General features: G+C 36.0%; 56 protein-coding genes (1 of these 56 running past the window's edge). 3 read left to right on the top strand and 53 right to left on the bottom strand.

The window, feature by feature from the left end; all coding sequences use genetic code 11:
• The 53 genes from E7303_RS08935 to E7303_RS08680 form a co-directional block, all read right to left on the bottom strand.
• Positions 1-1,253, bottom strand: partial view of a hypothetical protein gene (locus E7303_RS08935; RefSeq protein WP_292144882.1) — the 5' portion only. It extends 235 nt beyond the left edge of the window; 1,253 of the gene's 1,488 nt are visible here — the first part of the coding sequence; its start codon is at positions 1,251-1,253; the stop codon falls past the left edge of the window.
• 61 nt (positions 1,254-1,314) lie between these two features.
• On the bottom strand, positions 1,315-2,766 hold the full coding sequence (locus E7303_RS08930) for an MBOAT family O-acyltransferase (protein WP_292144881.1): 1,452 nt from the start codon (positions 2,764-2,766) through the stop codon (positions 1,315-1,317).
• 12 nt (positions 2,767-2,778) lie between these two features.
• Positions 2,779-3,717: a glycosyltransferase family 2 protein gene (locus tag E7303_RS08925; RefSeq protein WP_103870229.1), complete on the bottom strand. Its 939-nt coding sequence runs from the start codon at positions 3,715-3,717 to the stop codon at positions 2,779-2,781.
• 66 nt (positions 3,718-3,783) lie between these two features.
• Positions 3,784-5,361 carry an NAD(P)/FAD-dependent oxidoreductase gene (locus E7303_RS08920; protein WP_292144880.1) on the bottom strand — a complete coding sequence of 526 codons (1,578 nt, stop codon included), beginning with the start codon at positions 5,359-5,361 and terminating at the stop codon, positions 3,784-3,786.
• Positions 5,362-5,502: 141 nt separating this feature from the next.
• Positions 5,503-6,711: an SGNH/GDSL hydrolase family protein gene (locus tag E7303_RS08915; protein WP_292144879.1), complete on the bottom strand. Its 1,209-nt coding sequence runs from the start codon at positions 6,709-6,711 to the stop codon at positions 5,503-5,505.
• 135 nt (positions 6,712-6,846) lie between these two features.
• Positions 6,847-8,052 carry a lipopolysaccharide biosynthesis protein gene (locus E7303_RS08910; RefSeq protein WP_292144878.1) on the bottom strand — a complete coding sequence of 402 codons (1,206 nt, stop codon included), beginning with the start codon at positions 8,050-8,052 and terminating at the stop codon, positions 6,847-6,849.
• Between the two features lie 10 nt (positions 8,053-8,062).
• Complete coding sequence (locus E7303_RS08905) at positions 8,063-9,004, bottom strand: glycosyltransferase family 2 protein (RefSeq protein WP_292144877.1); 942 nt, start codon at positions 9,002-9,004, stop codon at positions 8,063-8,065.
• Between the two features lie 98 nt (positions 9,005-9,102).
• Positions 9,103-10,908, bottom strand: a complete 1,806-nt coding sequence (locus tag E7303_RS08900) for a DUF6044 family protein (RefSeq protein WP_292144876.1) — start codon at positions 10,906-10,908, stop codon at positions 9,103-9,105.
• The gene (locus E7303_RS08895) at positions 10,898-12,853 is read right to left on the bottom strand and encodes a hypothetical protein (protein ID WP_292144875.1); all 1,956 of its coding nucleotides are present in this window, start codon (positions 12,851-12,853) and stop codon (positions 10,898-10,900) included. Before E7303_RS08895 ends, E7303_RS08900 begins: the two co-directional genes overlap by 11 nt.
• A 175-nt stretch (positions 12,854-13,028) precedes the next feature.
• A complete protein-coding gene (locus E7303_RS08890; protein WP_292144873.1) occupies positions 13,029-14,609 on the bottom strand; it encodes a glycosyltransferase family 39 protein in 1,581 nt (526 codons plus the stop codon).
• An 11-nt stretch (positions 14,610-14,620) separates the two neighbouring features.
• Positions 14,621-15,865 (bottom strand): glycosyltransferase 87 family protein, encoded by a 1,245-nt coding sequence (locus E7303_RS08885; RefSeq protein ID WP_292144872.1) that lies wholly within the window; start codon positions 15,863-15,865, stop codon positions 14,621-14,623.
• Positions 15,866-15,885: 20 nt separating this feature from the next.
• Positions 15,886-17,214 carry a sugar phosphate nucleotidyltransferase gene (locus E7303_RS08880; protein ID WP_292144870.1) on the bottom strand — a complete coding sequence of 443 codons (1,329 nt, stop codon included), beginning with the start codon at positions 17,212-17,214 and terminating at the stop codon, positions 15,886-15,888.
• A 48-nt stretch (positions 17,215-17,262) separates the two neighbouring features.
• Positions 17,263-18,390 carry a DegT/DnrJ/EryC1/StrS family aminotransferase gene (locus E7303_RS08875; protein ID WP_292144869.1) on the bottom strand — a complete coding sequence of 376 codons (1,128 nt, stop codon included), beginning with the start codon at positions 18,388-18,390 and terminating at the stop codon, positions 17,263-17,265.
• 36 nt (positions 18,391-18,426) lie between these two features.
• Entirely contained in the window at positions 18,427-19,359 is a 933-nt protein-coding gene (locus E7303_RS08870; protein WP_292144868.1) for a glycosyltransferase family 2 protein, read from the bottom strand.
• A gap of 57 nt (positions 19,360-19,416) precedes the next feature.
• A complete protein-coding gene (locus tag E7303_RS08865) occupies positions 19,417-19,839 on the bottom strand; it encodes a sugar 3,4-ketoisomerase (protein ID WP_292144867.1) in 423 nt (140 codons plus the stop codon).
• 55 nt (positions 19,840-19,894) lie between these two features.
• Complete coding sequence (locus tag E7303_RS08860) at positions 19,895-21,469, bottom strand: hypothetical protein (protein WP_292144865.1); 1,575 nt, start codon at positions 21,467-21,469, stop codon at positions 19,895-19,897.
• 37 nt (positions 21,470-21,506) lie between these two features.
• Positions 21,507-22,580 carry an NAD-dependent epimerase/dehydratase family protein gene (locus tag E7303_RS08855; RefSeq protein ID WP_292144864.1) on the bottom strand — a complete coding sequence of 358 codons (1,074 nt, stop codon included), beginning with the start codon at positions 22,578-22,580 and terminating at the stop codon, positions 21,507-21,509.
• A gap of 16 nt (positions 22,581-22,596) precedes the next feature.
• Positions 22,597-24,087: a sugar transferase gene (locus tag E7303_RS08850; protein WP_292144863.1), complete on the bottom strand. Its 1,491-nt coding sequence runs from the start codon at positions 24,085-24,087 to the stop codon at positions 22,597-22,599.
• 17 nt (positions 24,088-24,104) lie between these two features.
• Positions 24,105-25,592 carry a WecB/TagA/CpsF family glycosyltransferase gene (locus E7303_RS08845; RefSeq protein ID WP_292144862.1) on the bottom strand — a complete coding sequence of 496 codons (1,488 nt, stop codon included), beginning with the start codon at positions 25,590-25,592 and terminating at the stop codon, positions 24,105-24,107.
• Positions 25,593-25,624: 32 nt separating this feature from the next.
• A complete protein-coding gene (gene pseB / locus E7303_RS08840) occupies positions 25,625-26,620 on the bottom strand; it encodes a UDP-N-acetylglucosamine 4,6-dehydratase (inverting) (protein WP_292144861.1) in 996 nt (331 codons plus the stop codon).
• Positions 26,621-26,670: 50 nt separating this feature from the next.
• A complete protein-coding gene (locus E7303_RS08835; RefSeq protein ID WP_292144860.1) occupies positions 26,671-28,095 on the bottom strand; it encodes a hypothetical protein in 1,425 nt (474 codons plus the stop codon).
• A gap of 73 nt (positions 28,096-28,168) precedes the next feature.
• Entirely contained in the window at positions 28,169-29,407 is a 1,239-nt protein-coding gene (locus E7303_RS08830; RefSeq protein ID WP_292144858.1) for a 6-phosphofructokinase, read from the bottom strand.
• Between the two features lie 130 nt (positions 29,408-29,537).
• On the bottom strand, positions 29,538-29,831 hold the full coding sequence (locus E7303_RS08825; RefSeq protein WP_292144857.1) for a hypothetical protein: 294 nt from the start codon (positions 29,829-29,831) through the stop codon (positions 29,538-29,540).
• A 168-nt stretch (positions 29,832-29,999) separates the two neighbouring features.
• Positions 30,000-30,656: a hypothetical protein gene (locus E7303_RS08820; protein WP_292144856.1), complete on the bottom strand. Its 657-nt coding sequence runs from the start codon at positions 30,654-30,656 to the stop codon at positions 30,000-30,002.
• Positions 30,657-30,873: 217 nt separating this feature from the next.
• The gene (locus tag E7303_RS08815) at positions 30,874-31,146 is read right to left on the bottom strand and encodes a hypothetical protein (protein ID WP_292144855.1); all 273 of its coding nucleotides are present in this window, start codon (positions 31,144-31,146) and stop codon (positions 30,874-30,876) included.
• Between the two features lie 690 nt (positions 31,147-31,836).
• Entirely contained in the window at positions 31,837-32,904 is a 1,068-nt protein-coding gene (locus E7303_RS08810; RefSeq protein ID WP_292144854.1) for an acyltransferase, read from the bottom strand.
• Positions 32,905-32,919: 15 nt separating this feature from the next.
• Entirely contained in the window at positions 32,920-34,446 is a 1,527-nt protein-coding gene (locus E7303_RS08805; RefSeq protein ID WP_292144853.1) for a glucosyltransferase domain-containing protein, read from the bottom strand.
• Between the two features lie 94 nt (positions 34,447-34,540).
• Entirely contained in the window at positions 34,541-35,587 is a 1,047-nt protein-coding gene (locus E7303_RS08800) for an acyltransferase family protein (protein ID WP_292144852.1), read from the bottom strand.
• Positions 35,588-35,623: 36 nt separating this feature from the next.
• Entirely contained in the window at positions 35,624-36,769 is a 1,146-nt protein-coding gene (locus tag E7303_RS08795; protein ID WP_292144851.1) for a CDP-glycerol glycerophosphotransferase family protein, read from the bottom strand.
• Positions 36,770-36,775: 6 nt separating this feature from the next.
• Entirely contained in the window at positions 36,776-37,756 is a 981-nt protein-coding gene (locus tag E7303_RS08790; RefSeq protein ID WP_292144894.1) for an acyltransferase family protein, read from the bottom strand.
• 280 nt (positions 37,757-38,036) lie between these two features.
• Positions 38,037-39,425, bottom strand: coding sequence for a hypothetical protein (locus E7303_RS08785; RefSeq protein WP_292144850.1), 1,389 nt, complete (start codon positions 39,423-39,425; stop codon positions 38,037-38,039).
• Positions 39,422-40,066, bottom strand: a complete 645-nt coding sequence (locus tag E7303_RS08780; protein WP_292144849.1) for a CatB-related O-acetyltransferase — start codon at positions 40,064-40,066, stop codon at positions 39,422-39,424. Before E7303_RS08780 ends, E7303_RS08785 begins: the two co-directional genes overlap by 4 nt.
• Before the next feature lie 7 nt (positions 40,067-40,073).
• Entirely contained in the window at positions 40,074-41,045 is a 972-nt protein-coding gene (locus E7303_RS08775; RefSeq protein WP_292144847.1) for a capsular polysaccharide synthesis protein, read from the bottom strand.
• A 35-nt stretch (positions 41,046-41,080) separates the two neighbouring features.
• Positions 41,081-42,346: an O-antigen ligase family protein gene (locus E7303_RS08770; protein ID WP_292144845.1), complete on the bottom strand. Its 1,266-nt coding sequence runs from the start codon at positions 42,344-42,346 to the stop codon at positions 41,081-41,083.
• Positions 42,343-43,254 carry a glycosyltransferase gene (locus E7303_RS08765; RefSeq protein WP_292144844.1) on the bottom strand — a complete coding sequence of 304 codons (912 nt, stop codon included), beginning with the start codon at positions 43,252-43,254 and terminating at the stop codon, positions 42,343-42,345. Before E7303_RS08765 ends, E7303_RS08770 begins: the two co-directional genes overlap by 4 nt.
• Positions 43,223-44,329, bottom strand: coding sequence for a glycosyltransferase (locus E7303_RS08760; RefSeq protein WP_292144843.1), 1,107 nt, complete (start codon positions 44,327-44,329; stop codon positions 43,223-43,225). The genes E7303_RS08765 and E7303_RS08760 overlap by 32 nt, the downstream gene beginning before the upstream one ends.
• 30 nt (positions 44,330-44,359) lie before the next feature.
• Positions 44,360-45,442 (bottom strand): hypothetical protein, encoded by a 1,083-nt coding sequence (locus E7303_RS08755; protein WP_292144842.1) that lies wholly within the window; start codon positions 45,440-45,442, stop codon positions 44,360-44,362.
• Positions 45,435-46,253 (bottom strand): HAD-IIA family hydrolase, encoded by an 819-nt coding sequence (locus tag E7303_RS08750; protein WP_292144893.1) that lies wholly within the window; start codon positions 46,251-46,253, stop codon positions 45,435-45,437. The genes E7303_RS08755 and E7303_RS08750 overlap by 8 nt, the downstream gene beginning before the upstream one ends.
• Entirely contained in the window at positions 46,253-46,990 is a 738-nt protein-coding gene (locus E7303_RS08745; RefSeq protein WP_292144841.1) for a phosphocholine cytidylyltransferase family protein, read from the bottom strand. The genes E7303_RS08750 and E7303_RS08745 overlap by 1 nt, the downstream gene beginning before the upstream one ends.
• Positions 46,991-47,005: 15 nt before the next feature.
• On the bottom strand, positions 47,006-48,034 hold the full coding sequence (locus E7303_RS08740) for an iron-containing alcohol dehydrogenase family protein (RefSeq protein WP_292144840.1): 1,029 nt from the start codon (positions 48,032-48,034) through the stop codon (positions 47,006-47,008).
• A 471-nt stretch (positions 48,035-48,505) separates the two neighbouring features.
• Entirely contained in the window at positions 48,506-49,042 is a 537-nt protein-coding gene (locus E7303_RS08735) for a glycosyltransferase (RefSeq protein ID WP_330601646.1), read from the bottom strand.
• Entirely contained in the window at positions 49,026-49,475 is a 450-nt protein-coding gene (gene pssD / locus E7303_RS08730) for a PssD/Cps14F family polysaccharide biosynthesis glycosyltransferase (protein ID WP_292144839.1), read from the bottom strand. Before pssD ends, E7303_RS08735 begins: the two co-directional genes overlap by 17 nt.
• A 388-nt stretch (positions 49,476-49,863) precedes the next feature.
• Positions 49,864-50,157: a phage integrase SAM-like domain-containing protein gene (locus tag E7303_RS08725; RefSeq protein WP_292144838.1), complete on the bottom strand. Its 294-nt coding sequence runs from the start codon at positions 50,155-50,157 to the stop codon at positions 49,864-49,866.
• A 33-nt stretch (positions 50,158-50,190) separates the two neighbouring features.
• Positions 50,191-50,325, bottom strand: coding sequence for a hypothetical protein (locus tag E7303_RS08720; RefSeq protein ID WP_292144837.1), 135 nt, complete (start codon positions 50,323-50,325; stop codon positions 50,191-50,193).
• A gap of 199 nt (positions 50,326-50,524) precedes the next feature.
• The gene (locus E7303_RS08715) at positions 50,525-50,662 is read right to left on the bottom strand and encodes a hypothetical protein (protein WP_292144836.1); all 138 of its coding nucleotides are present in this window, start codon (positions 50,660-50,662) and stop codon (positions 50,525-50,527) included.
• 211 nt (positions 50,663-50,873) lie between these two features.
• A complete protein-coding gene (locus E7303_RS18160; RefSeq protein ID WP_442861648.1) occupies positions 50,874-51,320 on the bottom strand; it encodes an acyltransferase family protein in 447 nt (148 codons plus the stop codon).
• Between the two features lie 41 nt (positions 51,321-51,361).
• Positions 51,362-51,697, bottom strand: coding sequence for a hypothetical protein (locus E7303_RS08710; protein WP_292144835.1), 336 nt, complete (start codon positions 51,695-51,697; stop codon positions 51,362-51,364).
• Positions 51,694-52,386, bottom strand: a complete 693-nt coding sequence (locus tag E7303_RS08705) for an acyltransferase family protein (RefSeq protein ID WP_292144833.1) — start codon at positions 52,384-52,386, stop codon at positions 51,694-51,696. The genes E7303_RS08710 and E7303_RS08705 overlap by 4 nt, the downstream gene beginning before the upstream one ends.
• Entirely contained in the window at positions 52,376-53,281 is a 906-nt protein-coding gene (locus E7303_RS08700; RefSeq protein WP_292144832.1) for a hypothetical protein, read from the bottom strand. Before E7303_RS08700 ends, E7303_RS08705 begins: the two co-directional genes overlap by 11 nt.
• A gap of 65 nt (positions 53,282-53,346) precedes the next feature.
• Entirely contained in the window at positions 53,347-53,748 is a 402-nt protein-coding gene (locus E7303_RS08695) for an ATP-binding protein (protein ID WP_292144831.1), read from the bottom strand.
• Complete coding sequence (locus tag E7303_RS08690) at positions 53,711-54,130, bottom strand: ATP-binding protein (RefSeq protein ID WP_292144830.1); 420 nt, start codon at positions 54,128-54,130, stop codon at positions 53,711-53,713. Before E7303_RS08690 ends, E7303_RS08695 begins: the two co-directional genes overlap by 38 nt.
• Positions 54,123-55,166, bottom strand: coding sequence for a Mu transposase domain-containing protein (locus E7303_RS08685; RefSeq protein WP_292144829.1), 1,044 nt, complete (start codon positions 55,164-55,166; stop codon positions 54,123-54,125). The genes E7303_RS08690 and E7303_RS08685 overlap by 8 nt, the downstream gene beginning before the upstream one ends.
• Positions 55,091-55,636 (bottom strand): hypothetical protein, encoded by a 546-nt coding sequence (locus E7303_RS08680; protein WP_292144828.1) that lies wholly within the window; start codon positions 55,634-55,636, stop codon positions 55,091-55,093. The genes E7303_RS08685 and E7303_RS08680 overlap by 76 nt, the downstream gene beginning before the upstream one ends.
• Before the next feature lie 225 nt (positions 55,637-55,861).
• Between E7303_RS08680 and tnpA the strand changes: the two genes are divergently transcribed.
• From tnpA to E7303_RS08665, 3 genes are all read left to right on the top strand, one after another.
• Positions 55,862-56,260, top strand: coding sequence for an IS66 family insertion sequence element accessory protein TnpA (gene tnpA / locus E7303_RS08675; RefSeq protein WP_292144827.1), 399 nt, complete (start codon positions 55,862-55,864; stop codon positions 56,258-56,260).
• Between the two features lie 53 nt (positions 56,261-56,313).
• A complete protein-coding gene (tnpB, locus tag E7303_RS08670) occupies positions 56,314-56,601 on the top strand; it encodes an IS66 family insertion sequence element accessory protein TnpB (protein ID WP_292144826.1) in 288 nt (95 codons plus the stop codon).
• 151 nt (positions 56,602-56,752) lie between these two features.
• Positions 56,753-57,625, top strand: coding sequence for an IS66 family transposase (locus E7303_RS08665; RefSeq protein ID WP_292144825.1), 873 nt, complete (start codon positions 56,753-56,755; stop codon positions 57,623-57,625).
• Positions 57,626-57,671 lie beyond the last annotated feature (46 nt).

The following is a 57,671-nucleotide window of genomic DNA, read 5'->3' as shown; positions in this document are numbered from 1 at the left end:
TAAGTCTTCCCGGTAGAGTTATCTTTTACCAGTATATATGGACCACTTGTGTTATCTATTTTATTAGTCATAGAAGAATTTCTTATCATTCTCTTTAGATAATTATCCAAAAAGACCGGTGAATCTCCGTTGACATACAGCACGAAATTGTAATCTTCTAAATTAAGAAGGTCAAGCTTAATATATAAATTGTCCTCGCTAAAAAGGACATCATCAAGCTCCTCATTGAAATTTTCAACACATTCCTGCCAATAGCTATAAGAGTCATCACCGCGGTGATCTGCCAGATCTCCTGTTTCAGAAAGCCACTGTCCCATGTAATCAGTCACCTTTTTAGAACCAACTACATTCAGATGTCCATGGTCATTAAGGTCAGAATAAACATCAATTACATCAAGGTCTAGCATATTGATATACGGAACATCATAGCTTTCCGCTATCTGTCCTGCTCTTATGGCTGCTGCCTGATCCTTGGTCTCTGCAGCAAATGGATAAAAGGTAAGTACAACAGGAATTCCTCTTTCCTGACAGAGTTCAATTATCTTCTCAAGATACTCCGTTCCAACTGTATCCTCGGTCAAAAGATCTGACTCTGTAACTTCAGGGTACTGCTCCGGCTCAAGCTCTACCTGGTATCTCATCTCCGCACCGAAAAGCCTGTTCCTGTCTGCAGTTCCGGTAATAGTCTTAAAGTCACTCTCGTTTAAATATTTCCAACGGTTATGGTAAATAATGAACTCATAAAGAAATTCTTTTTTTACACTCTCATCCTGAATGAGGTCATCAATTGCCTGTCTTTTAAGATCATTTAAAGGCCAGGCATCCATGTTCAGATGGAGCTGCTCAACTGATGTATTTACTTCATCTTCATCGTCGAATTCTTCTCTGTTATCGAGATACCTGATATTCTTCTCGAGCATGTAAGTATCTACAACAACCCACTTGGGTGTGCAATACTCAAGCGCCTGCTGAAGCTCCCAGTAAGTAGCCTGGAGCATAGCCCCGTGACCTCCCATATTGTAGGAAGTGATGCCATACTCCTCAAAAAGAAATACCGGATTAATGGCATTTATCACATGAGATGAACCCATAAATAAAACATCTATGTGGTCTTTTTTTGCTTCGTTAAAAAAGTCGGTATATTTGTAATCGCTCTCTTTTCTCTTAACTATCACTACAGTCGCTGCAATTGCTAAACTAAGCAGAATCAAGAAGATTATTGATTTAAATACATTGGCTAGTGTTTTTTTCATGACCTATTTTCCTAGAATATTTTTTTATTTTGATGATATACGGATTGCTCCACTTCGTTCATCAAAACTGTTGATAAATAAACGCAGCGCTGTCGTATCCCGGGCCCCAGATTCCAAAAACTAAGATAGAAATGATAGCTGCTATTACGATAATGTACCTGATCCAGATTCCCTGTTTCAGAATTCGTTCCCTAATAATGAATCCGTTGTAATTCACAAGATCAGTAACAACTACGATGATAAGTCCCACTATTGCCACAAAGAAATCCGCACTGTCGAGTCCATGCTTATAAAGGCTTCCATCAGCCAGCATCCACGGAGTAAATACTAAGCTGTTCTTAATGATCAAAAAGGCTTCACCAAGTGAAGATGCTCTAAAGAATACCCACGCAAAATTTACAAGTAAGAAAGTAACTAATACTTTCAACACTCTGTGTGAAAATGCATTTCTCTCAACCTTAAATACATTTACGCACCAGTCTCTTACCGGCTTTAATATATAACCAATAACCTGGAACAGTCCATGAAGAAGTCCCCAGACCACAAAAGTCCAGCCGGCTCCATGCCAAAGTCCGCTAACCAGAAATACGATCATAATATTTAAATACTTTCGGGCAGTACCTTTTCTATTCCCTCCAAGAGGAATATAGAGATAATCCCTAAGCCAGGTAGAGAGCGAAATGTGCCATCTCCTCCAAAAGCCTGCTATGCTACTTGCAAGGTAAGGACACTTGAAGTTCTCCATAACATCAATTCCAAGTATCCTTGATATACCGATTGCAATGTGCGTATATCCTGCAAAGTCTGTATATATCTCGAAAGTATAGAACACTGTTGCAACAAGAGTTGTAAAACCTACCGCCTCCATGGGATTTGCATATACGTTATTTACGTAAATAGCCAATCTGTCAGCAACTACCAGTTTTAAGAAATAGCCCCAGATTATCTCCAGAAGCCCGTCCCTCAACATGTCATAATCCACAGTGAGTGGAAAATTAAACTGCGGAAGCATGTTTTTAGCTCTCTCGATAGGTCCCTGTGTTATCTGTGGAAAGAATGATACATATAATCCGACTTTAAGGGGATTTCTTTCAGCCATCAGGTCACCGCGATATACATCGATCAGGTATCCGATAATTTTTAGCATGTAAAAAGAAATGCCAAGGGTTGCCAAGAGATTAAGATTTACTGCCTCCTCTGTTCTCCCTGTAAGAGAAAGAAAAGTCTTTTCTATGAAATTAAGATATTTGCAGGCAATCAGCACAGCTATGTGGATAGCTATTGCCACAGATAAAATTGCCTTATTTTGCTTGTTCTTTTCAAGAAGTAGCCCAAAGCCATATGCCATAGTTATAGAGATTACCAGTACTACAGTACTCTTTACATCAATGCTGGCATAGAAAAACAAGCTGGTTATTAAAAGCCAGATATACTTAAACTTCCTTGGTACTATAAAATTGATTGCCACAACTATCGGCAAAAATACAAAAAATTCCGCGGATACCAGTTGCATAACGCATTCCCCTTAGAAATTAATTCTCTTTTCCTCAACAACAATAGGTCTGTTGATCACTCGGGTATTGATATTGAGGATATACTCACCCATAAGTCCTATGAAAAAGAGCTGTATCGCTCCAATAAGAAACATACCAATGATCATAGGCGCATAACCCGCATGGAAACTATACCAGTGAGTCAACTTCAAAACAAGATAAACAAAAGCTACTATCAGATCCACAAGAGCACAGATAAATCCGGCAATTGTACAAAGCCTCAAGCCAACCTTAGTGTATGAAGTGATGCTAAGCATTGCCGCATCATACAGCGTATAGAAATTGTTATGCGTCTTACCGGCTCTTCTCTGAGGCTGCTCATACTCTACAGTTGTCATGTTAAAGCCTTCTCCGTACTCTGCAACAATTCCCCTGATAAATGGAATAGGATCTCCCAACTGCCTAAGGAGCTGGATAAAAGTTTTGTCATAAAGGCCAAAACCTGTGAAATGCTCGATCATACGGACGCTTGACATGTTCTTGATCAGTTTGTAATAACAGCTTCTCAGGAAATAGATAAAGCCATTTTCCTTACTTGAAGACTTTACTCCACTTACGATTTTATGTCCCTCTTCCCATTTTCTCACAAAAACAGGTATAAGCTCAACAGGATCCTGAAAATCTGCACAGATTGGAATAACGCAGTCTCCATCAAGTGAGCACATGCCGTGGAAAGGTGAATTAAACTGACCAAAATTGGTCACATTGAAAATAGCCTTTATCTTCTTATTTTCAGCACATAACCTTTCAATTATATCTCTTGTGCCGTCAGTTGAAGCATTGTCAATAAATGCTATCTCATAGTCATACTGTGGAAGTTCCCTGACTAAAACCTCCTCTACTGCTTTGCTGATGGCTTCAACATTTTCTACTTCATTGAAGCATGGAATCATAATACTAATCTTTTTCACAATTAAACCTCTTAAAATCTTTCATAATAAAATGGGATGTGACTCCCATGCCACACCCCATAATTCTTAATCTACCTCAACTTCTTCCTCAGGTGCAGAATCAGCTTCGTGGTATTCCTTCTCGGTGTTGACATTCCATATGTTGCTGCGGTCTGTCTCCCCACTAAGAATATTCTTAACCGTCTCAAAAGAAGTGCACATTGAATGATCAATGTTGTTGTATCTGTGCTGTCCATTACGTCCAACGCAGTACAGATTATCAATGGTGTTAAGGTAATCCACCAGTTTATCCATTTCTTCGTATGTATCGAAGTATGCAGGATAAGCTTTCTTAACTCTTTCCATGTGATAATCAATAACCTCATCAGCACTGCTGATAAGATTAAGTGTAACCATTTCTTTAATTGCCATCTCGGCAAATTCGTCCTCAGTCATATTCCACATTGAATCACCTTCAAAGCAGAAATACTCAAGTCCAACCCATACTGTATGCTCCAGGTCTTTTACAAGGTATGGAGACCAGTTGTTGTAAATCTGGAAACGTCCCATCTTAACTGTTCTATCCTGAACGTATACCCAGTTATCAGGAACAATATTGCCAATAGTCTTGATCTTGGTCTTATTCTCAAGGTTGAGCTTTGGAACCAAAACTCCGAGAGTCATGTAATCTCTGTAAGGAAGTCCCTTGGCAATTCTAAGGGGCTCAGCAGGAACATCATTCATGCCCTCTACAAGGTCCTTAACAGGCATTGAGCTGATAACTATATCCCCCTCAATCTCCATCTCTTTGCCATCAAAAAGATAGGTGATACCCTTTATGTGATTGCCATCTTTCCTTATCTTGGTAACCTTGGCATTGCAGACAATTGTTCCTCCGAGATTTTTGATCTCAGCTGCAGTAACATCCCAAAGCTGACCTGGGCCAAGCTTAGGATAGCTGAACTCTTCAATAAGTGATGTTTCAACCTTCCCACCAGTCTTTCCTGATTTTTTGCGGAAAGCATTCTTAAGAACTGCCAATATAGATACGCCCTTAACTCTCTGTGCTCCCCAGGATGGGTCAATCTCTGATGGGTGCCTTCCCCAAAGGTTCTCTGTATAATACTCAAAGAACATTGAGTAAAGCTTTTTACCAAATCTGTTTACATAGAAGTCCTCAAGAGATTTCTCTTCTCTCTTAAAGATCATAGCCCAAAGATATGAAAATCCGCAGGCGATGGTCTTAGCAAGTCCCATGTTCTTGAAGGTTTCAAGCTTAAGGGAGATTGGGTAATCATAGAACTTCCTGTCAAAGAAAATCCTTGATACTCTGTTTCTACGGAGCATAACCCTGTCTGTCTTCTCCGGATCAGGTCCGCCCTCAGCCATAGCCATAGGTCTGTCTAATACAATGTCATCGTAGGTTGGTGCTCCCTGAAGAGGCAGCATTTTCTGCCACCACTCATTAACCTCAGGAACCTTAGAAAAGAACCTATGTCCTCCCATATCCATACGATTGCCTTTATAGTTAACTGTTCTGGAAATACCTCCGAACTGATCTGTCTCTTCGAAAACTACAACCTGATAGTCCTTGGACTTGGTCAAAAGCTCGTATGCAGCTGTAAGACCAGCAGGACCTGCCCCGATAATTAGTACTTTTTTCATCTAACTTCCCTCTTTTAGTTAGTCTTTTAACAATAAGAGTAGTATACAACAATGCATACATTTCTTCAAATAAAAAGCAAAAAAGACCTCCTTGGGACATATCAATCCAAGAAGGTCTAGAACATTTAAGTATGAGTCAGATTACTCCTCATCTGGTTTTGCAAGTTTATATTCACCATTGATGAGTTTTTCATAGTAATCAGGATAGTATTCTTTTAACATATCATCACGATATTTATAGTACTCATCAGGGTTAAACTCAGAAATCTTGATGTAGTCTGTATCATAATACACTGATGGTTCATTCTTTTCCATGTAGTTTGGAAGGTGAGCCAGGAGCCTAGCAAAAATCTGTCTTCCTGTTAGAGTAAGATGTACACCATCAATCAGATACTGATCAGCAGTATCAATGTACAGGTCACAATGGGTGCCAAACATTGTGTCAAAGCTTTCTATATTTTCATCTTCAGCAACATTTTTTGACTTTCTGGCATAATTTGCAAGAGTATCAAAATAGTTACTTACAACATATGTATCTCCAATAAGATTATTGTCACTATCATAATAAACACCATAGAATGGAGTTAAAAGAATAATCGTTGCGTCAGGGCTTAACTCTTTTAGCTTATCAATACCAGTGCACATTGCATCGTAAAAACAGTGCATAGGGTCACCATCGTACTGAGTATGGTCAAGAGGGAGTCCTAAAAAGAAATCATTAGTTCCATAGGAAAGAAAATAGTAATCAACTTCCTTGGGATCAACCTTATTCATAGTCTCTAAAATCTCAGGATACTCAGATAAAACATTATTCCTGTCTGCCTGTCCTGACAAAGCATATGTCATTCCAAGAAAACTAGTGGATACAAGATTCTCAGGGCTTACATCAGATGTAGTCATCTCAATAGCACCTGTTGTTCCGCCAATCCCAAGGTTATAAACTACTGAATCAGGAACTCTCTCGCCAATAAGATGTGGTATATCAGTCCCTTCACTTCTACCGTTGGCAAATTGGCTATCACCCATAAACACCATTACAGTCTTATCCGACTCATTAACTTCCTCTGTTGTGGCAACAGTAGCTGCTGCAGGAGTCTCGATTATAGATGTAGATGCTGATGCGCTTGCCTCTTCCAAAACAGGTTCCATCAATCCATCAACTACGATTGTTGACCCACTCTCAGATGCGAAGTCTACTGCGCTCATGGCAGTTGAAGCGTCAGAGCTTTCTGTCTCATCATTTATATACTCTGTAGCCTTCTGAGTATCATCACCTTGGAGACCACATCCTGTAATAACAGTAACAAAAGTCATGACAGTTGCAACTATAGTCAAATATCTTTTTTTCATATCAACATCCTTCCTGTATTTCTCATAAAGCTTCTTACGATATGATTGTATCACTTTGATTTTTCTTGTGAATAGGAAAGCATCAATCTTAAGAATATCTGCCGCAAATCTTAAGAAAGTCTTAAGAATTAGACGTTATTTTGATAACTTTTTGATTCCTATAAAAGCAGTCAAAAGAAATCTAAAAAAACTAATAATAACAAGTCCATAAGCAATACCATTTATCCCAAATGCCATAGTCATCGGAATAACTATAAGACAAAAGCATGCACCATAAACACTATTGATAACAAGCTGCATCTTTTCTTTGGAAAAGCTCATGATCACAACCATGAGAGAACCAGAGATAAAATAGAGTATCTGTCCTAAATTAGCCAGGAAAAAGAACCTTGTTGCTTCCTCAAAAATATCCGGATACATGATCTTTACAAATATGTATGACACTCCGGTGCAGGCAAGGGCTCCGACAGCGGTTAATATTAAAAGGAATACGCTGATAAGTCCAAATTTCTTTCTATCAAGCTCAATCTTATAGTTGGTAAGATAGCTGATAATAACACCATTTAATGGTGTTGTGAGCATGGCAACGATCTTACCTATAAGGCTCGCCGCATAAAACACTGTAACTTCCCTTCCACCAACTACAAGTCGAAGTAGAATTCTGTCTGAATGTAGTATCAGTGCTGCAAGGAGATTGCTGGCTGAAATGTACCACAGAGACTTCATGTTCTCTTTGAAGCTATCGGAAAGCCTGGTGTATGGGCTTCTAAAAATATGTCCCCTAAAAAAAGTGTAGATGATACCGAAGGCTTCACCTACAAAGAGGGTAGCTGCCCAGCTCTTTGTCACAGGATATATCATGAGGCCTAAAACATAGCCAATAGAAACCATTCCAAAGAAAATAAAATAGTCTTTGAACCTGATGGTCATTCGCCACTCAACATCAGCGTAGTATCTGACTACTGTCACGATCATCAGAAGTAGGACCTGAACATATAAAAGCGCCTCAAGATTTCCTAAAACAAAAAGAGCTACAAAAGACACCACAACAGATATTCCGGCAACTATCAAAAGAAATAAGTTATAGTCTCCGTTACTCTCTGTCCTGTCTTTTTTGGCCACCATTCTGGAATAACTGGCTGCTGTTCCAAAGCCTGCCCCCATTATGGATACGGCAGAGATCAAATAAAGAACGGTGCCAAAAGCATCCGCACCTACTCTGGACTCAAGTCCAGGGTAGATAAGCAGCTGAAGGACACCGTTATATATTACCAGTGCAAGTACACTGAATATAAAGTCTTTAGAAGCACTAAATAAAAGCTTCTTACTATTATTTTTCATTACTAATATCTCACTTCATCAGATCTGTCTCTTTATGCCTTTGAAGCATGTTGAGCTGCATCTCGAACTCACGTCTGTTATTTATAGACATGGTCGAAAGAATAACTCCCGCAAAAAAGCTCTGAACTGCAGCCATTAAAACAAAACAACATACAATAAGTGTAGGAATCCTAGGAACAAGATGCGTTGCCCAGTACTCCTGAAGAATCGGCACGAAGAAGATCATTGACAGAATCGCAAGCAACACTGCAACTATAGAAAAGAATCCAAATGGCTTGTAGCTTCTATACAGCCTTGCTATAGTCCTAAGCACCTTGAATCCATCTGCATAAGTGTTGAGCTTACTCTCTGAACCTTCAGGGCGATCTCTGTAATCGATGATGACATTGTCAATCTGCATATTGTTGTATACAGCATGAATAGTCATCTCTGTCTCAATTTCAAATCCCTTGGACAATACAGGGAATGTCTTAACAAACTCGTAGCTAAATGCCCTGAAACCGGTCATGATATCTCTGATATTGCAGTTAAAGAGTCTGTTAATGCTTCCTCTTACAAGGTTGTTTCCAAAGTTATGGAAAGGACGCTTATTCTCCTCATAATATGTGCTTGATAATCTGTCGCCTACTACCATATCCGAATTATGATTAAGAACAAGGTCAACCATCTCAGGCGCTGACTCCATAGGATATGTATCATCACCATCAACCATAACATACACGAGAGCATCTATTTCACGGAACATCCTTCTGATAACGTTGCCCTTGCCCTGCATATATTCATTTCTTACAATAGCTCCCTCCGCCTCTGCTATTTCTGCTGTGCGGTCCTTGGAATTATTGTTATATACATAAATTGTTGCCTCAGGCAGTGCTGCCTTGGCATCACGAATAACTTTACCTATTGTCTTTTCCTCATTGTAACAAGGAATCAAAACTGCTATTTTATCCATTGTTTCCCCTTTTCGATTAAATGCAAGATTTCCATAGCCACATCTTGCCTTATACATTTTAAACTGATAATAAAATAATATCAAATCCAGTAGTATTCTCAATCAATCGTATACACATAAATAGTGTATGGTGATGAATTATCTGTATAACTCTTAAGTAGCTTAATCCCTGTTTTATCTGTGTTAGTTATATCTATACGCGAGAATATATACTTACATCCAAGCTCTTTTAGAGCAGTCGCATTAATATAAATATCATTATCAGTAACTTCAGCCATACTCTTTGTCGCCATAACAATTGATAAATCTGTTCCGGAATAAAGATAGCACCTTGCTCCCCATTCATCAAAATATAAGCGGGATGGTTCCATACGATCAAGAGCAGGAGCTATTACCTCCCTAAAGGCTTCTTTATAGCTCTGTGGATAAAATCCAAGATATCCATCAAGAGTATAGATTCCATTGTACTCAAGGATTGCTGGGTGCATTCCATAGGCAACGCTGTACTCACCTGTTTTATAGTCAAGGTCTTCTTTTATCCCATCAAAAAGCTTAGTAGAATAAAACTCTTTGAAATTAAGAGCATCATTCTCATGGCCAAAAATCTCGCTGCGAGCTGTAAGCTTTGCAGTATGATACAGGTCGTTGTACTTAGTTGGTGATACAAGAACTATCAAAGCAGCTATAAAAACTATCACATATGGTATACACATCAATGTCTTCGATATAAGCGATTTCTCCCCTTGCTCTGAATTTACTCTGTCACTTATCCACAAATACAGACGATAGACAAGAATAAATAACATCGCGCACCACAGGAATGGGTTAAAAAAGATTGTCCTGTTGTACTGAAATCCTGTAAGCGGTGGAACCAAAGTTTCAACCAGATGCTCTACTGACTGTGAATAATAAAGTCCATATACAACGCAGTTAAATACAATAATCAGAAAGCAAAGATTGTAATAATCAGTAAAGATTCCTTTGACATTCTTTTTCACAATATACCTGACATTTAAAAACAAAAGGTAAGCAAGGCAGATTGGCATAACAAAGAACTGATGAAGGTCCTCTACATGCATCATACCATTTACAAAAATGTCAAAACTCTCTCCAATAATCTCATTAAATGGCAGATAGGTCTGAACCATTGTCTCCCTGATAGTCACAGCGTCAGAAAACAACATCATGTTAAAAAGCCTGTATTCAAACACCACGTTACCAATTCCAAGTGCCACGAGTGAAGCCACAAGACTCCAACTAAGTTTCTTATCCCTTATCCACAGCCAAATAATCGCTATAAATAAATACCCCAAAATAAAAAAGCCAAGATATGAAAAATAGGAAATAAACGGATAACAAAAAATAAGTAAAATGAACCATAACCCCCGTCCCCCTAGTCCATTTCTGTATACTTTACGGAGAAGATATACAATCAGTGGCACCGAAGCGAATGGTATACCAAAAGCAGGGAAAAGATTAAGTATTCCATACAATAAACCAACTAATGTAGCAAGGTTTAATACATGGGAATCATTTTCCTTCTCAGGATTACTGCAAGATACGATATCAATAAACAATAATCTGCAGGAAATTACAGCGATAATAACCTTTAAAATGTATCCAACAACATATGCTGCAAATGGAGGTAAAAACATGAATAAAACAGTATATAATGATAGCTCACTTGGAAGCACGTCCCTTGATACTCCACCTAAAAAAGGTGCAGAAACACCATGAGAAAAGAAAATGTCCTCATTTTTAAGCATTGCAAACTGCGCCATAAACAGGTCCAGATTATCTTGAACTGCAATATAGCTGCTTTCCCCGATTATGCCATAGAAAACTGCCACTCCTACCAAAAATAATATTACAAAAGTTATTCCAAATTTTCCTTTATTTCCCATACTTCTCACCAACAATATAAAAAACTATAAAGTCAAAAATAATCATTATTCCCAAAATGCTCATGAAATTTGACAGTTTGTTCTTCATATTTTGACTACTAACAGTAATATGATCCATCAATATATATTTTGTTTCATTACTTACAGTTAATAATTCTGTTTCATCTCCGATTATCGCACGCATCTTAACTTCACAATTATCATGTGGTACGTAAACCTCAAAAGAAGCTTTTCCATCTTCATCCATGAACACATATTCATCCGTAAGGCAATACTCATAGCCATCTGATACAACAATGGGATAAATAGAAGCACCATGCTTTTCTTCAGGTAAAAAATTCGAAGTATAAAAGACATCAATTCTATAATATCCTTTATTCAAAACAAAAGAATCTGACTCAATATCCCTCATCTCATCATCATATGACGAGTCTGTATATGACAACATTTCTCCGCTATGTGCAGAATAGAAGTCAGAAACAGTTATATCATTTGCATTATTATGGGGCATCAAAATGCTCGCAATCAGTATTATGAGTTGAATTGCAATAACAACATATGCGCTTCGCTTTATAATCTTTTTATCAGTTATCTTATTTTTCTTAATACCGGTAAATATTTCATAAAGTGCTTTTATCCCATATGCCGCTATCGGAATAAGGAATAAAAAGTATGCAAAACAGTATCTTGATTTAGATTCCCAGAAGAATTGAAATATAAATCCACCAATGAAATATATTGATAGCAGACATTTTAATAAACATGTCCTCTTGTCAAATAATAAAGCCACGGCCCCAATTAGGGTCAAAAAATATATTGAAGGAATGTAATATTTCAGCCAATACTTATAGGAATTCTCAAAGATACTACTTGCAAGAAAACTCTCAAAGGAATCTGCCACTTCATACCTGCCATAGTAGTGACAGGTCATAGTTAGCCCCCCAAAAAGTGGATCTAACCATTGATACTTCATCTTCTCAACAAAAAAATCTAAGCTGCGTGCACCTGAAATGTACTCTCCAAAGGCTTCCTTACAAAGATCAAGCGCCTTTCCACTAGTTGCCTCTCCATATGAATCAAATAATTCCACTGCTACTTCCGAATAGCTCCCCGGACCTGTTACACCACCGTCTGTAGCAGAGCCCATATAAATATAAGCAGTTGCCGGAACTCCACTATTTCTATAGGCAAGTGCTGTTTGTCTATAGAACATATATCTCACCAAGACTCCGGACAAAATGCTGATACAGACAACAAGCGCCGCCACTGACAACAGAAAAAGCTGCTTTTTACCTTTTAACAAAAAAGATGCTATTATCAAAGCAACAACAATTGCTACTGTCGCGATAAGTGTGCCACTATAAACTCTATTTGCAATTGGAATAAGCACTATTGGTGCTAGCGCCCAAACATTCTTTTTTCCACTTATTATTTTGGAAGTTCCAACAAGTGACCAAGTAACAAGTGCTATCGATAGCATTGTTCCATATACAAATGCAGTATATAAAATCATCGGAAAGAATCCAATTAAAAGAATAGGAACAATCGCGTTTATTACGCTGCCCTTTTCACCGAATAATTCAATGTTAAGCAAAAAAATACCAATATCAAAGAGCACTAAAGCTATTATATTAAAACATTTCCAAATAAATGGATCTGATATTCCGGTCAAATGAACTACAGCTCTCATCACATAGACCATTCCGACTTGAAATGGGTAATGATAAAAGTAATCTAAATCTGCAATTTGTTCTCCATTTTCTAGCGCTACTGCTGCTTCCCATACACTTCTCTGATCAACCTCTAGTGGATAGGTGTTATTAATAATCCATATAACGGAAAGAATTACGTGAACTGCAATTACCACTATTAGAATGTACCCGGAGTGTTTTATTTTACTTGTTATATTAAATAGCAACACTAGTACAAAACTTAATGCTGCCACACAAACAAAGGTCAAAGCTGAATTTCTGGAAACAATCATCGTTCCTTCTCGAAAAGTCTGGAAATTCATCTTGGTAACCCATTTAAGTGAGCTAATAAACAAGCAGAAACAAATAGCAGAAAAAATGAAAAGTATCATTTTATTCAAGCACACGTATAACTTTCCCATTTTCTCTTCATCTCCATACACCGACTAATTTGTTTATAAGTCTATTAATTCCATACGCCGCAAAAGGTATCCAATAGACATAATATCTCATAGCATATCTGGATGACCCTTCCCAAAATTCATGGAAGACAATGCCACCAAATATCAGAATCAATATTAACATTTCAGAATCTGAAACATTTCCTTTGCGTAATACGCTTACCAAATAAATCACAACTCCAAGATAGCAAATGGTCATATAAACATTCATAACCCACTGCATGACAGTGGAACCAAAACCTGAAACCAGAAAGCCTGCAAGCCATGTAGGATTGTCATGGTGCCTGTTTACCAGATCAAGGTTATGAGTTGAAATGCAGACTGAATCCGCCCACTGAGTCAGGAATTTCCTTAAGAAGAACTTCCCTGCATGTAAAGGTCTGTTTGCAAAGTCAGCCAGTGTCTCTTTGATATTCTCTATAGCTGCTGCCTTGGTTGCTTCTGTTTCATAGTTATTCTCAGCGAAAACATGATAGTTGTAGCCATTGTACCAGCCATCCTCAAGTTCGCTCTCCTGAAGGCCCATGGCTATATGGGAAACTGATGGACTTCCAGTTGGAATCGAATCAAGTCCTGTAACATTGCAGTAATATGCATTAACAAGTCCTTTAACGCCTAAAGTCAAAGCAATCATAACCAGTATTATTGCAAGGCTCATGATTACCCTAGTCTTCCAAATTCTAGCGCCTTCATTACTAATATTAACAGCAAACTCACTTTCAGAAATATTTTTCCTCAGTATCAGATTCAGTATAAGAATCATTACCAGCGCAATCAGTGCAATCTCACAGTTAGTCTTTAACATAACTGCAAGAGCAATTGCCACACCTGCTCCAATCCCATAGCCCACCTTTTTCCTCTTCATATACAGAATTTCCAGGAAAAGAGCTATAGTCTGGGGCGCCATGCTCAGGATATCTCCATAAATATATGTCACATAATTATAAAAGAAAAGCATCCCTGCAGACAGAACTGCCATAATGCCGCAGATTTCCCTGTTTCCAAAAAACTCCCATGTCATCTGATATAAGAGATAAACTGTAACAAGAATGGATAAGAGCTGCACCAACTCCCAGGCTGTGTAGTTGCCAATCCCAAATACAGTACACATCATCTGTCCAAATGCAACATATCCTAGCTGAAATGGCCAGATATAAAGATATCCTTCTTTATCTGTCAGCGATGAATAATCTCCCGCCATAAAGGAATTAATAATATCATCCAATGCCTTTGAGTCATTAACCGGCAGTGGTCTTATTGAAAAAATCAGCATTAGACAATACACAGTACAAAAAACAAGTTCCAATATCAGCAGACTTTTACTGCTCTTTAAAACGCCCTTCTTTTTTAAAACCATAAACACAAAAACTACTCCTACGCATAATAGCAGGAGTAGTAAAATATTCTCTCTTCCATAGTGAGGCCAGTCGTTGTCACAACCATAGTCATAATAAATCGTAGTTACTATGCTTGTTCCAAGCACCAAAACCGCCGCAACCAAAAGGCAGAAAACTATTATTAGATTAAATGCTTTTTTTATCTTAAACAATCATTTATTCCTCAGCTTACCTGATGATTCTCATCGTTCAAAAGCTTAACAACATCAATCAAAGTATAAAGATATGCTCCAACATAAAACAAAGAAACCACAGTCATATTGACGATATCTCTGGCTCCAAAAAGAGCATAGGCATATGTTGCCAGTGAGCACACATTAGCAATAAACATAGGCCATACAATATTTTTTCTAAGTAACACTGCAAATGGAGTCAGAAGCAAAAGCATAGCATAGTCATATCTCTCATGCATTCCTGGAAGCAATACTACGCAGGTCCATGCTGTGAATATAGCAAGGTATACCACAAGTTTTCTGTCGATGTTGTCCTTTCTTCTGTAGCAGAAGAAAGCAATGATAACTAAAACTACAAAAAGAACCATTATAGCAGCACCAGACAAAAGCTTATCGAAATTGTCGAATCCAAGATTATACAGATTAGGGAAAAATGAAACCATTCCATAACCTTCAGAATCTAGCTCCTGAGTCTGATAAAGATATGAAAGATATGTTCTCTTAAGTCCGTTCTGACAGATTACCTCTGGTAGCCCTGCTATAAAATAAACAGCAGGGATCCACAAAAACTCTAAAACACTAAAGGTATTTCTTTTGCCGGAGTCCTTAAGAACTCTGTCATAGCTATGAAATCCTTCTGTAATGTATAGGATCAGATAAATCGGTAAAAAGATAATTGACTGCAGTTTTACTGCAAAAGCAACGCCATACCATATAAAGGATGTGCGGTACTCCTGCTTTAAAAGTTTGTACAAAGAAATCATCAAAAAACATGTATATAGAGCATCTACCTGTTTCCACAGTGCTCCATTAAATGCAACAAAGGGAAGAAATAAGGTAGCAATGCCAGCGAACATTGAATGATGCTTTCTTCCTGTCAAAAGGTAAAAAATCTTGAAGATAAAAACTGCTGACACAAGCTCACAGACAAAGGCAACTATGCTAAGTGGAAGCCAAGGCTCCACGGGAAGGAGCGAACACAAGGCATACATCACATTAAGCGGAACATAATAGTCACCAATAGCATTTCCAAGCCCCTTAATGATGCCATTTTCTCTATAATAATCCACCCACACCTTGTAATAGTCGTTGTAATCAGGAGAAAGTGTGGTTTCCGGTGCAAACTTAACGCGTATAAAAACCGCTGCCAGCAAAAGAAGGCATAAACAGATTTCATACATATACTTGTTTATTATGTTTTTTAGGAATCTATCAATCGCCAATTCTTTTTTCATCGCATCCCCTTATTGGTTGATTACATTTCAGGAAACTCGTACTTTATCTTATCCTCAACACTTATCTCATCACCAATCTGAACCTCGTTGATAACGAGCTCAGTCTTGGCTATAACAGTGTGTTTCTGACCAGCCTTTATTGAAACAACTGAGCCAGGCTTTATATCAATCTTCTCACTATCAAGAATAACTGTTCCCTCACCGCTCATCACTGTCCATACCTCATCTCTGTGGTCATGGCTGTGATAGTGAAGCTTATGCTCAGGCAAAAGCACAATCCTTATTACAAGAGCCTTGTCCTGAATATCAACAATAGTAAAACTTCCCCAGGACTTTTCAGCGTAACGAACCTGATTATCAAGCTTTTCGACAAAAGGCTTAATATAACTTGATTGAGTTTTATCAGCAACAAGAATACCATCGTTAGAAGCTGCAACAATCATGTTCTTAAGTCCCATGGCGATGATTGGGACATTTAACTCATTAACGATATTACTATTCTCACAGGTATCATCCATATCAGCCTTACCTATTATCTTCTCATGCATCTCCTCGGCAAAGGTATTCCATGAGCCGATATCCTTCCATGAACCTGAGAATCTTACTACCCCAATTGATTTCTCATGCTCACCAACAGCGTAGTCAAAGCTTATTTTCTTACAATCACCGTAGTGGTCAAAAAGATCCTGATAATCTTTAAAATCTATGAGCTCATGTGCCCTATCTAAAATGTAGCCAAGCTTAAATGCAAATACACCGCAATTCCAAAGAGCACCCTCATCAATGTATTTCTGAGCAGTCTCGACATCCGGTTTTTCCTTAAAAGCTGAAACCTTACTAATGTGATCTTTAGTCTCCGGCTGAATGTAACCATATTTCTCACTTGGATATGTTGGCTCAACGCCCATGAGGTTTAGGTTATAATCACCAGACTTAACCATCTTATCAAGCTCTTTGAAACATTCAAAATAAGAATTATCTACGTATGGATCTACAGGGCATATAATAACTGCGTCATCTCTGTCCACTCCAAGCTTATCAGAAAGATAGCTGGCAGCAAGTGCAATAGCAGGAAAGGTGTCACGTCTTGTAGGCTCTACGCAAACTGAAACCTTATCACCGAGCTGATTGTGAATTGATGAAACCTGGGTCTTGCTGGTTGCTATTGTAATGTTTGCATCAGAATCAATCTTCTTTATCTGACTATATACACGCTGAACCATTGATTCAAGCTCATTATTCGAATCATTCTCCGGGTGAAAAATCTTAATAAACTGTTTTGATCTGACATCATTTGAAAGTGGCCATAATCTCTTTCCGCTGCCACCTGATAATAAAACTATATTCATAAAAACCCCTAAATCTAAAATTAGTAATCATTATTCCCATTGAGAGTCTTATCTTCTCCATGCATTGACACAATCAATGACTCTCTGCTGCTCTTCCTCTGTCATTCCCGTGTAGATAGGAAGTGACACTACCTCATTAGCATATTTTTCGGTAATAGGAAGGCTGCCCTCAGAAAGTCCCAAATACTCATAAGCTTGTGACCTGTGTGGTGGAATCGGATAATGTATAAGTGTCATGATTCCGTTATCTTCAAGATACTGTCTGAACTCATCGCGAGCCTTGCTCTGATCCTCGCCATCCTTGGCAGGAACTCGCAGAACATACTGATGCCATACACAGGTTGAACCTTCAGCGACAGTTGGTTTGATTACAAGTGGATTATTTATTCCTTCTGCATAGCGACGACCAAGCTCATATCTCTCGTTAGTGATATCTTCCATGTGAGTAAGCTTTACTCTAAGTAATCCTGCCTGAAGTTCATCAAGACGTGAGTTAGCACCAACAACCATATTGTGGTATCTCTTCTCGCTACCATAATTTCTGTATATCTTCATAAGGCGTGCAAGATCAGGATCATTGGTTGTAATAGCACCTGCGTCGCCATACGCCCCCATGTTCTTGGATGGATAGAAAGAAAAGCATCCAAAGTCACCAAAACTTCCTGTCATCTGACCGTTATGGCATGCACCATGGGACTGAGCACAGTCCTCTACAAGTTTAAGATTATGTCTCTTGCAGATATCCACAATCTTAGTCATATTGGCTGCCTGTCCATAGAGATGAACTACCAAAATAGCCTTTGTCTTATCAGTGATCTTCCCTTCTATCTTATCAGCATCAATCTGATAATGCTCATCCGGTTCAACAAAGACAGGAGTTGCATCGTTGATTGTAATTCCCATTACACTAGCAATATAGGTGTTGCCCTGAACAATTACTTCATCACCCTTGCCGATTCCTAGGGCTCTAAAAGCCAGCCACAGTGCATCAAGTCCACTTGCAAGTCCAACAGAATACTTAGTTCCTACATACTCAGCAAACTCTGTTTCAAAGTTTTCAACTTCTTTTCCAAGGATATACCAGCCTGAGCGAAGTACCTCAAGAGCCTTCTCCTCATATTCCTTTTGATATCTTTCAAAGCCTCTGTCCATTCGGCCCTGCATTATCTTTTCCATATCTTTTCCTCTAATCTAATGCAAGCGTTTTTTATATCACTTGTCATCATGTTTTTTCACTTCATCAATGATAAATGGAGGTCTCTTCCTAGCTTCTTCCAACGCTCTCCAAATATACTCACCAAGTACTGAAAGCATGATGAAAATGGCTCCAAACCCAAAAAGAACTACCGACATGATTGACGCATATCCTAGGATAGGTGTACCTACTGTAAACTTCTCATGAAGTACCATTATTATTCCAATCAAAGAGCATAAAGCAAAAAACATTCCAAGTGTAGCCATGCATCTGATTGGAAAATATGAAAAACTCATCATTGAATCAACAACAAGCTTGATTTTCTTTCCCAATGTCCATCTTGACTCGCCAACTTCTCTGTCTTTTCTGTGGAAATAAATCTTTTCTGTCTTAAAACCAACCCACATAACCTGAAGCGTAAGAGATGAGTTTTTCTCATCCATAAGCTTTAAGACTTCAATAGCCTTTCTATCTACTAAATAGCAATCACAACCGCCCTGTGGCATATCCTTATTGATAGTCTTTCTAACAAGCCAATAATAGCAGCCTGCAAAAAACTTTTTAACAGCACTCTCATCTCTCGATTCACGGATAGCAAGAACAACCTTATTTCCGCGCTTCCAGCTCTCGTACATATCTAGAATCAGAGTTGAATCCTCCTGAAGATCTGCCTGCTTTGTTACAGCGCAGTCACCGGTACAAACAGAAAGCCCTGCCAAAATGGCTGCATGCTCACCAAAGTTTCTTGAAAGTTTTGTACAAACTACATTGGGATCCTTTGCTGCAATTTTCTGAATCACTTCCCAGGAGTTATCCCCAGAGCCATCATCTACGAATACAATCTCGTAGTCTCCAAGCTTTTCAAGGATTTTCTCCTTCATATCATCATATAACATTTCCAATGTATCAGAGTTATAGTACACAGGAACAACAATTGAAATTTTAGACATTTTTCCTCTTTAACCTACTCTATATTTCTATAACCAATTAATTTGTCTGCTTAGTTATCAATCCTCTCTATTTACTTCCTCAAGAAAGACATCATAATCCCTTATATACTCGCTATCAATGTAATGTTCACTTGCAAGTACTAAAAGAACTGAATCCGGTGAGAAATCATACATTTCTTTCCAAACCATAGGAGCAAGATATAGTCCCATTCTAGGCTTGTCAAGAACAACGACTTCTTTCTTTTTTCCATCATCAACAAGAACTTTGCTGCTACCACTTACATTTATTAACACAAACTGCGTATAACGGTTGGCGTGATTTCCTCTCCTTATATCTGGGTCTGAACCAGACATATAAAACACTCTTCTAATATCAAACGGAATGTCAAATCCTGATCCTTCAGCAACTACCAAGTTTCCCCTTTCATCGCCATATTCCTTAAATTCCAGCAATTTGTATTTTTCTTTTATTTCTCTCATTTTGTTATTACGTAGTCCTTCCTACAACTCCACTAATATGCATAATCACCAGTTCTTATTCCCTTGGTAAAAGAACAGTAGTCTCTTTATCATAATATATTGCTGTTGCCTGATTAATCCATTCACTAATATCCGGCGTCACGTCCATATAAAAAAGCATCTCAGGATGAACAGAATACTCAATCAGTTCAGCATTCTTTATTGAATCATCACGAAGCATCTCAAGTCTATCAGCATTTTCCTGCTTATAGGTTGCTGCTCTTCCACTGGCTATATCATAAAGAGCAGATGTGCATGAATAATACTCAGGTTCAGGCTTTATTGAAAGGACTGAACCGACAATAAAAATGACTTCACAAATTGCTATAACCAGTGAAAACACCGGTGAAAATGCATTGCTATCATCTAACTCATTATGCTTTATATCACTAATATATTTCTTATCGAAATATTGCCTTGCCACAGTAGTCAGATAAAACTCTACCAGTACCAACATTAGTACATATTCCATAAATGCAAGTGCACGAAGCCTACCAGCATCAATATTGGCAGTAGCAAATATTGGTGGAGTCATATTTGATGATACTAATAAAAACGCAAACAAAGTAAATAAAACAGGATGTTCAAGTCTTACCTTTAGCTTTCCCGCCATCTTCCAAAATACAGGAACCAGCAAAATAAGTATAACCAACACTTCCCATCTGGTCATGTCATTAAAGAGCATATCAAAGGTATCATACAAAGATACAAATACAGCCTTCACAGGAGTCATCTGCGTTGTCTCAGCAAACCTGTTTGAATTGCCAGGACCAAAACAGGAAAAAGAAAAACCAATGAGATTGATAACAAGTGGAATCCAAATACGACTAAAGGACTTTCTTTGTTCATCATCTATCCCTTGAATATCAAACCTTCCAAGCTTAACCATCACAAAGACGAATAACAATAGCACTGAGCAAATAGCAAGTTCCAAAGCTGACAAATAGTTAGCACCTCCCATGAAAAATGCCCATATTGAAGCCCATATTAGTTTCCTGTGCCTTACCTTTCCGTCACTTTCATATACTGATCTGATAAGAAGTCCAAGCCAAAAGAAAGCCATGCCAAATGTAAAAGTATAATTGATAGCTCCGCTGTACCAGTAAAACGCCTCAACTCTCGTACCTGCACCATTAAGACACTGGACCATCATAAATAAAGTCAGCATCCTGACAACATTTGTAAGGTCTTTATCAAGATGCAAGGCTCTCACAAAAAGAGCATCAAAAAAGTAACACACTCCAAATGTCAGCATTCCCAAAACAAGAAAAGGTGTCAGGAAATAAAAGCCCTCTCCAAAAACGCTTGGACAGATACAAGTGAGAATAATTGAAAAGAAATATCCTTCATACTGGCTGTACACCATCCAAGATTTCTGAAGCGAAGCAATAACAGTTCCGAAAAAATCACCATTCGCAACAAAATACTGCCTTGTCTCAAGAGCCATTGAAAAATCGTCAGCTGAAGGAAAATCATAAAATCCTAAAATCAGCATTGGTATCAAACTCAGCACATAAACAGCAGTGAAAACAATGCTTAGCTTTTTAGTATTTAGTTTTATATTGAACTTAGGTGTCTTGTAACTAAACATCAATGTCCTTTTTCTGCAACACTATATTATTTAACCATCAACAATAATACCCCTTATACCACTTTGCAAAAGACCTAAGTCCGTCGCGAAGTGGTGTTGAAGGTTTAAAACCAAAATCTTCCTGCAATGCTGATACATCAGCGTAAGTAATCTCAACATCACCTGGCTGCATAGGAACAAGCTCTTTGTGAGACTCAAAATCATAGTCCTCAGGAAGTACACCTGCACTGATCAGCTCCTGCTGAAGAATATCAACAAAATCAAGAAGATTTACAGGATCATTGTTTCCAATATTGTAAACCTTGTATTTTACTCCATTCTCATTTTCTAAAGGAGCAACCTGCATAACATTTACAACGCCCTTAACTATATCGTCAACATAAGTGAAGTCACGCTTACAGTTACCGTAATTGAATATCTTAATCTTGTCACCATTAACAAGTTTATTAGTAAATCCAAAATATGCCATATCCGGACGCCCTGCAGGACCATAAACAGTAAAGAAACGAAGTCCTGTTGAAGGTATTCCATAGAGCTTAGAATATGAATGAGCCAACAACTCATTGGACTTCTTGGTTGCAGCATATAAGGAAACCGGATTATCAACCTTATCCTCAACGCTGTAAGGTATCTTTTTGTTAGAACCATATACGCTCGAACTTGATGCATAAACTAAATGCTGAACACCTGTGTAATTATCATCCACACTTTCAGCATCATATGAATGTCTGCATGCCTCAAGGATATTGTAAAAACCAATAATATTAGACTCAATATATGCATCAGGATTCTCTATTGAATAACGAACTCCTGCCTGAGCTGCGAGATTCACAACAACTTCCGGCTTAAACTCTTTAAATACAGCACTCACAAGTTCCTTGTCTACAATGCTTCCGCGGGCAAAATCAAAATTTCCACTTAAATCATAAATCTCACGCAATCTGTCGTTCTTAATCTTTGGATCATAGTAATCATTCATATTATCAATTCCGTAAATATGAATATTCTCATATGACCTAAATAGTTCCTTACATAGGTTAGCGCCAATAAATCCAGCTGCACCTGTTACCAATATTCGTTTTCCATTTAAATCAATGTTTTTCTCTAACACTTTTAAATATCTCCAATCACTTAGCACCCTTACCAAAAAGCACAACATAAACAGTCTTGAGCAAGATTCTGATATCCTCAGTAAGACTCCAGTTATCAATATACTGAAGATCAAGCTTTACTACTTCATCGAAGTCCTGAATGTCACTTCTGCCACTGATCTGCCAAAGTCCTGTTAACCCTGGGGTCATGGACAGACGCCTTCTGTAGTGCTCATTGTACTGCTCAAATTCTGACTCTGTCGGTGGTCTTGTTCCAACCAAAGACATGTCGCCCTTAAGAACATTTAAAAACTGTGGAAACTCATCAAGACTGGTCTTCCTGATAAATGCTCCAACCTTAGTAATTCGTGGATCATTTTCCATCTTAAACATGAGCCCGCTCATCTCATTCTGATCCTGAAGATCTTTTAGTCTCTCTTCAGCATCAACGTACATGGATCTAAACTTATAAATCTTAAATCTACGTCCGTTCTTACCGATACGAGTCTGGGAAAAGAAAACAGGTCCCGGAGAATCAAGCTTAATAGCAGGAGCAAGGAAAATAGTAATGATTCCTGTCAGAACTAATCCCACAAATCCCCCAATTATGTCCATGAGCCTCTTAATGGAAAGCCTTTTATAACTGCTGCGATTCATGCAATAAGTTATAACAGAATATCCAAGATAATCATCAAACTGCGTATGTGCCTTGCTGATTCCCGGAAGTTCAAGATTATAATGGGTTGTGATGCCCATCTCCTCAAATCCAAGAATGATATTTTCCATACTATTCTGAGGAATATTAGGAGTATTGATAAACACCTCATCAAAAGGATCCGTTAGAAGCCTTTCTGTAAGATTATGAATTCCTTCATGCACATGTACATCACCAATATACCAAGGATTCTCATCATTACTCTGTGCACGCGCATCAAACCTGCCATTATCAACTGAAGAATCTTTCAAATCATCACTAGTCTTAACACTAGGATCAACGGCATATGCCCTAACAACCTTGTATCCAACAGAATCCCTTCTGTTCATGAGGTTAATAACTGTCTGCTCTACAAGTGGTTTTTCAGCGACCACAACAACTCTTACTATGTTGTTTTCTGAAGATATATGCTTCTTATAAATCTCTTTAAAAATACACCTGATTACAAAATCCAACAGTACAAAAATCCAGATAAAATTAAAAATTACAATTCTAGATAAAATCAGATTCCAACGTAAAAAGAAAGTTATTACAAGTGCAATTATTGCAGAAAATGCATCAAACTTAATTACACTCACAAGCTCATAGAAAATACTTCTAACTATAAAATTCCTGTCCCAATTAGCTAAAAAAGTATATACTGTCCCCACTAGCATAAGCAAAACGTATACGAGATAGTGTAGCGTCTTATCACCATAATCCTCTTTTAAATTGTATCTCATATAGCTTGCAATTACATAGCTGACCACAATGCATGCCATATCTATTATCCACAAAAGGTATGTCTGTAAAGTTTTATACTTTGTATTCATGCACTCCCCACTACCTCTTACTTGTTTCTTATCTTCAACTTATCCCAAAAAGAACTCCATATAAACTCAATATTTGTCGCAAAATAACGTTTAAATAGTCTCTTCGGATCAGTAAATAATCTAAATAGCCACTCAAGGCCTATCCTTTGAACCCACAGCGGCGCTCTTTTTGCTGTTCCAGCATGAAAATCAAATCCCGCACCGACTCCCATCATAACTGCATTAATTTTGCCCTCATGAGCTTTCATCCACTTCTCCTGTTTTGGAGCACCGAGGCCAATCCATACAATGTCTGCCCCAGAATCGTTTATTCGTTTAATATCTGCTTCATCCTCTTCAGGAGAGAGAGCTCTGAATGGAGGTGAATACATTCCTTTAATGTTAAGCCCAGGATACTCACTTTCAAGATTACTTCTGAGTTTTGATAATGTTTCTTCTGTTGACCCATAAAAATAATGTGACAGCTTTCCATCTTGAGTATCTCTGAACATATTTTTCATAAAATCAGGGCCAGCTACTCTTTCCGCTCCAATATAGCCATCATTTTTCTCTCTATTAGCAATCGGCGACCCATCAGGAAAAAGAAATGCTGCGCCATTTAATATATCTGCATATTCTTTGCTGTTTTTTGCCATCACCGTAGTGTGAACATTTGAAAAGCATATGTATTTCCCTCTAAGTTCGCTCAGATGATTGATAACATGAAGAACTGCCTCTTCAACTCTTGCTATAGAATAGTGGATTCCAAAAATATCAAATTTATCATCTCTTACATATGCCGGAACAGTAGCATATCCTGCAACATCAATAACTATACCTGGTCTAACCGTATAGCCAGCACTATCCATGGTAAGATATGTTCGTACTTTATGTTCTTCCAAAGATTTTGTGAGAGTATCAATCTTAGAAATATCACTACCTTTCTCGCAGGTAATATTACTAGAAAAGGCAGAAACATCTATAACAACACAGTCGTAGTCTCCACTTTCATAATTTCGTAATACATCTTCGGCATTTATATTAGGACTATTTAATATATAAGCATTTACTTCGCCAGGAACTCCCCACTTTTGTATATAGTGTCTTCTATAAAGCATTCTCAAAGCATACCCGTAAACGACACTTAAGGCCATGAAATAAATCACGACCTTTCTGGATGCAAGCACTGACTTTTGAGTAGCAAAAAGATAAGCAACCGATAATCCAATAAGCAACGCTCTACTCTTAACTAGCTTCACAAGATTGTCTATAGGATCAAGCACAACAATCGGCTGCCTTTTTGCATCATAACTGAAATAGACTATTATCTCGAACAAAAACACTGTAATTATCATTGATAAATACACGCCAAGACTATAGTCAACCCAGTTTATAATTGCTCTATATCTGATTGTCACTGCAGATATAAACGCTAAAATAATAGACAGTTCATCTATCACAAAAGTTTTTTTGTATATTATACTATTTTGATATTTTCCAGGAGTTCTCCTGCGGTAATCTCCCATGTTAATCTCTTTTCAATATTATCTACTGGCTTTTAAATACTACCAATTTTGTGTCTGTTTTGTTCTATCCACTGCTGAAGCTGTGGAATAGTCATCCACTCTTTATTATTATCTGATGTGTAGCTGAATCCTTCCGGAACTTTTACTCCGCCTTTAATCATGTCTTCAAAGTTTCCCCATTCACAAATCTGCGGCAAAATTTTATAATGCTCAGGATATTCATATGTAAAATGAGAATCCTCGACACCAATCATCTGCTCATGAAGCTTCTCGCCTGGTCTGATACCGATTTCAACCTGTTCAGCATTTTCATCAACCGCAGCAGCAATGTCACAGATATTCATAGACGGAATCTTTTTAACATAAATTTCTCCACCTTCCATGTCATCAAAAGCATGCCATACTAGTTCAACTCCTTGCTCAAGAGAAATCATGAACCTTGTCATACGCTTATCAGTAATAGTAAGCTTTCCCGACTGTGCAGTTTCCATGAAATATGGAATAACTGACCCACGAGATCCCATAACATTTCCATAGCGCACTACTGCAAACTTGGTCTTACCACCAGTGTATGAATTACCTGCAATAAAAAGCTTATCTGAACAAAGCTTGGTTGCGCCATAAAGATTAACTGGTGAACTTGCCTTATCAGTTGAAAGGGCAACCAGTCTCTTCACGCCTGTATCAATGCATGCATCAATAAGGTTCATTGCGCCATTCACATTAGTCTTAATACATTCAAAAGGATTGTACTCCGCTGTCGGAACAATCTTTGTAGCAGCAGCATGTACAACGTAATCGACACCATTTAGAGCTCTATAAAGTCTGTCCTTATCCCTTACATCACCGATAAAGAACCTTACTCTTTTATCTCCCTGAAACTTTTTAGCCATGTTCCACTGTTTCATCTCATCACGAGAATAGATGATAATCTTTTTAGGATTGTATTTCGCAAGAGTCATAGGTACGAATGTATTTCCAAATGAACCTGTCCCTCCTGTGACCAAAATGGTCTTATTTGTAAGCATTTATAAGCCTCCTAGAAAAAAATATATTAAAAGAAAAATCACGTTATATATCACTCAACAACAACGCATCCCAGAACTTTAACGCCATAATTCTTTGCAAGCTCAAGTTCTTTTGCAATGTCTTTGTATTTTGATGTTCTTAGTTTTTCAACCATGATAACGCCGTCAGACTCAGCAAGCCTTGCAAGCGATGCTGGATCAGTAAGAACTGAATTTCCGCACTCAACACTAAGCTCACTATAGTTCTGCTTAACTGCATCAACTACCTGATTTGTAATAGCAGATACTGTATTATCACCAATAGTACTTATTGCATATAGCTTTTTAAGGTCAGCCTTCTGAGCTCCAAGACCAACACCTGCCGTTATCATACCAAGCTCGCCATCCTCGCCGTCTTTCATGATTCCTAAAACGGAAACCTTAAAGAGCTCTGATATATCCTCTTTTGTCTTAATTGTCTGTGACAAAATATACTTAAGACAAATCCATAAGACTACAATGAATGCTCCGGCCAAAAGACCAAGCACTGCATATTTTATATCAAAACTCCTCACAACAGTTTTCTCTGTTTCAACAACTTCAGTCTCTTCTGGTTGAGCTTCAACTTCAGCTACTTCTGTTTCTTCCGCTGTATCGCCATCGATAAGTTTCGTGTACAAAGCCTTCTGATCAGCTGTGAGTGAATTACCAACAGTCAGCATGACGTTCTGGAGATTTTTTAATACATCGACCTGAGTCTGCTGCTCTGAAAGAATACTTGTATTAACATTTACAAAAAAATATGTATCAAGGTATTCAATATTATGTTCATAAAGGCTCGTAGCTGTTGGAATCTGAGCTTCAAGTTCTTGCATCAGCACATCAAGAACAATTTTACACTCTTCTTCATTTCTAGCCGTAACAGTTATGTTTAAGATACTGTTAGCTTCAAGTCCTACGCTATACAACTCTTTAACATAGTTTTCAGCAATACTATCGCCAAGAGCTTTAGCCACTTTAACAATAACTTTCTCATCATTCAAAGTCTTGCAATAAACCGCCTCTATATTATTTATATTATTTACTTCCTCGATTTCAGGATAAGAAACCTTATAGTAATTACTAATAAGATAAGATGCCACCAGTGTAGGTACCTTATCTGCATCAAGCTGCATACGGATTGAACTATTTATATACTTTTCTTTATTAGCGTAAAGTTTCTTATAATAGTTGTAGGAGTTTACAGCCATTTCAACTTCTGTAACTTCCCTATCAGAAAGCTTTGCCTTAAGAGATTCAATATTTGAAGTTATAGCAGCTTCATCTACTACTGTCTCTCCAGTCTCAACTTCAACAACCTTCGCAGACTTCGCATAACCTACAGCGCTTCCAATAACTAAACCAATAAGAGCAAAAACAATTATAAGCTTCCATTTTTTTAAAATCTGACGGCAAAGATCAAGTAAATCTATTTCCTGTTCGTCTCTATAATTCATAAAGCCTCCAAATATAGCTGCATAAAAAATGCATTATAATTCAAATTAACATTATACATCATATCGCACTGTTTCAGCAATGATTCAAATGCGAAATACCCAAATACTTGGGAAGGCCATTTTTGTAATCCTGTTCAACTTCGCCTTGAATAAGAGGTTTTAAATACTCTATAAGGTCAGCAGTTATATCATTTCCTTCTCTAGTAATCCATTCAACAGGAACAGATTTCGCCTCATTGGCTATATCCTTTATCTGTGCATAGCTGTATTCAACAGTGTATGGATAGTTGCTTATGCGATTTAAAACAACCATGCAACCTGTCTGTCCATCTTCTGCTAAACTAACCGCCTTCTCTCCCTGGGCAAATGACTCATCAATGTCAGTTTTACTAGCCATATGAGCAGCACATCTCTGAAGGACATTTACCTCAACGGATCGAACCTTGACATCTATATTTTCTTTTACTATAAATTCAAGTGCCTTTCCTGCACCTGAAAGCTGTTGATGTCCAAAAGTATCTGCCATTGCTTTACTAGATGTAATGTAATTACCATCCTTATCCCTTATTCCCTCAGAAACAGCAATGATAACATTATCACGCTTTGAAAGTTCATTTCTAACATCTGCCAAAAACTGTTCCTTATCAAAGAACACCTCAGGAAGATAAATCAGATGTGGCGCTGAAGAATAATCATTTCTCGCAAGCGCTGATGCCGCCGTGAGCCATCCGGCGTCTCGTCCCATGATTTCAACAATTGTAACTGACTTAACTGCATAGATAAAAGTATCATGTGCAATCTCTAAAATAGAACTTGCTATATACTTGGCAGCAGAGCCGAAGCCCGGAGTATGATCTGTGCAGCATAAATCATTATCAATCGTCTTTGGAACCCCAATTATCCTTACATCAGAACCAATCTCCCTGGCATAATTTGATAATTTCAACACAGTATCCATACTGTCGTTTCCACCAATATAGAAAAATGCTCCAATATTAAATTTTTTAAACTGTGAAAAAATAAAAGAATATGAAGAATCATCATCCCTGTATTCAGGAAGCTTATATCTGCAACTTCCCAAATACATGGCCGGTGTATGAGTTAAGAGTTTTATAAAATTTGATTTTTCTTGAGCTTTATCTGTTAAATCTAAATAATTCTCCGCTAAAACACCCAAAATGCCGTTTATTGCCCCATAACACCTGTCATAGTTCCCAGAATCAATAGTAGCTTTCAAAACTCCTGCAAGACTGGCATTGATAGCAGAAGTTGGTCCCCCCGACTGTGCAACAAGTACATTTTTGATGTTCATCAATAAGACTCTCCTTAACAATTTTAAAATTTTGGCAGTCCTATTGTAGCAGAAGAAATGAAATATGACAAAAAATCACTAAAAGATAATAGCCCTATACTTTTTTAAAACTATTATTATGAGTCTTGCTTTACTTTTTATGATCGTTATATTCTTGCATAGACTGAATAATCCTCATTCTGTGTTTTTCTTCTTTTTTATTTAAAAGATATTTTACTATAATTTTAGGCAGAAACCATATTGCTACTGCGCTTTCTATAAGCATCCCACCTATTGCAACTACATTTTTGGGATCATTTACGCCATTTATAACAACAACCATACAAATAAAACAAAGGGTTAATATTATAACTATTAGTGTTCCCATTATTACCCAAAAGAAGTATTTCTCTAAAGACGTCTTTGCTCCCTCACTATTTTTCATACCAAGGATTGATCATGCCTGGATATTTAGCTAAATGCATTGCTATCTTCCTGTTTGTGACCCATCTTCTTTCTTTCAAAAAAACTTATATTCAGCTATAAATGTGATACACACGCTCAACACCCATATTATAGGTTTTGAATGAATGCTAGCATCACTCACTTCATTCTACATTTTTAAAACTTCAAGCCAGTCAATACCATAATACGATTCCTTTATATTTGATTCTCGTGAAAAACCTGATTGAATAAAATAAGCCTTTTCTATATTTTCCCTTGCAATATAAAGCATTAATATCCGCAGTTCATTCCATAGATCAAAACAATCATAGATATTTTGAAAATCAACAATATGCTTCCGGATAGAGTATTTTATATTATTACGTTTTTCCGGTGCAAAACCATAATCATCTAACACCTTTTCCAAATCTATAAACAACTCTTCCTGATCCAAATTTAGAATAATACTAATTATTTCGATAGCATCTTTATCTAACAAATTTGATTTCCTTTTCCGAAGGAAATCACGTATTGAAGGGATTATACTAAACTTGCTAATAATAGCAGAACTATCATCTACAAGTCGCTTGCACTCTTTACCAGGTTTACACTCATCTACTGAAAAGTACCTTTCAATATATCTTGGATCCGGATACTCACAAAAATGCAGATATGCCTCAACCATCGGATAATTAGTATACAATAGTCCATCTCTGGTAATATCACAGAAATGCTGCAAGCGAATAATCTTCTCATCACTAAAACTATCATCGTGTTGTTCATAATCAATTACCAACAGTATATTAACGTAATCTCTTTTTTCCAATAAATCCGAATATCTTTTTTTCAACCAATCAAAAACGTGAGCGCAGGGTCCCTTATATCTGTGACGTAAGAATCCAAAAATTCCAGTGTATTCAGATAGTCTTTAAGTATTTCATTACATGGTTCATGCAGAAGATTAGAATACGGAACAGAAACTGGAAACGCATTGACTGGCTGTACCTCTCCGTGATTGTAAAAATCAGAAAGACGGAAAAGTGTTATTTTGAAGCCTTTTGGATAAGACTTCGGATTATCCAACCATCTGATTGATTCCTCGTATGAGTAACACAAACCATTATCAACAAATAGCTTCTGAGTCTCTGAAGGCACTGTATTGTTGAGTAATATGCTGTCTGTCCAGCACCTTCATGCTCCATGTATTCAACCAGTCGCCTGCAGTTTTCGTGGTAACTGATTAGCCACTTTTGAGATTTGAAAATCTCACCAGGTAGTGGAATCTCATAAAAGCGCGTATCTCTCGGTCTTTCCATAGCAAAGTCACCTCATTTATAAACAAGTCTTTTGTTGACGTCATTATAATCTGGAGAGGAGCATTATGCGCATCTTTTTTATAATAAATACAGTAATTTCAGTTCCTCCAAGCATTAGGTCCAATCATTAAATGCAGATAAGTAATTCCTTCGGATAATGCATATTATGCGAGTGTTCGCATAAGCTTCAGAACAGCCCATAAGACCATTTACCATTGCCAGAAAAAACTTCGTACTGATGGAATCTAATAACAGAGCCAATGCTAGCGCCATAATATTCAGCATAGCCGAGACAGCCAAAGCTAATAATCTAAACATCTATGACTATTTCGAGTTTCCGCCGATCGACATCCCAAAACATCATGATACAAGGATCTTAGCTTCATAAATGATCTTCTGCTTTGGTCAAAACAGGTACAGCAGAAATGTCAAAGCAGATATAAAAAATCTTAATTTACTTATCAAAGTTCAGAATCAATGAAATCGCCCGTAAAAAGTCGGTTTCTTTTTTATTTGGTACTCATGAATGAGGGCTTACTACTAAAAAGGAGGTGGTCTACAGTCCAGAGTTAGATCAAGAAATGCTCGCTTTGAATGATGATGATTTTTTTACAGTAACAAGCACCGCTCTGGTATACCATAGAAGGAACAGTATCACTGTTTTACTTTATCATAACATATGTGCCAATGCTAAAGCCTTTCCTTAAGCCCAACATTTTTTAACATTTTCCGCAAAGCAGTCGCAGTTAAATTTATCACAAAATCAATGACTATAGCAAAAACAAGGGAGCTAACAAATACACCAACAGAAAGCACTATAACATTCTTTGTTTGAATTATTATTTTTCCATTTCCAACTGGATAATAATCACGCAGAATCCACAAAAACAACATATGTACCAAAAAAACGCCATACATTCTATTAGATATATAATGTATTTTATTTCGAATAGCATCATTTTTTATTTCAATCTCAGAAAAGAGTATAAAAAATGCTAATCCCCCTAATGTCATACCCAAAGATAAGTTGTAACACTTATTAACCAAAATTGGATGCACAGACTCCCAACACGTTAGTCCGCAGGAACAAAAAACTAGTCCACCCCCTATTTTAACAGCTCTTACCTTTCCAATTTCTTGCCTTATCATTCCATAATATCTTCTGAAGAAAAAGCCTATTCCCAAATAATAAATATATATATTGCCTACCAATGTTAAATCAAATGCTATTGTTTTACCAAATGCATATAATATATCATTTAATCTATTAAAAACTAAAATAACTGCCAACATCAAGATAAGCTGCCTCTCTGATAAACTATTAAAGGCGCTTTGTATAAAAGGCATTACAAAATATAAGACAATTAATGCATATATATACCAAAGATGTCCAACAGGCATATTAAATATATATGGATACGGATTATACATAATTGTATTATTAAGATACAAATTGTAAAAAAACAGATAAACAATCGCTGGAATCAATAGTGAAAGTATATGCTTTAGAACAAATAATTTATAGTCCTTTATTTTCTTTCCTCCAATTACCAAAAAGCCTGTTATCGAAAGAAATGTCCACAAAGCAGGTCTAACAATTGCCTGTATAAGTCGATATCCTATATATGAAAAATCTGTCATCATTCCGCTAACGTGCAATAGTATGATACAAAAACAGCAAAATATGCGCAAAACATCAATCCATATTATGAAATTATCATTTTTTTCTAGCATTTTCGCTTTTCCCAACATTTTCATAACACACTCTCTTGTCTAAGGTACATACGGCGCAGTAGTTAATTTCACAAAAATAACACCATCGTTCATTACAACCGACCCGTGAGTAGGCCATACTGGCATATTATAAAATTCATCGCTCAAAACAAACTCTTTATACTCATCTGTAAATATCTTTCCGGTATACACCCCATAATAATCTATGAAATAATTGAATTTCACATCATTAATTCCAGCCATATTATTATATATTATCGGTCGGGGTAATAATGAATATTCATAAATTGGAAGCCTAGACACCACCTGACTATCATCAGGTGCTCCAACCAATATAATAGGCGTATTATTTCTAACATACCCTTCAATTTCCATGGCATCTTTAATTATGATGTCACACTGTTTTTCAATAGCCCTATATGATATCCTTTGACACATAAATGAGGCATCATTAATTATGACACATGAAAATACTATCAGTGATGTTACGATTGTCAAAAGATAATATATATATTTATCAAATAATTGATTATTTACTCTAGTAAATAAGCTAAAAGCTAATGGAATAACTAAAATATACTGAAAATGCATTATTGAGGAAATACCATTATAAGGAATAAGAATTTTTATCACGCCCATAGCAGCTGGTAGTGCCAAAATGACAACTGTTGCACATATTGCAGCAATTTTAGAACGTCTAAATAATCGTATCTCACATTTTATGGCAAACACTAATAAAACAATAAATAAAAACAGATAATAATATCTTAAATTTAATTTGCCATTCCAAAAATAATGCGCAAAATCACCATAGATTTCAATTATTGATGAACCAAGCGAAAGTAAAATTCCGCTAATACTAAACTGTGCAACTCTTGATCCTTCCTGCAATGCCCTATAATGCATTTCCATTTTGTAAACTATAATATCTAATCCGCAACCAACTAGCATAGCCAAAATGAACTTAAAAAATTGAATAAATATGCTTCCTATATTCTTTTCATCAATAAAATCTAATACCATTAAAACAAAATATGTTCCTAATGCCATGCCTAAATATGGCTGATAAAGTCCCATCATAAAAAAAATAAAAATCGAAGAAATAATTGTATATTTAATCCCCTCAAACCTAAAATAATAAACACTAAAAACAGATAAGAGGAGAGAAAATGCATATACAGGCACAAGATAAGCAAATACTAATTGGCAGCAAATTGTTGGAGAAGAAATAAATGCCATAGCCATAATAACTTGCAATAAAACTGAATCAATCTTATATAGTTCTGCTAATAAATAGCACGATATAGCAACGCACATTACATATATTGCAACATTAATACCTGGTATAACTATATTTCCAAAGAAAGATAATAAATATCTCACTCCCCATCTTCCGCACATAGTTGCCCAATCAGCATTCATGTAGTAATACAAACCTTCACCAAGAGCATCAATATGTCCATGCCCATCAATAATAAATATATAATAGGATAATATGCCCGCTAATGCGGTAAAAAAACAAATAATAGATAGCCTTTTCAAATTAAAAGTCATTCTTGTTTGCATGTTTTACACCACCATTTTTAATCATTCTGTAAATCCACTATTCTAAAATGGAAGAATATCTAACATAGAAAGTTTTATTTTTCAGTGCGTTTCTTTATTTTTCTCTCTGACCATTGAGTTTAAGTTTTGAACTGTTCATATACTTTTGGATGATTTTTTCAGCATAATTCATCCAAGCTTTGCCAAGAAATGTTACAACATCTGCATAAATAAAAATCAGTCCCCAACAAATAATAAAAAGTATAGCTTTTTTAATTCCATGCATATTTGAATATAATGGGCTAATTCTATATATTATCACATGATGAACCAAAAATATCCCATAGGATAGGTAACTGATTCTGTCAATAATGGAATCAAGTATTTTCACTCTTCCAACATGATTGGCTGCAATTTTCCATATTATAAAAAACATGCTTACACCATATATCATACACGCATACAATGTATCTATCGGAACATCAAAGAAAGTAAAAAAGAAAAACATTATCAACGAACAATATAGCAGTATTCTTTTATCCCATAATTCATACTTAAAAAAGATCATCCCAAGACAAAATGGCATAATCCATGTAAGCAAATTCCATGAATCACCTATCACAAAAATATCAAGTCTAACTACTAAAAAATAATGTATAACAATCTCTATTACTAAGGTAAAACACCCAAGAGAATTAATTAATTTTATTATTATTGGATAAAAAATATACATCAGTATAATACACCCCAAAAACCATTCTCCAACTTCATAATAACCTTTTATCCGATATGAAAAATAGCCATCCATACCTATCAACGATAAAACAAACGGTAGATGTCCCCTCCAAAAAATCCTTCCCACCAAACTAATTCTATCGAACCAAGCTGGGAAATAAGCAACGTAATAAGCTGGGAATATGGCTTTCCATCTTTTTATATAAAATTTTTTTATACTGTTTATCTCTCTATTATTATAATAAAGCACACCTCCGCTCAGCATAAAAAACATTGTTACTGCAACTGTCCCCAGAGAACCATTTTTATAAAAAAATCTCCATGGCCATATCGAAATCTCTCCCATATGAAAAATAACAATCATAATTGTACATATAGTTCTAATCCAATCGCACTCCCGAACCCTACTCATACCAGCATCTCCCATTATATATTTCATCTTGGTACTAATACTTGACACATATTAAAGTCTAATATTGGATAATTCCAAGATTCTTTGGCAATTATTTCCATCATTGTAATAATTCACTAGCTTATTAACACGGCATCTCTCGCCATAATATTCATCCTTGCCCATGTTAATATCTCTAATAAAATTGTAAATATCGTTTTTAGAAAGCGCTCTTACGCCTGGCATATATTCAAGAGGGTTATCAAATACAAATCCTCTCGATTTGGCATATTCATCATAATCTGGCATTGCAAAGCATATTGGTCTATTAAGCATGAGATATTGTAAATAAACACTCGAATAATCTGTAATCAGCCCATCTGCTTGGGCTAACTCTGAGTATAAATCCATGTTTTTAGCCTGAAACATTTGATCAGTATAAATATGTAAATTTGAGAAATCTGTTATATATTTTACATCCACATCTTGCATTGGATGTAACTTCACAATCATATCCACATTATTATTTTTCAAAATATCATTTAATTCTTGCCACTCTTCTTGTTTTATATATGGAAGAATATCTTTAACTGATGAATCTTCGTACCCTAAATATTTTGATTGTCTAAATGTTGGTGCCCATAAAATTGTCTTTACGTCTTTTTTTATTTTTTCTTCAAAAAGCCTGTCTGTCTTGGGTTCACCACATATTACAACGTTTTCTCTAGGACACCCAAAACACTTAGCCATAATATCTGCATATAACTCAGAACTTGCACACAAATAAGTAAAAAAGAATTCTTCGCCATTATCTTCACTTACCATTTTCCCAATTTTCTTTATTGGCGTTCCGTGCCACATGTTAATTACTATTTGCTTATTTGTAGGTTTAATTGGCATCTTTCCCATGGAATATAAAACATGCCCACTTTTTAAGTATTGCCATACACATTTGGACTTTGGAATAAAGGCTATATTCTTATCAATCAAATGCTTATAAACATTTGGATTGCTCACTCCACAAATAATCTTATATTTTTCATTGTAATGATTATCAACTAGATATTTAAAAATCGCCAATGAATTATCATTCAATATGTCATTGGCACAATAAATAAAAATTTCATCATCTTCTTTTTTTACAACTTTATTCAAACCCGAAAAAACAGGAAAAACCCCACTCACTAGAAAACGTTTTAATCTTAAATTAGTAATCAAAATAATCTACCTTGCACCTTTCTTTTTTAAACTAATAAATAAAACATTTGTTAAGTAAGCCATAACAATTGATAATATTGTACAAGCCATAGTAATTAGAGCTGTTCTTAATCCTCTTCCTAACTCATATAGCAAACCAAACAACCAACATCCAACCGATAAAATAATCGGCCAGTGATATGAATAAATATATGCAGATATGTTTCCCAAAAATATCATAAGCTTGGTTTTAGATAGTATTTTTATTGCTCGCTCTCCGTATATTTCACACCAAAAAATAAAAACAGCAACTCCCAAAGCTCGAATAACAGGAGCAAAACTAATCAGGAAACGTAATGGAGTATATATTCCCGTTGCTTCATCCTGATAAGTCATAATATATAGTGCAATAAATAATAATAAATATCTCTTCAACAAAACGCCAAAAGAATCCTTTATCCTTTTAGATTTTCCAATGTGAAGTAATCGTTCTTTAATATAAAACACGCAATAATAACAAAGACTGCCAACATAAAAACTAGAAATTTTCTGATAATACCAAACAGAAATCAGATATATCATCGTGCATACTTTGATTGCATTTTTATCGTCAGTACCTATAAGTGCTTTAGCTAAGATAATAGTGCATATACCCCCAAACAAACTAGTCGCCATAAATCCTAACGGTCTGTTATAGTCACTATTAATAACCAAAACCCTGAATATGTCTCGAATTAAAGATCCTAGTGTAGGAGTAAAATTATTAAACTGTCCTGCGAAAAAGAATTGATTGCCATATTGCAGCATAGACTGATTAAACATCAGCCCCAATTTCATAAGTATGAACGCAAAAAGTATAGATGGAGTAGAAATTTTTACAACTTTTTTAATTTTTTTAATTATCATTTCCACAATATCGTTTTGCTTTTCACTTTCAGTTATATCTGCAGTAATAAGATATCCAGAAATAACAAAAAAAACTGAACAGCCGTATTCCCTGTCGTTAATATGTTAAGTGGGCTCCCCAACCACAATCTAGAAAAAGCACTGTCGGAATACTTGCTCCACATCAGCCCTGGATAAAAACAACAGGAAACATGATTAAGTATCACAAAAATACTCGCTATTCCTCTTAAAGAATCAATCCATTTAATCCTTTGCTTATCCTTAGCACTTTCTAGTTTTTCCATATTGTGTTGCCTCAACTTTTATCATACAGTTATTCTTAACGCCTATATATTCTCCACAGAAACTGTAAAGAATTTCTTTTTCCCAAAACAATACTCTTTCATCGTGAATTTCGCGTTTTTACATGAATAACGTCTATTACCATTTTTATCATCGTATTAAACTCTTTTGGCCAAGATACTTTTGACACCAACAAACACACTACTAAATACATACCAAAGCCTATAACCGGTGATAACAACTCACCAAATAACAAAAATGAAATTATAACTATGATAATTCCAACCAAATCTATTACAGAAAATCGAAGGTTTTTATATCCAACCTCACACGTCAAAAGCCAAATGAATGCTGTTAAAAGAGTGGCTATGGCAAAAGCTTTCATCGTATGCAAAACAAGCCAAAACAAACCATTCAGCATTGCTCCTATAGCAATCATAGCTATAATTTGACACAGATACTTGTTCTGCTTCTTATTGGCTTTAAAAATATTTACATAGATTCCTTTTATAATCAGATAAAAAACTTGCGCTGCAAAAAGAATGAATACTACACTATTTGATTCCACATATTTAGGAATAAAATTTATCAAAATCCACTTCGCAGGAAAAGCTATTGATATTACAAACAACCCCCACATCAATGACATTTTTTTTACCGTACGTATTTTCTCATCAGTTATCTCATCTTTGCAAAAATAGTTATACATAGTAATGGTAATTGGAGAAAAAAACATATTTACGATAGATTCCATGGTAACTGCATAAGAATAATAAGCAAAAAATTCTGTAGTCATCAAATACTTTACAAACCATCTATCCAACCCCGTAAAAAGACCATTAGAAAAATTGCCTATCATCAAGATTATACCAGCGGACACTTGAGTTTTTATCTCGCTTAAATCCACGCTCAAATCTCTTGAAAAATGTATTGATTTATTTATTTGAAAAAGCAAATATATTGCTATAACTACTTCAATAATTATCTGAATCCAAACATATGGCCAAGCTCTCATAATACCACATGCAAGAAAAAAAACACTTAAAACAAATACAAGGACTTTTTCAGAATTAACACTAAAAGCATATAACTTAAAATTACCAGTAGCTTGATAAAAGCTTTTCAAATATCCCATTATATTTGACGTAAACATCCCAACTGCAAAAGCTAAAATCAACCAATTATTGAGAAAAGCACCTATTACAAAAATAAGTATCAAAGCGACTATTTCAATTAGAAAATAGTTAAAAATATTATTTTCAAGCTTTCGTGAATCTAATTCTTCTATAGTTTTTCCACCATACTCAAGATACATTCCATCGTTATATCCAAGAGAAAAAAAGCCTGCATAAGAAATATATAGCCCAAAAGTCTTTATCTCAGCATAAGTTGAAATAGGAAGCAATGCTGGAAGTACAAAATTCATTGCCAATCCAATTCCCATGCTTATTAGATTAGCCAGCATAACATGAAACAAACCTTTTTTCATATATAACTATCCTTTAATATGTCACACAATTTATCAACATTTTCTTCTGTAACCTCGTTATAGAATAACTTCTCTTCTACATTCCTAAAATCAACTCTACTAAAATCGACATCCAATAATTTTTCTACTATATCATTTGAAAATCTATATGATATTATTCGCCCTGGATTCCCACCATAAATTGCATAAGGCGGTACATCTTTGGTGACTACTGCTCCAGCTGCAATAATAGCACCTTGTCCTATTGATACTCCTGATAAAATTGTAGCATAATCACCTATCCATACATCATCAGCTATAGTGATTGGACCTTTTGTAAGTTTAGTACTCTTCTTACCATATAATTTTTCATTCACAGGATATGTCGTAATGACATTATACTGATGTTCACCACCAAGCAGAAAATATGCCTTATTAGAAATAGAACACCAACTTCCTATTGATAAAGACTCACTTTTACTTCCCAATGTTCCTATATTCAAAGATCCATATGTGCCTTTTCCCACAGTTATTCTTTTATTCTTCACCATCCCTAAAACAATTTCACTGACATTATTTCCAAGCCTTGTGTAATTGTGATGATTTGCTTTCTTCCATAAATATCTACATTTATAAGATTTAAATATATCAACAATGCTCATATAGTAACTAATTACTCCTAAGAATGTAACTTCCAATAGATTCCAAATCGTTTCCAAAAAAATATTTGTAATTTAATTTGTGTATGCTGCAATTTCTAGTAATATCTTTAAATATTTGTGGATCATATTTTTCATTTATTCTATCTTGTAATTCAAAACATCTGCTATTATTTATTGGAACACTATCCACCATTTCCCTAAACCACGAAAATTCCTCATATGCAATTGCTATGGCTACATCTAATAATAGATAACAAATACTCATCTCTTCATTTTTATAATATGCTTCAAAAAAATCTTTCATAAATCTTGGAAAAGGATTATCCTGTCCTACGCCCAAAAAGAAAGTAGACCAAAGTCCTCTGCAAACATGAAAATCAGCATATAGCCCATGATGAATTGTATAAAAGGGATATCTGTAAATTTCCTCATCCAATTCTGACGTCAAAAAGAGCGTAGCGTCTGTCCAAATTCCACCATACTTAGCCAATAATTCCATCCTTAATACATCAGAAAAAAGAGTAATCGATATCTTGTTCTCAGCAAATTTATCCAATATATATTGGGGGACAGAAATAAATTCTCTATAATTTTCTTTTGATACTCGAATCACACGATGCTTTCCGCGATTTTTTTCTATCGAATCAACACACGTCTTAACTATTGGAGGAAGTAATTTTTCATCAAATCCCTGCCACCAAAACACCCAAATTGGACAATCATAATCTATATTATTCGCTGAAAAATCCAATGTTTTGTATTTATCCACTATTTCTGAATAGGATTTCTTGCATTTTTCCTTTATTACCTGATGATTGTGCTTATCAAACCTCTTCCCAAACTCTGTTTGAGTACCATGAAAAACACAATTTCTAATAAAATCGAAAAATGCAATTTTTAATCCAAAATATCTATAAAGATTAATATCATTTTTTACAGTTCTTTTAAAAAACAACAGTTTTCGCTTAACTTTCTCCATAACAATAATCCCCAAAATGACAGTACCTTGTTTTATCAATCTTGCAACCATGTAACTTCACTAAGTGTTAAAAATAAACAAAAAAAGCTAACCATTATTTGATAATTAAACATCTCATAAAAAAATGCAGATATCATCAAAGCTATAATCATACTATTGGCCAACATTCCACATTTATTCGAACTATTACATCTAAAAAAACGTTGTATCGACATAATTAAAATAACTAGCATGAAACACATTCCCAAAAGCCCAGATTCATGTATCCATGTAATATACTGATTATCTATAGCATAATTCCAAACCCAATTCCCCTTCACAACAGGGTGTTTCTGTAAAAATGCTCTATCAGCATTTTTTCCCATTCCGAATATCATCTCCATAATATGATTCTCAGTAATCCAGTATTTAATAGATGATTCAATAGTCTCAAGCCTCACTATTTTTCCTATTCCTGCTTCAAAACTCCCCTTAAATCTTTTTGAAATCACCTGAAAAAAACTGCTCAAAATGCCTCTACCTAATACTTCACTTCCTAATAATGTAGCAACTACTAACCCTCCAAAAACAACTCTATTTTTAGAGTGTCTACTTGTTATCTTTATCACCTCATTCATAATAAAGTGCCTGAATTTAATTCCATAAATAAAGCATAATACTAATAAAGCTAACCATCCACTTCTAGATCTATTATAAAGTATAGCCAAAATGCAACTTGAAACAAAGAAATACTGAAATACTCGTTTTTTAAACGGAAATAAGAGAACTAAAAGCAGAAAAAAAATATAAAAACTAATTGCCAATAACGGATGGTTAAAAATAGAATAAGCTCTTTGACCATTTTCATATGAAACACTATTACCTGATATAATGAGTGCCAAATAATTAGTACCAACAATTCCTTCTATACAAGCAAATATAACAAGAAAAATCCCGGCATTTCTCAATGTCACCAAAAAGCTTTCAAAATCTATCTTCCTATATGTCAAAAAAGTCCCCAAAAGAATCAATATATATTTAGCAAGCTGGTGCGCAGAAAGTGACTTATCAATATTGTCATCCCAAAAAAATGCAGTAATAATAATCGAATATAAAATAAAAACCAAATATATAAAAATCATCTTATTTTCAATTTCTATTTTCGTTGAAAATGAAAACATGGATGTAATAACGAGCAACGCTATAGCAACGTTTACATTTCCTCCGCCACATAAAATCCATATCAGTACCATTAGCATTGCCACATAAATCGAATATTTTCTTTTTGTAATTACAGTCGGAGAACTCAAAATGCTAATCATAACTTATTTATAACCATCCTGATTTTGAAAGAACGTAACGCATTTTTATTATTTGCTTCAGTTAAAGGACTATTTAGTATCCAAATTTTATCAGCTAGCTTTCGATAATGTAACAAATGATCTATATACTCTCTGCTTTCTCTTGGCATAATGTCTCCAAAATTATTATTCAAGTCACTAATCATAGCATATTGAGTTCTATACAGCCTTTTCCAATTTTCAATACTTTGCTTTATTTTTTCATATTTGCTCTTATCCGTATTTGCAATAACATTTTCTCTATGCATTCTCCTTGAGTAATGAGGAATCTCATCATAATTAACTTCTCCACATGCAAGTGCACTTAAAACCACAACCCAATCATGCATTGGTACGCTACTTATATGCGCACCAACCAACTTATTCCTCATCGAACGGTTTATACAAATGGCGCACCCAGGAATTTCTCCACAAATAATCTGAGAAGGAATATTAAGCTTAGGAAATAAAGTCAATCCATTTTCTCTAATCAGCTTTTCACTTTGATCAATTATTCTTGAATTGCAGCAATACAATCTCGGAATACTCTCTTCATAGTGTTCCATTTCACTTATTGCTATTCTAAGCTTATCTGAATCCCACACATCATCCTGATCTGCGAAAAAATAATAATCAGCTTCAGGTGCCTCCATAAGTAGGGACCAAAAACTCATTCCTGGACCTAAATTCTCTTTTCCGCTGTTATTTGAAAAACGTATATCCAATCTATGTTCAAACTGCTTAATCTTCTCAACAGTGTCATCACTACTACAATCATCTCGTACAAATAGTACCACATCACATTCCATATCTTGATTACAGATTGATTCTAACTGACGGTCTATATATTTTGAGCCGTTATATGTTGACATTAAAATAATTACTTGCATATATATTCCTCAATACAGCGCTATTTTCGACATTATCGTACCCTGACTTTTTTAGACACTCTTTAGCTTCTCTTGATTTTTCTTCTCTTGTAGTCAGCTGATTACAATATATCTTTTCAAACGCCTCCAACCAAAAATTCAACTCTAAAGCTACATACTCAACATTCCCTGACACGTCACATTCTTTTGTAACATTATCTGAACACAAACAACTTAATCCTGCAGCCTGCGCCTCCATTAATGCTATTGGCGCTCCTTCAAACAAAGATGGTAAAAAAAAGAAATCCATTGCACTATAAAACAACTCTGTATCAGTTCTCATACCCGCAAGAATAACATCATCTTTTAAATGAATCTGCGATATTTTTTTTTCTATTTCACCCCGTAAGATTCCGTCACCAACTATAACCAATTTAGTATTAGGATATCTTGCATGAATCAACCTAAATACATCTAATAAAAAAATATGATTTTTCTGTTGAACTAGTTTTCCTACCGTTCCAATTAGAATTTCATCATTACCGACTCTCAACTCTTCTCTAGCCTTTTCACGAAGTAATCTACTAAAAGAAAAACGAGAAGTATCAATGACATTGTTTAACACAATAAATTCCCTAGTATATAGCCACCTTCCCGCTTCTTTTGAACATGCAATAGCTTTTGTGTAGCTTCGATTAAACCCATTCTTCAATATACTGTTTAGAAAAGGGTGCATTCCACAACTGTTGTGACTATGTGCTATTCTTACTGGAACCCTGTTTACTTTAGCTATATGAAGTTCTATATACATTGTTGGACTGTTACCATGTACATGAACAACATCATAATTCTTGCATAATTTTGAGTACTGTAATATATACCGAATAGTGTCTTTTCTTTTATCTGGTAGTTTAATATACTTACCACCAGCGTCTTCAATTTCTCCAACAAGCTGTGCCTGTGCTTCATTCATAGAAGCCACATCGATAATCAGACCATTCTTATTCATCGGTCTAAAGTAATTCATATAAGAGGTTGTTATCCCACCCCAAGGCGTAAATCCTGTTGTGATAACAACAAGTATTTTTTTCTTCATTTCTTTCTCAGTTACCAATTTCTATTTTCTTCACAAAAGGTTCCACGGCTTTACATTTTTCCGATTATGATGGTATACCTTACTTATTTCGCTAAATGTCGATCCAGCGTGCCAAAACAAGTAAGTAGTCTGCGCCAATGCAAACATATCAATTATTGCTTCTTCCGCCATCATATCTATCAATTCAGATTCCTTGCTATGCCACGCATGGGCATGTATTCCGGTTTCTCCTTCTTCAAGTTGCGGAAGTTGTTTCTTTTGCATGATTACCATTTCCCCAAATTCTTCTACAAACATTTTTTCAATATCTGCATTATCTGTACAAACATACAACTTATTGACATCATGGGTATCAACAAATTTTCTTAGCTTCTTTATGCTGCGCTCTATGTCACCTATGCATTTTTTTCCTTCCCCACGTATGTGAATTCCAACAGATTTCTCATTTATTCTATTTACTGCAACAAAATCATCTACTTTTTTCTGAATCCACCCTTGCAAATGTATACAATTCTGCATTAACTTAGCCGAATATTGTGGTGCTCCATCCGCGTAAACCACAACATCTTCTGATATGTTTCGCGCCAAATGTGATCCTATTGGAAAATTTTCAGGTTTATTCCAAAGTTTTTTATACTCATCCCTAAGAACATAGGACTTAATTCTTATGCTAGCGTTACAAAGAACGTTATCAAATTTATCCGAAATAGGCATTCTTCTCTGTAAGATATCCAAAGTTGCATCGACTATCTTTCTTACATATCTATTTGGAGTCAATTTCTCACTGAAATATTTAACCAAAGGTTCCTCTGGAGGTATAACTGAATAAATACTTGGAAAAAAGCTCTTTTCTTTAGTCCAATCTATATTCTCTACTCTTTCCACTCCATCAAGCTCAAAATATCTATCAAAGGCATTTTCCCCCTCTTTGGCATAAACTCCATCTCTCCAATCAACATAGATTGCACGGTCAGACGTCTTTGCATACTGTATAGCTGAAGCAAGTGTTCTCAATCTATTTCCTAAGCCGCCAGTTCCTTTTATTACTAGTATTTTCTTATTTTGCATTAATCCAATAACTCCATACATCATCTTTACGAGCATCTTATTCATAAAATGAACTTACTATAGTATCTACACTAGCAAAAGTATAAGTGGGCTTTATATTGCCATTCTTGATATCATAAACAGTTGTCTCACCTGTCAAAACGCATATAGATGCAACACCAGCATTTATTCCAGATTTTATATCAGTATATAATCTATCTCCAACAACTACCGTCTCATCCTTTGAACATCTATATTTTTCTCGCACTATATCAATCATAGTTGATTCGGGCTTGCCAATAAATATTGGTTTTTTCCCAGTAGCATGTTCTATCATTCCACATATTGAACCACAATCAGGTATATACCCAAATTTTACTGGGCAAACCCAATCAGGATTGGTAGCTATATATCTTACATCTTGCTCACTTAAAATTTCACATGTTTTCCTTATTTTGTCCGACGTAAGTTCAGTATCAAAACCAACCAAAACAACATCAACCTGCTCAACCTGTTCAGTAACATCAATTTGAGCTTCTTTTAATTCATGTATCAGACTCTTTGTCCCCTGACAATAAACTTTTTCATTGGTTGCATTCCTTTTTAACCACAAAATTGTAGCTTGTGCCGAGGTGAAAAAGTTTTTTTCATTTGCGTCTATCCCCATATCAGTAACTTTTTTTATATAATCATCAACAGATTTAGACGAATTATTTGTTATAAAAACATACTCTCCTCCAACAGATTTTATCCATTGCAAAAGGCTGAGAGTTCCTTCGAACAGCCTATCTTCCTCATAAATAGTGCCATCCATATCAAATAGCCATAAGCGTTTACCTTTTAAATCATTCGAATCAATTCCGAAATAATCATTCATCACTTAAACAACTCCTCAGCAGCATGCAAATCTTCATGATTGTCAATTTCCAACCAACGCCCCTGCAGTGGACACGCTTCAAATAATATATCACTCAAAATATCGTTAAGCGCTACTTCACTCCAAAGTTTTAATTCTTTTCTTTTTTCAATATAATCTTGGCATTTCGTATAGAATGCATTTCCACCTTCTGCGTCAAACTTATATACATCTATAGAACATCCCAATGCATCATTTTTAGCTATCTTTTTAGAAATAGCAACTAATCTACCATTTTCTTCTATTACTTTCATTGATTCCTCGATATACCTTCCTATATCCACAACAATAGCATTCGGAGAATTGTATTCTAAAAGAGACTCAACTACTGAAGGATCAAAAAAAACATCGGCATTCATCATTAAGAATGGCATGACTTTGCCATCTGAAAACATACTTTTTATACCAAGGTACGCAGAAAACATATTGTTTGTATTTTCATAGTCCGAAGATTCCACAATAGTGATATCGGGAAATACTTTAAGCAGCTCCTTTTTCAAAACATCTGCTTTATATCCTGACACAACCGTTATATTTTCTATTCCATTGCTTTTTAAATTTTCAATCTGCTTAAATAGTATAGGCTTTCCATTTACCCGAACTAATGATTTAGGAATGTCATTTGTTATCGGTGCCAACCTAGTTCCCAAGCCAGCAGCTAAAATAAGGGCCTTAGTTTTATATTCAGTAATACTCATACTTTTCCTCCTACTTTATAATTCATTTATCAACTCTTGGTAAACATTTTTCAACTTAGTCTCATCTAAATCCGCCTCATGCAAATATGTATAACGATTTGTTCTCATTTCTGTAGCGTGTTTCATGCAGTAAACAAAAACATCTTCGCTAATTCCCATATGAACAGGATTTACATCAACCTCAAATTTCTTTAAATAATTTATAACCTCTTTGGAATCTAGTCCTATTATTTTTAGAACTGCCACAGTTCCTAATGCAACATTCAATCCGTGAAGATTTTGCTTTTCACAGTAATAATCCAAAGCATGGGAAAAAAGATGCTCTGATCCTGAAACGGGTCGACTTGATCCCGCATAGTCCATTGCTATTCCAGATAAAACAAGTGAATTTGCTAGTACAGATAAAAAATCCGTACAAATATGATCAAATTGCGTTTTTATCAAAGCATCTAACGCTGTTCTTGACATCATATATGCATACCCATTCATCTCATCTTTTCCGCGCAAAACAGCTAATTCCCAATCTTTAAGAGCCATATAATTTGATATGGTATCACCAATTCCCGCCTTTATCAGTTGTTCTGGACAACTTACCATTAACTCAGTATCCATAATCATCATTGATGGCATAGCGCATCCGAGACTTTTTGGTTTTCCATCCTGCCTTTTTAATACTGCTATCGGTGAAACAATTCCATCATGTGACATCGTAGTGGGTATTGATAAAAACGGTCTTTTCGATATAAAAGCAGCATATTTTGCTACGTCAAGCGTCTTTCCTCCGCCTATTGCAATTATACAGTCAATATCAGTTGCAATAACTCTTTCAGCAACTTCCATAGCGTAGGTAATAGTATTATTAGAAACAATTTGTTCTTTAACATTTCCTATGGAATTAATTTGTGGTCTAACTAGGCTTCCATATAAAGAGTCAACATATGGGTCATACACATATAAGAGCTTTTTATATTCTCCAGATTCACTAAGAGTTTTTTCTATCTCGCCTATCTTTCCTGAACCTATTTTTAGAATGTTTGATTTCACAATTCATCGCTCCATGATACACAAAAAACTATTAAAGACTACCGCAAAGGCTATATCGTTACTAAAAAACAATTATTGATTTCATCATAATCATATTTATTATTTGTAATTCAAAAAATCATATCCAAAGATTATCGACACAATAATCTCGCAAAAAACTCCTGCAGAATTGTACTGATCAACTAAAAGATTTTCAAGCACCAACAAGTATACATCCAATCATCGGTACCAAAATATGCAATTGATGTACTATAAATAATTTCAAGAATCAAAAATAAAACATCATAATAGTTATTTCTTTTATATAAAAGTCATTTATACAAATACTCATTGTTTTATAATAACCACTCATTAGCATTATTACCATAATTATTTCATAAAAAACCACACCACAATATCATTTAATTTTCCTCTCTCATTTGGTCACCGAAAATCATTTGTTCGCAATAGATTAACATACTTTATCATCCTTCATTTTCTAATTAGGTCATCTATCAACTCACTAAATTCTTTGCAAAACTTTTCATTGTTACTTTCAAGTTTGCTCTGCATCTTTTTAACTACTTCGTCGTATTTATCCAACATCTCACCGAGTTCCTCAACATTCTCAATCACAATAATATTCCTTTGCCTATCTGTCACTTTCCTGCAGAAATCAATCTGATGATTATTTATGTGCTCACCATACTCATGATTTCTCGGAACTACAATCGGAATCTTACTAATCTGAAGTGGCATAATGAAGCTCGAAGGGCCTCCATGCGTGATTACAATTCTTGCCTTATCAACCATTTCTATCATTGTCTTATATGGATATAACTTGCTCCAAGTAGCTTTTTTAGGTTCATAAGTGCTAAATCCAGTCTGAATAATTATTTCTTCATCAGGATGTGCCTCAGCATATTTATCCATATACTCAACAAGCCTATTGAACTGTTGCTCGTGAGTACCCACAGTTACAAATATCATAACAACCTCTGTCTCATTGTAATTAAAAAATACTTCCAAGGTTTATAGCCTTCTTATAAACCTTTTTCATCTCGTCCCACTCAACAATAAACTTATCTGCAACAGGATAGCAGAGTCTTCCACTAACTGTGCTCTTATTAATACGATCGAAAACCTCTATGTACACTGTCTTGGCTCCCATCAACTTGCCAATCCAAAAGAACGGAATCGCTGGAGCTGCCCCGGAAGATATAATCACATCAGGTCGCTCCTTACGCAGTATCTTTATTGCACGATGAGTGTTAATACATAAAGCCTTAAAACTACGATTTGAAGGATAGTATACTGGGTAGAATTTTTCACCAGCCAAGAGAGAACGCGCGTCCTCTTTATCAAAAGTACACCAAAATCTCTCTTTATCCTGCCAGAAAGGCTTTAACATGTATAAATGCGTTAGATGTCCTCCTGACGATCCAACAAAACAAATCTTCATATTATCTTTTCCTCTTGTAAATCAAAAGCCGGCGCCTGTCGCAGTAAATAAAACATAAACGCCATCATTAAACCATCCGCCGTCAATCCGTCGAAACCATTTCCCAACACAACATTTCACAATTTTATCACAAATCAGCTCTTTTACTATAGTAAAAAAACAACCAATTTTTCCCTGATATGTCGTTTAAATAGTTACACTACCACAATTTCTGTTTTTACCGACACCAAAACGGCGATGTCTGTTATAACACCGCCATGTCTTTTTCATTTAGTCTTGAATAGGATAACATATAGAGGGGGATTTGGCAAAAATGCCTATTTTCTATCCCAAAATGAGGTATCCTCAAGTACTGGATTATACAATCTATCTTTTCTAGATTATATAATTATCTTTTCTTTGTAATATTTTCTAATTCCTTTATCTGTTTAGTAGCTGCATAGATCATTTGTATCGCTAAAACTGATATTGAACCGCTTTCCAAATTAGTACTGCGAATCAACATCCTTAACAATAATGATCTTTTAGCATCAATATCTCCATCAGGCACATATTTTAGATATGATTTTATGGCTGCCAGACGTTGGTTCACTGTACTGTTAGCCAGCTTTTTTACTTCCTGAAGGTACTGCGAATAATCAAGCACAAGTTCATATGTGCATTCTGAAAACCTAAAATTCATGACTTTCAAATGCTTCTGATCCGTAACATATCTTTAAAACTCTGTAAGAGAAATGCGGTAGGCCTTTACGGTATCTTTGCTGCGCTGCTCCTGCCTTAGGAGGAAGGTATCCAAAAAGTCTTTTGCTTTTGAAACGAACAACTCCGAGAAAGATGGTTTTTTACTCATAAGGCACCACCTCCGGAATAACCGCATCAGCTATAGTATCTTTCTTTCTGATGGTTTTGTAAGCATCATGGACCAGGTAGTAATAATACAATGTCTCACTGGTACTTTTATGTCCGAGATATCGGCTTCCAACTTTTGATGAGGATAGCTGCTAGGCGACGTCCATCTGAAGTGTGTTAGTAGTAATTAGCTTGAACTATTAGACGTGCAGCCATGGTGTCAACTGAATAAACAATGAACCTGCAGCCTCTGCAGCTGCATCAATTCGAGCATCCTTATCTGAAATATAATGCTTGGATGTATCAATAGTAATATAACACACACAATAGTAGCACATACTCCCCACACAAAAACTAGATAGTTTTTGGCAATTCCAAACAAGAATAATATATATTATTATGCTCAATCTGATTCTACTCTTGTATTCAGTAATTATAAGTGCCTTAGCCATGAGAATTGTGAAAATGCCACCAAACAAGCTTGTGGCATATATCCTTATAGCCTGTTATAGTCACTATTCACCAATAAAACACTGAAAACGTCTCGAATCAATGACCATACTGAAGGATAAAACTTGTTAAACTGTTCAGCAAAAAATATTGATTGCCATAGTACAACATGGACTGATTAAACATCAGCCCCAATCTCATAAGTATAAAAGCAAAAACTATAGACGGAGTAGTGATTATAAAACACTTCCTTATTCTTTTAATTAATGCTCCCTCTATATTCTGCAGCCTTTTGCTCTCACTTGCATTGTAAGCAATAAGATACCCAGAAATAACAAAAAAGAATTGAACAGCTGTATTTCCACCCGTTATTGAATTTAGCGGACTCCCTAACCAGAGTCTTGAAAAATCACTATCTGCATACTTGTACCACATTAGTCCAGGAAGAAAGCAACACGAAACATAATTAAGAATTATAAAAACACACGACACACCTCTTAACGCATCAATATACGCAACTCTTTGCTTATCTTTAGCTCTTTCCATCTGTTTCATATAACACCTTAATTTACACATGATTATACATTTTATTCATAAAGTTTTCGCAATATCTTTATTTTTTTAGCCATATAGATTATAACTAATGCACCTAAAAAAGAGCTAAGTAAAACTAAAATAAAGAACCATAATGTACTTCCAAATAACTCCCCATTACTATTCTCTTCCGTTGCCTCAAGAATGGTATTCCAAACTGTTATAAAAAATGTATGTATCAAAAAGATTATTGTGCTAACATCCCGAAATAACTTACATTCCCAGTCAGGCACAGGCCATTTCTGGTCTGACAGCACTTTCACAAGTCCAAGCATCAATATAGGCAATGATAGCATAGGCTGCGAAAGCTTCCCCCTAAATAGAATCAAAAAAATGACTCCATCACCCACAGAGCTACTGAAACCATAAAAAATATTTTTCTATTTTTTACATCAAATAATTTACTGCGAGCTTTCATTCCTACAAATATGAATGGAAGCCCCATACATAAGAAATTTAATCCGTTTCCCCAAAATAGCCATATTTTTTTTACACTTTCCTCAAGTTGAAGGTTATAATTTGATATCATACAATTCAAAAAATAGAATAAGGTTGCTATAACAAATACTAGATTTTCCCCTCTTTTAAATCTAATTATAAGAAGCAGCAACAAAAGACTCCAGATCATAGCTACAAAATACCACAGTTGAAAATAACTCCCCACAAATAGTATGTCCTTTATTTCTTCTAGAATTGCATGCATAATATTCTCTTGCTTATATATTTTTCTTACAAAAATGATTGGAAAATATATCAATGTCCAAATAAAATATAATCTCATCATCAGCCAAAGCTTTACAAGTGCTCTATTTTCATTATTTATATCAAAATAATAACCAGTCACTGTGAAGAAAAAGGGTACTGCCCATGTGCAGAAAGCATATCTTACCATATCAATTGTGCTTCCATATGATTTAAATGGATATGTATGAATGGCTACAACTGCAATAGATGCTAATAATCTCATTATGTCAATTGATGCATTGCGGTCTGGCAAGGTCACTTTTCTATTCGTCATTATACTTCCTCCAAATATATAGATAACACTTTTCAAAAAAACAATTCAAATCTTTTTTATAACTGACAAGTCCATTCAAAATGATTCGTATATTACCATATAAAGCTTCTATTATTACAGATGATTCCAAAGAAAGAACAAATAAAACGCAATAGTTTATTATGGCATTTTGAGAAGCATATACAATCCTTACAGTAACCCAAAAATAGTAACAATAAAAGGTATGGATTAGCCAAATAACTGTCCTACCCACTTGATTTATACTATATAATTTATCACAAAATGATTTAATTAAATCATATTTAGAAAAAAAGATGCCTGAAAAAAAAGAACATGTCATCGGTTTGATTAAAAATATGCTTTTAAAAAGAAAATTACTAGATAAAACATTTAGTTCTTCTATTTTTATGATAGCGGAGCTTTTGATAAAGAGCATCTTTGCCGCCACTATTGTATATTTCTGCAAGTTCCGGAAGATTTCAATCTTTAATTTTAACCATGACAGTTCTCCTTCCGGAAGCTTACCCATTTCCGCTTCAGCCCATTCATCAAACGCTCTGGACAGAGCATGTTCTTCTTCCATCAGAGTTTCCGCCTCTTCAATGAGGTTATGTCTCTGGAGGACCTTTTCATATACATCGGTTTTGTAAAGTAGTTCATCGAAACGCTTTTTCAGGCTTTTAATAGTGTCTTCGCCTCTTAGTTCAGCAAGATATTCTTCCTTTTCCTCATCGCTCAGTGCGCTCAGAGTATCACGGATATCCTGTTCTTCTCTGTATACGTCAAGGAAATCAATGTAGTTTCCATGACCATCTTCAGCATTACATGTATTCTCATGAACACCGTTACCAGCTGCAACCCATTCATGAAGAGCGTTTCTTTCAGTTTCATTCATCTGTGTTGTTTTTTCATATGTATTCAGCTCATCCTGCAGGAATCGCTGCCTATCGCTTGTTAAGTTCATTTTTCTGTACCTTTCTGTTTTTTAACACTTATTTTTGACACTTTGACACGGTAACTGTCTCCCGTTATACTAAGCACATGGCAGTGATGCAGCAGGCGGTCAAGTATTGCAGTTGCCGCAAGCTGTCTGGTAAATACTTCATCCCATCTGCCCATTGGGAGATTAGTGGTGATAATGAGGGAGCTTTTTTCGTATCGTTGACGGATGATCTGGAAAAACAGGCTCTCTCTTTCTTTGTCCATTTTTATGTATGAAAGTTCATCTATGATCAGAAGTTCAATACGGTTCAGTTTATCAAGCATCTGCTGTAGATTCCCGTCAATCATCTCGTCATAAAGCCTGTCGACAAGTTCTTTTGCATTAACAAAAAGGACTTTTCTCCTTTTTTTTGCAAGCATTACGGCCTATCCCCGTGGCAATCATGCTCTTACCAACTCCGGGTGGTCCTATGATTATGATATTCTCACGGTTATCCAGGAATGTAAGCCTTCCGAGTTCATCAATCTTATCCTTATTAAGAGATGGATTAAAGCTGTAATCAATGTCCTCAAGAGAAGATGCACTATCAAAACCGGCTTTAACAAGAAACTTCTCTGTCCTACGGCTTGTCTTTCCACTATCTTCAAGTTCCAATAATCTTAAAAGAAAATCCATATATCCCAGTGATTCCTGCTCTGCTTCCTGAATGATGTCTCTATATTGGGTGCGCATATCTACGAGCTTGAACTGTTTCATCTTTGCTTCTATGTATGCGCTTTTGTGTTCTGTGTCATTAAGCATTCAGGACCTCCTTCGTATAGTTCTCATAGTAGCTGCAGTTTCTTGTAAGTTCAGAAGAAGGCTCTGCATCGATTATCAGGGTTGTGGATTCAGCATTGTTACACTTTGGGATTTTTCGTTCTCCTGAGTTGTACTCACGAAGCATCTCCTTGAATGACTTGATATCCATCTTTCCTTCATCAACAGCTATCCCGATAAATCTGTCAAGAGTATCATCATCATAGAGATCCTGCAATTCCATTATCCTTTTGGCATGGAATGTAGGCTGGTCAAACTTACGACCGACTGCTTCAAGATAACGTGCACCATTACTGAAGCGGTTCGTGAAGTCTCGCCTTATCTGTGGAACAGAAGTTGAGACCTTCTTTGCTATAGGCTCATAGTGATCGGGATTAGTGCGGATCTCATGTTTGCCATAAGATATTTCCTGATGCTCTATGAAATGCCCCTGCGAGTCATACAGCATGATCCTGAATCCATAATTCAGCCTGTAGAAAAGTGTTTTTCCAACATATCTGACGTGAACACTATATTTATTACCGCCAATACTGAGATAACTGTCAGGACTGACTTTCCGCTTAATCTTGCTGTTTGCATAGTAGTGTTCCTTAGGAAGCGGCTGTAATAGCGCTTTTTCTTCCAACAGGTAATGCTGGTTTGGAATTCTTTTGGTGGTGGAATGCTTCTTATCGCACCACTCATTTATAAAAGCCTTTCCCTGGGAATTCAGATCCTCCATACTTGCAAAGGTGTTGCCTTTTATGAATTGTTCTTCGATATAGTTGAATGGCCTCTCGATTTTCCCTTTTTTACGTGGCCAGTAGCATGGGCATGCGTTTAGTTCAACGCCGAGATGCAGAGCCATGGCTAATGCATGAGGATTGTACTTTATTTCTTCCTCTGACTTTGGATTGTTTTTTATAACAAACGCTTTGGGATTATCTATAAGAAGCTCCAGCGTCACTCCTCCCAGGTCATTAAACAATTCCTGTACAGCTTCGTAAATAACATCAGCATCTTCGCGTAAAAAAAACATATCGCCTTCTTTCTTGATGCAGCCAGTATCATAGAAAAGCAGTATACTGTCATGTATCTGTCTGCTATAAGCACCTGATACTCACTCCAATCAAACTGAGCCTGGTCACCCGGAGGGCTTTCATGCCTTGTCGTTGCCTTGCTGCTGATACTGTCGCCGACATCTTCATCCACTCTTCTTAAAAAGTAGTAGACAGGTCCTATGCTGCCTTTGTAGCCACGTTTCTGTAATTCATTGAATATCCTGGTGCCATTGAAGTTAAATGGGTCACATCTCCAGGTGATGATCTGCTCTTTGAACGGATCAATCTTGGAGCTGTATTCTGTTCGGTTATAGACAGGAGGTTCTGTCTTTTCCAATAGACGTCTGACCGTATTTCTGGCTATCCCAAGAATAGAAGCCGTAGCTCTTTTGGAGCCAGTCTGTTTGTACACCTTGTGTACTGCCGCCCAGTCTTCCAATTCTTTCACCTCTTTTCCTCCTTCCATATGTTTTTACATACGGAAAGAATTCTATAAAACCTCAAAGAGGTGGGTCAATTCTAAGTATTAAAGTAAGCACGAAATAAATCGGCGGATTTTTTATTCCATTCCAATTATTTACAATGAGTTCGACTAAAACACTACATTTTATGGTGCTTAATACAAAATGAAGCACAAAACACTTCATTTTGTAGGACATCGGAAAGCATGTTTATGCCATACCCAATAAGACGTAACCCTGATGAATGGATGGAGCTGGCCCTTGAGTGTCGCAAAAGTGGCATGTCTGATAAGCAGTGGTGTAGCGCTAATGATATCAAGTATTACACTTTTTCATCAGCTCTAAAAAAACTAAGACGTATGAATTATGAAATTCCGAAAGCCAAAGATCTTGATATACTTGACCTCACCCTACCAAAGCAGGATGTGGTCAAAGTGGATATCGTTAACGATATCCAGCCACCTATGGAACATATTCCAGAAGTAGCGCCGCACATTGACAATTCACATATGATAGAAATCAAGCTTGGAGATGTTCAAATCTCTCTTTGCAATGGAGCTGATCCAGAACTTGTAGCCAGGACTCTTTCGGCTTTAAGGAGTTTCGTATGATTGGCGATATAACAGCTGCAGATGAAATCTACATTGTCTGTGGCTAAACCGACATGAGAAAGTCCATTGATGGTCTTTGTGCAATAATCGAAGATAAGCTTCACATGTATCCAAGAAGCAGGGCGCTGTATCTCTTCTGTGGAAAAAGGGCTGACAGGTTCAAAATGATTCTTTGGGAACCGGATGGCTTTATTCTGTTCTATAAAAGGCTTTCAGCAGAACAGGGAAGATATCGCTGGCCTAGGAACAAGGACGAAGTACGTAACCTTTCCTGGCGTGAGTTTGACTGGCTCCTCTCAGGTATCGATATAGAGCAGCCTAAGGCCATTAGAACCTCTTAAGTTTTTTTATCTCTGTTTTTGTGCATAATTCTGAAATTGCTCTATATCGGATTAATTAAGTGTCAGTTTTAAAATCACTTTGGCACATTTACCGATATTAATCGCTCCTTAAGTCTGATAAAATCTGTTTATCAAATGTAAGGAGGCTGTCGTGGCAAGAGATTCCAGGGACCAACAGCTCATTGAGCTAAAGGACACCGTAAAAGAACTGAATACCACAATAAGAAATCTCAACGCACTCATCGAAGCTGCCAATAAACGTGAAGAAGAACATCTTCTAAAAGAGCAGGAACATATCGAAAGAGAGAAAGTCCTGCAGGAACAGATTGATTACCTCACAAAGAAACTTTTTGGCAAATCAAGTGAGAAACGTGATGAGTTCGAAGGACAGCTTAATCTCTTCAACGAGGCTGAAACTCTGAAAGCAGAACCTGATCCAGAGGAGCAGGAATTCACAACTGTCGAAAAGCATACCCGTAAGAAAAAATCCAAGATGGCTGACAAGTTTGCAAACCTCCCGGTTCAGGATGTTATTCTTGATGTTCCTGAAAATGAGCGCTTCTGTGATGTCTGTGGCACTCCTCTTGAGAGGATTGGTAAAGAATTCCTTCGTAGAGAGATCGAATTCATAAAGCCAAGTATCAAGATCATCGATTACTACAGTGTCAGCTATGGATGCCCCAAATGCAAGATAAATGCAGAGGTTCCACACATCGTAAGAGGACGTGATGGTCAGGCACATATGCTGCATGGTATGGCATCTGCCGGAACAGTAGCATGGGTAATGTATCAGAAGTATGTTAGCAGCCTTCCTCTTTACAGACAGGAAAAAGATTTCAAGATGTATGGAGCTGAAATCTGCAGAGGGACCATTGCCAACTGGATAATCAATAACGCCGAAGAGTTCTTTAAGCCTATGTGCAATTACTTCCAGAGAAGGCTTGTTGACGGAATATATGCCATGGCAGACGAATTATGTAAAGCTTTACATAACTCATCTTATGGAAAGTGCTATGTTATGTGAAGAAGATAAAGAGCCTCAAATTTTTAGTGGTTCTTTGCCCTCTTGT

This window comes from Butyrivibrio sp. (genome assembly GCF_015056685.1).
In the GTDB taxonomy this organism is placed as follows: domain Bacteria; phylum Bacillota; class Clostridia; order Lachnospirales; family Lachnospiraceae; genus Butyrivibrio.
The sequence above is the reverse complement of the archived record's forward strand: the minus strand, read 5'-3'. Positions and strand labels throughout refer to the sequence as shown.

Coding starts and splice junctions, on each gene's coding strand:
- E7303_RS08875 (WP_292144869.1), bottom strand. CDS start 18,390: ATGGAAAAGATAATGCAGGGCCGAATGGACAGAGGCTTTGAAAGATAT.
- E7303_RS08775 (WP_292144847.1), bottom strand. CDS start 41,045: ATGGAGAAAGTTAAGCGAAAACTGTTGTTTTTTAAAAGAACTGTAAAA.
- E7303_RS08905 (WP_292144877.1), bottom strand. CDS start 9,004: ATGGATAAAATAGCAGTTTTGATTCCTTGTTACAATGAGGAAAAGACA.
- E7303_RS08700 (WP_292144832.1), bottom strand. CDS start 53,281: ATGAATGAAACTGAAAGAAACGCTCTTCATGAATGGGTTGCAGCTGGT.
- E7303_RS18160 (WP_442861648.1), bottom strand. CDS start 51,320: ATGGAAAGAGCTAAAGATAAGCAAAGAGTTGCGTATATTGATGCGTTA.
- E7303_RS08880 (WP_292144870.1), bottom strand. CDS start 17,214: ATGAATATAGTTTTATTATCAGGTGGCAGCGGAAAGAGATTATGGCCA.
- E7303_RS08685 (WP_292144829.1), bottom strand. CDS start 55,166: ATGTTTTTTTTACGCGAAGATGCTGATGTTATTTACGAAGCTGTACAG.
- E7303_RS08760 (WP_292144843.1), bottom strand. CDS start 44,329: ATGAAGAAAAAAATACTTGTTGTTATCACAACAGGATTTACGCCTTGG.
- E7303_RS08850 (WP_292144863.1), bottom strand. CDS start 24,087: ATGAATACAAAGTATAAAACTTTACAGACATACCTTTTGTGGATAATA.
- E7303_RS08800 (WP_292144852.1), bottom strand. CDS start 35,587: ATGGGAGATGCTGGTATGAGTAGGGTTCGGGAGTGCGATTGGATTAGA.
- E7303_RS08755 (WP_292144842.1), bottom strand. CDS start 45,442: ATGAATAAGATGCTCGTAAAGATGATGTATGGAGTTATTGGATTAATG.
- E7303_RS08745 (WP_292144841.1), bottom strand. CDS start 46,990: ATGAGTATTACTGAATATAAAACTAAGGCCCTTATTTTAGCTGCTGGC.
- E7303_RS08815 (WP_292144855.1), bottom strand. CDS start 31,146: ATGGAAAGACCGAGAGATACGCGCTTTTATGAGATTCCACTACCTGGT.
- E7303_RS08690 (WP_292144830.1), bottom strand. CDS start 54,130: ATGCTTAATGACACAGAACACAAAAGCGCATACATAGAAGCAAAGATG.
- pssD (WP_292144839.1), bottom strand. CDS start 49,475: ATGAAGATTTGTTTTGTTGGATCGTCAGGAGGACATCTAACGCATTTA.
- E7303_RS08750 (WP_292144893.1), bottom strand. CDS start 46,253: ATGAATGATTATTTCGGAATTGATTCGAATGATTTAAAAGGTAAACGC.
- E7303_RS08720 (WP_292144837.1), bottom strand. CDS start 50,325: ATGAGTAAAAAACCATCTTTCTCGGAGTTGTTCGTTTCAAAAGCAAAA.
- E7303_RS08885 (WP_292144872.1), bottom strand. CDS start 15,865: ATGAAAAAAGAATTGGCGATTGATAGATTCCTAAAAAACATAATAAAC.
- E7303_RS08780 (WP_292144849.1), bottom strand. CDS start 40,066: ATGAGCATTGTTGATATATTTAAATCTTATAAATGTAGATATTTATGG.
- E7303_RS08725 (WP_292144838.1), bottom strand. CDS start 50,157: ATGAATTTTAGGTTTTCAGAATGCACATATGAACTTGTGCTTGATTAT.
- E7303_RS08805 (WP_292144853.1), bottom strand. CDS start 34,446: ATGCAAACAAGAATGACTTTTAATTTGAAAAGGCTATCTATTATTTGT.
- E7303_RS08695 (WP_292144831.1), bottom strand. CDS start 53,748: ATGCTTGCAAAAAAAAGGAGAAAAGTCCTTTTTGTTAATGCAAAAGAA.
- E7303_RS08810 (WP_292144854.1), bottom strand. CDS start 32,904: ATGAAAATGTTGGGAAAAGCGAAAATGCTAGAAAAAAATGATAATTTC.
- E7303_RS08900 (WP_292144876.1), bottom strand. CDS start 10,908: ATGGGAAATAAAGGAAAATTTGGAATAACTTTTGTAATATTATTTTTG.
- E7303_RS08765 (WP_292144844.1), bottom strand. CDS start 43,254: ATGCAAGTAATTATTTTAATGTCAACATATAACGGCTCAAAATATATA.
- E7303_RS08930 (WP_292144881.1), bottom strand. CDS start 2,766: ATGCAACTGGTATCCGCGGAATTTTTTGTATTTTTGCCGATAGTTGTG.
- E7303_RS08770 (WP_292144845.1), bottom strand. CDS start 42,346: ATGATTAGCATTTTGAGTTCTCCGACTGTAATTACAAAAAGAAAATAT.
- E7303_RS08910 (WP_292144878.1), bottom strand. CDS start 8,052: ATGAAAAATAATAGTAAGAAGCTTTTATTTAGTGCTTCTAAAGACTTT.
- tnpB (WP_292144826.1), top strand. CDS start 56,314: ATGAGAAAGTCCATTGATGGTCTTTGTGCAATAATCGAAGATAAGCTT.
- E7303_RS08825 (WP_292144857.1), bottom strand. CDS start 29,831: ATGAAAAATAGTGAGGGAGCAAAGACGTCTTTAGAGAAATACTTCTTT.
- E7303_RS08785 (WP_292144850.1), bottom strand. CDS start 39,425: ATGAAAAAAGGTTTGTTTCATGTTATGCTGGCTAATCTAATAAGCATG.
- tnpA (WP_292144827.1), top strand. CDS start 55,862: ATGCCATACCCAATAAGACGTAACCCTGATGAATGGATGGAGCTGGCC.
- E7303_RS08715 (WP_292144836.1), bottom strand. CDS start 50,662: ATGTGCTACTATTGTGTGTGTTATATTACTATTGATACATCCAAGCAT.
- E7303_RS08870 (WP_292144868.1), bottom strand. CDS start 19,359: ATGTCTAAAATTTCAATTGTTGTTCCTGTGTACTATAACTCTGATACA.
- E7303_RS08835 (WP_292144860.1), bottom strand. CDS start 28,095: ATGAATTATAGAGACGAACAGGAAATAGATTTACTTGATCTTTGCCGT.
- E7303_RS08705 (WP_292144833.1), bottom strand. CDS start 52,386: ATGACGAATAGAAAAGTGACCTTGCCAGACCGCAATGCATCAATTGAC.
- E7303_RS08915 (WP_292144879.1), bottom strand. CDS start 6,711: ATGAAAAAAAGATATTTGACTATAGTTGCAACTGTCATGACTTTTGTT.
- pseB (WP_292144861.1), bottom strand. CDS start 26,620: ATGCTTACAAATAAGACCATTTTGGTCACAGGAGGGACAGGTTCATTT.
- E7303_RS08830 (WP_292144858.1), bottom strand. CDS start 29,407: ATGAACATCAAAAATGTACTTGTTGCACAGTCGGGGGGACCAACTTCT.
- E7303_RS08865 (WP_292144867.1), bottom strand. CDS start 19,839: ATGAGAGAAATAAAAGAAAAATACAAATTGCTGGAATTTAAGGAATAT.
- E7303_RS08845 (WP_292144862.1), bottom strand. CDS start 25,592: ATGGGAGATTACCGCAGGAGAACTCCTGGAAAATATCAAAATAGTATA.
- E7303_RS08860 (WP_292144865.1), bottom strand. CDS start 21,469: ATGTTTAGTTACAAGACACCTAAGTTCAATATAAAACTAAATACTAAA.
- E7303_RS08920 (WP_292144880.1), bottom strand. CDS start 5,361: ATGAAAAAAGTACTAATTATCGGGGCAGGTCCTGCTGGTCTTACAGCT.